The 56130-nt window shown below is 61.7% G+C and carries 54 protein-coding genes, 2 tRNA genes and 1 pseudogene (1 of these 57 running past the window's edge); 36 read left to right on the forward strand and 21 right to left on the reverse strand.

Annotated elements, in window-relative coordinates:
• Nucleotides 1-18: 18 nt before the first annotated feature.
• Nucleotides 19-94 (forward strand) — tRNA-Thr (locus tag JQ629_RS18445).
• Between the two features lie 241 nt (nt 95-335).
• On the opposite strand, the gene JQ629_RS18450 is transcribed toward JQ629_RS18445, so the two are convergent.
• Both JQ629_RS18450 and galE read right to left on the reverse strand, forming a co-directional pair.
• A complete protein-coding gene (locus JQ629_RS18450; protein WP_212413877.1) occupies nt 336-2417 on the reverse strand; it encodes a hypothetical protein in 2082 nt (693 codons plus the stop codon).
• Nucleotides 2418-2757: 340 nt separating this feature from the next.
• Nucleotides 2758-3744: a UDP-glucose 4-epimerase GalE gene (gene galE / locus JQ629_RS18455; protein WP_212413878.1), complete on the reverse strand. Its 987-nt coding sequence runs from the start codon at nt 3742-3744 to the stop codon at nt 2758-2760.
• 39 nt (nt 3745-3783) lie between these two features.
• Between galE and JQ629_RS18460 the strand changes: the two genes are divergently transcribed.
• The gene (locus tag JQ629_RS18460) at nt 3784-4713 is read left to right on the forward strand and encodes a GNAT family protein (protein WP_212413879.1); all 930 of its coding nucleotides are present in this window, start codon (nt 3784-3786) and stop codon (nt 4711-4713) included.
• A gap of 6 nt (nt 4714-4719) precedes the next feature.
• On the opposite strand, the gene JQ629_RS18465 is transcribed toward JQ629_RS18460, so the two are convergent.
• The 3 genes from JQ629_RS18465 to JQ629_RS18475 all read right to left on the reverse strand — a co-directional run bounded on the left by JQ629_RS18465 (nt 4720) and on the right by JQ629_RS18475 (nt 7153).
• The gene (locus JQ629_RS18465; protein WP_212413880.1) at nt 4720-5514 is read right to left on the reverse strand and encodes a class I SAM-dependent methyltransferase; all 795 of its coding nucleotides are present in this window, start codon (nt 5512-5514) and stop codon (nt 4720-4722) included.
• Nucleotides 5515-5574: 60 nt separating this feature from the next.
• On the reverse strand, nt 5575-6504 hold the full coding sequence (locus tag JQ629_RS18470; protein ID WP_283815943.1) for a glycosyltransferase family 2 protein: 930 nt from the start codon (nt 6502-6504) through the stop codon (nt 5575-5577).
• Nucleotides 6505-6985: 481 nt separating this feature from the next.
• A complete protein-coding gene (locus JQ629_RS18475; RefSeq protein ID WP_212413882.1) occupies nt 6986-7153 on the reverse strand; it encodes a hypothetical protein in 168 nt (55 codons plus the stop codon).
• A 315-nt stretch (nt 7154-7468) separates the two neighbouring features.
• On the opposite strand from JQ629_RS18475, the gene JQ629_RS37550 reads away from it, so the two are divergent.
• The 3 genes from JQ629_RS37550 to JQ629_RS18485 all read left to right on the forward strand — a co-directional run bounded on the left by JQ629_RS37550 (nt 7469) and on the right by JQ629_RS18485 (nt 8957).
• Entirely contained in the window at nt 7469-7591 is a 123-nt protein-coding gene (locus JQ629_RS37550) for a hypothetical protein (RefSeq protein WP_283813455.1), read from the forward strand.
• Nucleotides 7592-7619: 28 nt separating this feature from the next.
• Nucleotides 7620-8360, forward strand: coding sequence for a hypothetical protein (locus JQ629_RS18480; protein ID WP_212413883.1), 741 nt, complete (start codon nt 7620-7622; stop codon nt 8358-8360).
• A gap of 135 nt (nt 8361-8495) precedes the next feature.
• The gene (locus JQ629_RS18485; protein WP_212413884.1) at nt 8496-8957 is read left to right on the forward strand and encodes a hypothetical protein; all 462 of its coding nucleotides are present in this window, start codon (nt 8496-8498) and stop codon (nt 8955-8957) included.
• A gap of 81 nt (nt 8958-9038) precedes the next feature.
• Here the strand turns inward: JQ629_RS18485 and JQ629_RS18490 are convergent, their stop codons facing one another.
• Nucleotides 9039-10058, reverse strand: coding sequence for a polysaccharide deacetylase family protein (locus JQ629_RS18490; RefSeq protein WP_212413885.1), 1020 nt, complete (start codon nt 10056-10058; stop codon nt 9039-9041).
• A 211-nt stretch (nt 10059-10269) separates the two neighbouring features.
• On the opposite strand from JQ629_RS18490, the gene JQ629_RS18495 reads away from it, so the two are divergent.
• Complete coding sequence (locus JQ629_RS18495) at nt 10270-10548, forward strand: hypothetical protein (RefSeq protein ID WP_212413886.1); 279 nt, start codon at nt 10270-10272, stop codon at nt 10546-10548.
• Between the two features lie 180 nt (nt 10549-10728).
• Nucleotides 10729-10944, forward strand: coding sequence for a hypothetical protein (locus JQ629_RS18500; RefSeq protein ID WP_212413887.1), 216 nt, complete (start codon nt 10729-10731; stop codon nt 10942-10944).
• Nucleotides 10945-11006: 62 nt separating this feature from the next.
• Here the strand turns inward: JQ629_RS18500 and JQ629_RS18505 are convergent, their stop codons facing one another.
• On the reverse strand, nt 11007-12695 hold the full coding sequence (locus tag JQ629_RS18505; protein ID WP_212035731.1) for an MFS transporter: 1689 nt from the start codon (nt 12693-12695) through the stop codon (nt 11007-11009).
• Between the two features lie 149 nt (nt 12696-12844).
• Here JQ629_RS18505 and JQ629_RS18510 point away from each other — a divergent pair, with 149 nt between their 5' ends.
• The 7 genes from JQ629_RS18510 to JQ629_RS18540 all read left to right on the forward strand — a co-directional run bounded on the left by JQ629_RS18510 (nt 12845) and on the right by JQ629_RS18540 (nt 20826).
• On the forward strand, nt 12845-14209 hold the full coding sequence (locus tag JQ629_RS18510; RefSeq protein WP_212413888.1) for a hydrolase: 1365 nt from the start codon (nt 12845-12847) through the stop codon (nt 14207-14209).
• Between the two features lie 153 nt (nt 14210-14362).
• Entirely contained in the window at nt 14363-15769 is a 1407-nt protein-coding gene (locus JQ629_RS18515) for a cytochrome P450 (RefSeq protein WP_212413889.1), read from the forward strand.
• Between the two features lie 57 nt (nt 15770-15826).
• Nucleotides 15827-17239 (forward strand): adenylate/guanylate cyclase domain-containing protein, encoded by a 1413-nt coding sequence (locus JQ629_RS18520; RefSeq protein ID WP_212413890.1) that lies wholly within the window; start codon nt 15827-15829, stop codon nt 17237-17239.
• A 201-nt stretch (nt 17240-17440) separates the two neighbouring features.
• A complete protein-coding gene (locus JQ629_RS18525; protein ID WP_212268642.1) occupies nt 17441-17968 on the forward strand; it encodes a tellurite resistance TerB family protein in 528 nt (175 codons plus the stop codon).
• Nucleotides 17969-18184: 216 nt separating this feature from the next.
• Nucleotides 18185-18964, forward strand: coding sequence for an SDR family NAD(P)-dependent oxidoreductase (locus tag JQ629_RS18530; protein WP_212413891.1), 780 nt, complete (start codon nt 18185-18187; stop codon nt 18962-18964).
• 143 nt (nt 18965-19107) lie between these two features.
• Nucleotides 19108-19914, forward strand: coding sequence for a glutamine amidotransferase (locus tag JQ629_RS18535; RefSeq protein ID WP_212413892.1), 807 nt, complete (start codon nt 19108-19110; stop codon nt 19912-19914).
• Nucleotides 19915-20016: 102 nt separating this feature from the next.
• Nucleotides 20017-20826, forward strand: coding sequence for an enoyl-CoA hydratase (locus JQ629_RS18540; protein ID WP_212413893.1), 810 nt, complete (start codon nt 20017-20019; stop codon nt 20824-20826).
• A 129-nt stretch (nt 20827-20955) separates the two neighbouring features.
• Here JQ629_RS18540 and JQ629_RS18545 read toward each other — a convergent pair.
• Nucleotides 20956-21031, reverse strand: a tRNA-Ala gene (locus JQ629_RS18545).
• A gap of 182 nt (nt 21032-21213) precedes the next feature.
• Here JQ629_RS18545 and JQ629_RS18550 point away from each other — a divergent pair.
• Genes JQ629_RS18550 through folD form a run of 3 tightly spaced genes read left to right on the forward strand, consistent with a single transcriptional unit; the run spans nt 21214 to nt 22739 of the window.
• A complete protein-coding gene (locus JQ629_RS18550; RefSeq protein WP_212268646.1) occupies nt 21214-21504 on the forward strand; it encodes a YggT family protein in 291 nt (96 codons plus the stop codon).
• Between the two features lie 19 nt (nt 21505-21523).
• Complete coding sequence (locus JQ629_RS18555; RefSeq protein WP_212268647.1) at nt 21524-21853, forward strand: DUF167 domain-containing protein; 330 nt, start codon at nt 21524-21526, stop codon at nt 21851-21853.
• 1 nt (nt 21854) lies between these two features.
• Nucleotides 21855-22739: a bifunctional methylenetetrahydrofolate dehydrogenase/methenyltetrahydrofolate cyclohydrolase FolD gene (gene folD / locus JQ629_RS18560; protein WP_212210323.1), complete on the forward strand. Its 885-nt coding sequence runs from the start codon at nt 21855-21857 to the stop codon at nt 22737-22739.
• Nucleotides 22740-22857: 118 nt separating this feature from the next.
• Here folD and JQ629_RS18565 read toward each other — a convergent pair whose 3' ends face one another.
• The 3 genes from JQ629_RS18565 to JQ629_RS18575 all read right to left on the reverse strand — a co-directional run bounded on the left by JQ629_RS18565 (nt 22858) and on the right by JQ629_RS18575 (nt 25779).
• Nucleotides 22858-24339 carry a M20 family peptidase gene (locus JQ629_RS18565; RefSeq protein WP_212413894.1) on the reverse strand — a complete coding sequence of 494 codons (1482 nt, stop codon included), beginning with the start codon at nt 24337-24339 and terminating at the stop codon, nt 22858-22860.
• Between the two features lie 173 nt (nt 24340-24512).
• On the reverse strand, nt 24513-25046 hold the full coding sequence (gene ppa / locus JQ629_RS18570) for an inorganic diphosphatase (protein ID WP_212210325.1): 534 nt from the start codon (nt 25044-25046) through the stop codon (nt 24513-24515).
• 223 nt (nt 25047-25269) lie between these two features.
• The gene (locus tag JQ629_RS18575) at nt 25270-25779 is read right to left on the reverse strand and encodes a GNAT family N-acetyltransferase (protein ID WP_192739389.1); all 510 of its coding nucleotides are present in this window, start codon (nt 25777-25779) and stop codon (nt 25270-25272) included.
• Between the two features lie 288 nt (nt 25780-26067).
• Here JQ629_RS18575 and JQ629_RS18580 point away from each other — a divergent pair, with 288 nt between their 5' ends.
• The 5 genes from JQ629_RS18580 to JQ629_RS18600 are packed head-to-tail and all read left to right on the forward strand — an operon-like array spanning nt 26068 to nt 30347.
• Entirely contained in the window at nt 26068-26967 is a 900-nt protein-coding gene (locus JQ629_RS18580; RefSeq protein ID WP_212413895.1) for an alpha/beta fold hydrolase, read from the forward strand.
• Nucleotides 26968-26974: 7 nt separating this feature from the next.
• Entirely contained in the window at nt 26975-27442 is a 468-nt protein-coding gene (locus JQ629_RS18585; RefSeq protein WP_212268652.1) for a DUF2269 family protein, read from the forward strand.
• Between the two features lie 8 nt (nt 27443-27450).
• Nucleotides 27451-28782 (forward strand): SDR family oxidoreductase, encoded by a 1332-nt coding sequence (locus tag JQ629_RS18590; RefSeq protein WP_212413896.1) that lies wholly within the window; start codon nt 27451-27453, stop codon nt 28780-28782.
• A complete protein-coding gene (locus JQ629_RS18595; RefSeq protein ID WP_212413897.1) occupies nt 28779-29186 on the forward strand; it encodes a thiol-disulfide oxidoreductase DCC family protein in 408 nt (135 codons plus the stop codon). Before JQ629_RS18590 ends, JQ629_RS18595 begins: the two co-directional genes overlap by 4 nt.
• A gap of 6 nt (nt 29187-29192) precedes the next feature.
• Nucleotides 29193-30347 carry a serine hydrolase domain-containing protein gene (locus JQ629_RS18600; protein ID WP_212413898.1) on the forward strand — a complete coding sequence of 385 codons (1155 nt, stop codon included), beginning with the start codon at nt 29193-29195 and terminating at the stop codon, nt 30345-30347.
• Nucleotides 30348-30501: 154 nt separating this feature from the next.
• On the opposite strand, the gene JQ629_RS18605 is transcribed toward JQ629_RS18600, so the two are convergent.
• Nucleotides 30502-31761, reverse strand: a complete 1260-nt coding sequence (locus JQ629_RS18605) for a flavin monoamine oxidase family protein (RefSeq protein WP_212413899.1) — start codon at nt 31759-31761, stop codon at nt 30502-30504.
• Between the two features lie 226 nt (nt 31762-31987).
• Between JQ629_RS18605 and JQ629_RS18610 the strand changes: the two genes are divergently transcribed.
• Entirely contained in the window at nt 31988-33883 is a 1896-nt protein-coding gene (locus JQ629_RS18610; protein ID WP_212413900.1) for a glycosyltransferase family protein, read from the forward strand.
• Between the two features lie 24 nt (nt 33884-33907).
• Here JQ629_RS18610 and typA read toward each other — a convergent pair whose 3' ends face one another.
• Nucleotides 33908-35734 (reverse strand): translational GTPase TypA, encoded by a 1827-nt coding sequence (typA, locus tag JQ629_RS18615; RefSeq protein ID WP_212389449.1) that lies wholly within the window; start codon nt 35732-35734, stop codon nt 33908-33910.
• Here typA and JQ629_RS18620 point away from each other — a divergent pair.
• Nucleotides 35733-35957, forward strand: coding sequence for a hypothetical protein (locus JQ629_RS18620; protein ID WP_212413901.1), 225 nt, complete (start codon nt 35733-35735; stop codon nt 35955-35957). The two genes, typA and JQ629_RS18620, sit on opposite strands and share 2 nt — an antisense overlap.
• A gap of 23 nt (nt 35958-35980) precedes the next feature.
• Here JQ629_RS18620 and JQ629_RS18625 read toward each other — a convergent pair whose 3' ends face one another.
• Nucleotides 35981-36736, reverse strand: coding sequence for a Crp/Fnr family transcriptional regulator (locus tag JQ629_RS18625; protein ID WP_212413902.1), 756 nt, complete (start codon nt 36734-36736; stop codon nt 35981-35983).
• A 200-nt stretch (nt 36737-36936) separates the two neighbouring features.
• Here JQ629_RS18625 and JQ629_RS18630 point away from each other — a divergent pair, with 200 nt between their 5' ends.
• On the forward strand, nt 36937-37305 hold the full coding sequence (locus JQ629_RS18630) for a response regulator (protein WP_212413930.1): 369 nt from the start codon (nt 36937-36939) through the stop codon (nt 37303-37305).
• A gap of 204 nt (nt 37306-37509) precedes the next feature.
• Here JQ629_RS18630 and JQ629_RS18635 read toward each other — a convergent pair whose 3' ends face one another.
• Complete coding sequence (locus JQ629_RS18635; protein ID WP_212413903.1) at nt 37510-39060, reverse strand: alkaline phosphatase D family protein; 1551 nt, start codon at nt 39058-39060, stop codon at nt 37510-37512.
• A gap of 215 nt (nt 39061-39275) precedes the next feature.
• A complete protein-coding gene (locus JQ629_RS18640; RefSeq protein WP_212413904.1) occupies nt 39276-40703 on the reverse strand; it encodes a TAXI family TRAP transporter solute-binding subunit in 1428 nt (475 codons plus the stop codon).
• 209 nt (nt 40704-40912) lie between these two features.
• Between JQ629_RS18640 and JQ629_RS18645 the strand changes: the two are divergent.
• Both JQ629_RS18645 and JQ629_RS18650 read left to right on the forward strand, forming a co-directional pair.
• Nucleotides 40913-41227: pseudogene (locus JQ629_RS18645) on the forward strand (4a-hydroxytetrahydrobiopterin dehydratase); the annotation flags it as partial.
• A 160-nt stretch (nt 41228-41387) separates the two neighbouring features.
• The gene (locus JQ629_RS18650) at nt 41388-41771 is read left to right on the forward strand and encodes a YkvA family protein (protein WP_212268663.1); all 384 of its coding nucleotides are present in this window, start codon (nt 41388-41390) and stop codon (nt 41769-41771) included.
• Between the two features lie 62 nt (nt 41772-41833).
• Here JQ629_RS18650 and JQ629_RS18655 read toward each other — a convergent pair whose 3' ends face one another.
• Both JQ629_RS18655 and JQ629_RS18660 read right to left on the reverse strand, forming a co-directional pair.
• Entirely contained in the window at nt 41834-43015 is a 1182-nt protein-coding gene (locus tag JQ629_RS18655) for a TAXI family TRAP transporter solute-binding subunit (RefSeq protein ID WP_212413905.1), read from the reverse strand.
• An 84-nt stretch (nt 43016-43099) separates the two neighbouring features.
• Nucleotides 43100-43894, reverse strand: a complete 795-nt coding sequence (locus tag JQ629_RS18660; protein ID WP_212413906.1) for a hypothetical protein — start codon at nt 43892-43894, stop codon at nt 43100-43102.
• Nucleotides 43895-44051: 157 nt separating this feature from the next.
• Here JQ629_RS18660 and JQ629_RS18665 point away from each other — a divergent pair, with 157 nt between their 5' ends.
• Nucleotides 44052-44408 carry a hypothetical protein gene (locus tag JQ629_RS18665; RefSeq protein WP_212413907.1) on the forward strand — a complete coding sequence of 119 codons (357 nt, stop codon included), beginning with the start codon at nt 44052-44054 and terminating at the stop codon, nt 44406-44408.
• A gap of 27 nt (nt 44409-44435) precedes the next feature.
• Here JQ629_RS18665 and JQ629_RS18670 read toward each other — a convergent pair whose 3' ends face one another.
• Nucleotides 44436-45410, reverse strand: coding sequence for an NADPH:quinone oxidoreductase family protein (locus JQ629_RS18670; protein WP_212413908.1), 975 nt, complete (start codon nt 45408-45410; stop codon nt 44436-44438).
• Nucleotides 45411-45624: 214 nt separating this feature from the next.
• On the opposite strand from JQ629_RS18670, the gene JQ629_RS18675 reads away from it, so the two are divergent.
• From JQ629_RS18675 to JQ629_RS18705, 7 genes are all read left to right on the forward strand, one after another.
• Nucleotides 45625-46464: an SDR family oxidoreductase gene (locus JQ629_RS18675; protein ID WP_212413909.1), complete on the forward strand. Its 840-nt coding sequence runs from the start codon at nt 45625-45627 to the stop codon at nt 46462-46464.
• A 162-nt stretch (nt 46465-46626) separates the two neighbouring features.
• Nucleotides 46627-47265 carry an invasion associated locus B family protein gene (locus JQ629_RS18680; protein WP_312017327.1) on the forward strand — a complete coding sequence of 213 codons (639 nt, stop codon included), beginning with the start codon at nt 46627-46629 and terminating at the stop codon, nt 47263-47265.
• A 143-nt stretch (nt 47266-47408) separates the two neighbouring features.
• Entirely contained in the window at nt 47409-48623 is a 1215-nt protein-coding gene (gene rlmN / locus JQ629_RS18685) for a dual-specificity RNA methyltransferase RlmN (protein WP_212413931.1), read from the forward strand.
• Nucleotides 48624-48745: 122 nt separating this feature from the next.
• The gene (locus tag JQ629_RS18690) at nt 48746-49237 is read left to right on the forward strand and encodes a hypothetical protein (protein WP_212413911.1); all 492 of its coding nucleotides are present in this window, start codon (nt 48746-48748) and stop codon (nt 49235-49237) included.
• Between the two features lie 39 nt (nt 49238-49276).
• Nucleotides 49277-50032 carry a phosphatase PAP2 family protein gene (locus JQ629_RS18695; protein WP_212413912.1) on the forward strand — a complete coding sequence of 252 codons (756 nt, stop codon included), beginning with the start codon at nt 49277-49279 and terminating at the stop codon, nt 50030-50032.
• A 119-nt stretch (nt 50033-50151) separates the two neighbouring features.
• The gene (gene argG, locus JQ629_RS18700) at nt 50152-51489 is read left to right on the forward strand and encodes an argininosuccinate synthase (RefSeq protein ID WP_192739366.1); all 1338 of its coding nucleotides are present in this window, start codon (nt 50152-50154) and stop codon (nt 51487-51489) included.
• Between the two features lie 132 nt (nt 51490-51621).
• Nucleotides 51622-53382: an alkaline phosphatase gene (locus JQ629_RS18705; protein ID WP_502753131.1), complete on the forward strand. Its 1761-nt coding sequence runs from the start codon at nt 51622-51624 to the stop codon at nt 53380-53382.
• Between the two features lie 16 nt (nt 53383-53398).
• Here JQ629_RS18705 and JQ629_RS18710 read toward each other — a convergent pair whose 3' ends face one another.
• A complete protein-coding gene (locus tag JQ629_RS18710) occupies nt 53399-54019 on the reverse strand; it encodes a TetR/AcrR family transcriptional regulator (protein WP_212413914.1) in 621 nt (206 codons plus the stop codon).
• A gap of 233 nt (nt 54020-54252) precedes the next feature.
• Between JQ629_RS18710 and JQ629_RS18715 the strand changes: the two genes are divergently transcribed.
• The gene (locus JQ629_RS18715; RefSeq protein WP_212413915.1) at nt 54253-55209 is read left to right on the forward strand and encodes a homocysteine S-methyltransferase family protein; all 957 of its coding nucleotides are present in this window, start codon (nt 54253-54255) and stop codon (nt 55207-55209) included.
• Nucleotides 55210-55263: 54 nt separating this feature from the next.
• Here the strand turns inward: JQ629_RS18715 and JQ629_RS18720 are convergent, their stop codons facing one another.
• A protein-coding gene (locus tag JQ629_RS18720; RefSeq protein ID WP_212413916.1) for an OmpA family protein crosses the window boundary here: on the reverse strand, nt 55264-56130 show its end. It continues 1122 nt past the right edge of the window; only the last 867 of its 1989 coding nucleotides appear in the window; its start codon lies beyond the right edge, outside the window; it ends in the stop codon at nt 55264-55266.

A 56130-nucleotide genomic window follows, 5' to 3' on the forward strand; every position in this document is an offset into this window, starting at 1 on the left:
GAACGCTGCGTCTGGTCCGCCGCAATAGCTCAGTTGGTAGAGCACGTCATTCGTAATGACGGGGTCACAGGTTCGAGTCCTGTTTGCGGCACCACTTCGCCTAACGGGCGAAAGCGGACCCGAGCGTATTTCGGAGCAATAGGAAGACCACTGAGGATTCCAGTCAAAATATCCGACGAGTAATCGGTTACTCGGCGGTTACATTTGTGTCTGATCGATAGGTCTAGCCATGAAGCCTGGAACTCTTGACGGCGCCATCCAGGCGGGTACCGAAAGCGACTTTCGCGAATGACCGACAGACAAGCAATTCGGGCACTTTATAGATGAAAACGAAGCTAAGGGGTCGCCGAGAAATACTTCAACATCTCCGGACGATATGTAAACCGAACTTCATTTCCTCCTGGATCGACACGTAAGGCTTTGAAGGTTCCGAACAACAGTTCGATAGTCCTTCGCTTGCCGTTCACAGTCGCGTTCCAGCCAGGGAGCCAATTGTCAACAAAGCTCAGGATTAGCGGCTCGCCTGCGGTGATGCGGACGCGGAGTTCGGTCCCATCATAGCGCTCAAAAGTTATGCGGCTGCTCTGCTCCACTTCACGCGCATCAGCCAGGAAGCTGGCGATAGTGGGGTGGTCGAGAGTTCGGGTCAAGAACAGCCTGGAGCCATCACGGATGCCGAGGAAAGTTTCCAGCGCCGCACGTTCCTCCGCCGGCAGGTCCGGCCGTACGCTAGCATCCCCATTGAAGTAACGATTATAAAAGCGGACATAACCCTCACTGTACCAAGCGGAGACGACCCCGAGGTTAAACGATGGGAGAAACTCCGGCCAAATTGCTCCATAAACACTCCGACGTGGAGCGCTAAATCCGGCGGAGACCTGATCCGCGATAGGGTGCGTTACGCGGGTGCTGTATCGGTCGGGATAACGAGCCGCCCACTGCGTGCTGGACTCCGGCCAAATATCAACGGTGATAATGCCGACGCAAACAATCAAAAATGCCGCTGGCCGTATGGAGATTTTGCGGCGAACGGCTGTAGACATGAAGAATGCCATCGTCAGCGCAGAAACGACGCCCATGAGCGGGTACCACCAAGCGGGCCCAAGCTGAGCTACGGCATAATGGAGCCAGTAGTAATCAAACGTTGCACCGAACAAAAGGCCGAGTTGAACTGCGACCACGAGTGCCATGAATGAATACAGAGCGAACTTGCACGACCGAGATAGATCGCCTGGCGAAATCAGCTGTGCTTCGAAGACTTGCCAGGCGCGAGCAAGAAGGAGCGCGAAGACCGGAAGCAATACGATATTCAGGCGGCCCCAAATTCGCAGGCCCTGCAGAAAAGGAAATGTGCTCCAGACCATGTCAAACAGGTAAGAATACCGCCCGAGTGTCATGCCAGTTACGGTCGCGATCCAGCATGCGCTGAGTACAATGAGCCAAAAGTCCGCGCTTCGCGTCTTGGGCCTGTGCAGCACGATCACAACGAAGAATGAAATGATGAAGAGGCTGAGCGTACCGAAATAGACCCACCCCTCTGGATTTCCCACGGGCGGGAAGACGTAGGCGCCGAGAGTCTGAAGTGGCGAGTAAGAGTATTTGGTGGCGAAGCCATAGTCAGCAGTTGAGCGCGCGGCGGTAAAGCTCAAAATCTGGCGCACTTCCAACAGCCAAGGCAAGCTTGCCAGACCGCCAATTGTCAGGGCGGAGGTACCCACCACCAGATTTTTGAGAAATCCCCCTCCTGGAACTCCTTCGTTCAAGGAGATGACACCTCGCGTCGGACCGTAGCTCACGATCAACAAGTAGGGTCCGATTAGAAATAGGGCGTAGACAATAAAGTATGGATAGCCAGCGGTGCAAAGATTCAAGGTAGAGACAATCGTGACAAGCCATCCGACCAATCCGAAGCCCTTACGCGTGCATAACGTCAACCCAATAAGTATCCACGGATACCAGGCTACGCTGAACACTGCGTTTGGGAACCGCAGAATGTCGGTCATCTTGAAGCTGACTGCGATAACGAGCGCAGCAAACAACGCAGCTCGTGCTGAAAGGCCCAGTTGTCGGCGTAGCCAAACTACGATTCCCAAACTGAAGAGGCAGACATGGAGTATGGTGTACCAGTGATAGTCAAAGCTGCTGAACCCGCCGACCACGCGGTAGAAAGCAATGAGAAGGATAGTCGGCGGATAGAATGGTTGGGCGAGCGCACTTCCAATTAGGGAAAAGCCGGCTGCCTCAGTCGGCGACCAAATCGGCATGCGAAGTTGCGCATAGAAATCCAGCAAATAAGGCTTGTACACGTAGTATAATAGGAAATCGTTGCTGATCGTCAGGGAATAGCGGCCGCCGACGCTCCCGATCAAATAGCGATGCAAGAAGATGACTGGCCAGATAAACGCGAGTATTTCCACATAATGCTGCTGTAAAAATAGCCGCACTCGTCGCGTTGCATGCCAACTGCGTCTAAAAAGGCTTATCGCAGTCGCATAGTATTGGGAGCTCATAAGGTATCGTCCGATAAAGTCATACGTTTAAACGGCAAGAAGCGAGAGGGGCGGGAGTCGACATCGATTCAGTTGCTACCACAGTGCCGCCCTATCTTGCCATCACTGAAGTGGGCTGAGCGAGGGTCGCGGTTCGGATGGCTTTGATATCGTCCATGACCCGATGGGTCACGCCGATGGCCAACTAACTCGCTATCGTAAGCGGCAGCGATTCCAACGAAAATGAACTGACCCCCATCGAACGAGATTACTCCGGGTCGTAATTTGCCAAAGTCATTTCCCAACTGTAAGCGTGTTCGATGATCGTGGACAAATTGTCGAACTTTGGCTTCCATCCCAGACCGCGTAAGCGTGAACTATCTGAGACGAGTGACATAGGATCACCGATCCTCCTGCTAGCGATACGCTTTGGAATTGTTTTACCCGTCACGGTCTCTACCGCCTTCAAGACCTCCTTTACGGAATAGCCTCTGCCGTAGCCGCAATTCAAGGTGATGCTTTCCCCCGCAGTTTGTAAATGTTCGAGCGCGAAGATATGTGCGCTGGCAACGTCCGAAACATGGATGAAATCACGGATGCAGCTGCCGTCGGGCGTCGAATAATCATCGCCGTAAATCTCGATGAACGGCCTGCGCCCGGTTATGACCGACAATGCCGTCTTGATAAGATGAGTAGCGTTTCGTGTAACCTGTCCACATCGCCCGCCAGGATCAGCGCCCGCCACATTAAAATACCTGAGGATCGCATAGTTTAAGCCGTGAGCAGCGTGGGCATCGCTAAGGATTTGCTCTGTCATCAGCTTTGACCGACCGTAGGGGGAGATCGGAGCTAGCGGGGACGCTTCATGTACTAAAGAGGATTCCGATCGCCCGTACACAGCTGCAGTCGAGGAAAAAATGAAGTTTTTGATTCCGCTATTCGCAGCGGCTTTGATGATCGAGTGAGCCTTGATCGTATTGGTTAGATAGTATTCCATCGGATTCGCGATCGACTCCGCAACATCCACCTTTCCCGCAAAATGAATAATGGTATCTATTTTATTCTTCTGAATGACGTCGATTACCAGATCCCTATTGCCGATATCACCGACGACGAGTTCAACATTCCTTGGCACAAAGTCACCGAATCCGGCGGAAAGATCATCTAAAACGATTGGGCAAAGCCCTCGTTCGAGCAGCGCCAAAACTGTGTGAGCGCCGATATAGCCGGCGCCACCAGTCACCAATACTGCCATTGTGGGCCCTCTTTTCGATTGACCGAGTCGAGCAAGAAAATGCAAGTCACAGTCGTCAACGCTCGCGAGCTGGAAATTGATCGTCACATTCGATTGCTACGCGAGGCATTCGAACGCTCTACTTGGGCGAACCAAATCGGGGCAACACTAACTCGGGAGTTCTATCTCTGGAAGTATTTCTCGCCCTTTGGCGAGGCCGTAGTTTCCAGCGTTCGGGACAAGGGGACGATCGTTTCCAGCGTCTCTGCGATTCCAACATTATTCCGCACGCCCTCTGGTGTAATAAACGGATGGCAAGTAGGGGACATCGCAACGCTCTCTTCACAACGAAGTAAGGGCCATTATCGCACATGCCTGAGCGCATTGGTTGAAAAACTAGGGAGCCAACTCCTTGTCTGTTTCCCCAACGAAAATTCGAGGCGGGGGATCGAGAGCCAAGGCTTCGGGCTCGCCGCTGATGTGCTGACCTTTGTAAGGCCTCTAAATCCCTTTGCGACAAGATCGAGGCTTGATGATCCTGGAAATAATCGGATCACCTTTGGAGATTTCAATCCAGTTGATCGCGATGGTAGTTACTCGTTCTTCAGAAGCCGAGAATATCTTGAATGGAGATACAAGAAAAATCCGGCTTGTCGATACGACATCATTCAGAGAGAAGAAGGGTATTGCGTGCAAAGATCGTTCAATATCTTTGGACGCAAGGTCGGCATAGTCATGGAAGTCGCAGCTCGCAGCGAAACGGCACTTGCTGATCTGATAAAGGAATCAGAAAGCGTCGGTGCGGGCAAGGGCATGCAAGCGAATTTCATTATGACCAGCCCGCCGTTGTACCCCAGCTTAAGAAGAAGATATCTGCGACTTCCGCAAGTTCTACTGCCAAAACGTCAGTCGCTCTATTTTCGGGCACCCGGCGCCGAGCAAGTTCCAGCTGATTGGAACGTCCAGATCGGCGATTGGGATGGGCTCTAGATGCCCCTATGGTTTTTGCCAAACTGAAAGCGTTGCAAACGAGAGCGCCCGTCCCATTGCATTTTTATAAAAGAGCCTATCGAACGAGTACAATAAACTCACAAACGATTTCTCACCTATGTTCAGGGCAGGAAATGCGTCGGGATTGTAGTAGAGAATGTAGGAAAGCAGGCCTGGATATCGGATGAGCTCTCGTCTTAATCCAGCGTCAATAAACAATTTGCAGAGCTCACTTACAGGAAACGCACGTTCGGTTTGTTCATCGAACAACGAGTTGTTCCTATAGATGCCTTCGCGCACCATTCGAAAAAGCGGGTTGCCGTGCGTCGGCTCATAGCTGACAAACAGACCGCCAGTTCGCAAACCTGTTACGAGGTTTCTAACAATGCCTCGTGCGTCCAGGGGGGTGTGATGGAGGCCGCCAATCAAGATGATCAGGTCATAACTGTCGACTGCGGGCAAATACTTGGTTGCATCGGCTTGCCATACTTGAATTCCGGGATTGGTTTTCTTGATCGACTCAATAACCGCGTCGCTATAATCGAATCCCTGATAGTTGATGTCCGCTGAAAGGTGATTTCGGATTATATCATGCCCGTCGCAAAATCCACACATCGGCTCGAGAACATCGAGATGTGACCCCTTTAGATTTTGAAAACTGGAGAAAATATCACTCCACATCAGATCTTTTAGGAAGCGATGATTGGAGGCTTGCCGTCCTTCATGGTAACGACCGGCAATCGAATTGAAGTGCTCTCGTTGCCGTTCCAGCAGCTGCACTTTTTTATCGTCCATTTGCATGCGCGCGACCTCCGAGGTCTGTATGAATGGTATAGACATCCTCGTGTCGAAAGACCGCCATCATTCTCCTGCTCGATCAATGTTCGATTGCGAAATCACATATCCAGGCCGGTTCCGGGTCTCCCGAAGAATTCTTCCCACATATTCTCCCACTACTCCGAGCACAAACAGCTGGAGTGCCCCGATGACCGAGACCACCAATGCAACTGATGTCCAACCAGGAACGACTCGGCCATAAGTCAGGAATATCATCATCGCATACATCGCGTAGAGAGCACTAAGGCTTGCAATAATGAGAGCTAGAATTGTAGCCAGCCTCAGGGGTTGAACGCTACTTGCAATAACGCCGGTGATCGCGAACGAGATCATCTTTCGCAGGGAATACTTGGTCGAACCGTATAGCCTCTGATCCGGTGTATAATCAATTTTCGTAGCGGGAAATCCGACCCAGGGAATGATGCCTCGAAGGAAAAAATCATGTTCGGAAAGGTTATTGATAACGTCCACTACTTTGCGATCGAGCAAACGGAAATCAGCACTCCCTGGATCGATTGAAACGTCCGAGACAGAATTCATAAGCTTATAAAAGAGGGAGGAAGTTAGACGCTTAAAGCCAGAAAGATTTTCGACATCCTTTCGGATGGTCAAAACAATCTTGTAACCTTCACGCCACTTCGACACCAAGTCAGGAAGCAGGCGCGGAGGATGTTGAAGGTCGGCATCCATGGTGATGACGCAGTCGCCAGTCGCGGCCCTCAATCCGGCGCGAAGAGCAGTCTGGTGCCCGAAATTTCGCGAGAACCCGATATACTTTATTCTTCGATCTGAGTAAGACGCCGCCTTGACAAGGGCAAGAGAGTCGTCGGTGCTTCCATCATCCACGACAATTATTTCATGCAACCCCGTCGGAATAGCGTTGAGAATCTGATCAAGCAGTACCGGCAAGTTCTCTTGCTCATTATGAGCCGGGACTACTACGGAAATTTGCATTCGTGTCGACCACTATTGGCGGGATTTACGTACTTCTGGAACTGATTCCGACAGTTTGCCCAGATCATTGTTTTGATTGGAACCGCAATTGAAGAGAGTGTCAAATCTCGGCGCTTAGGGTTTCCCTGATGGGCGCCGTCCCTAGATTCTCTCACTCGTGCAGGCACAAATCGTTCTGTAACAAGCCGCGCTTCATGCTGCCAGATTACGAATGGTGAATCAAAGCCAGGCCCGGTACGCGACTTGTCGCGAGGACGCGGACCGGCGAAGACCCGCCAAGATACTATTAGCTAACTGGCCGAGGGGACCCTGTGGCACCAGCTTTTGCGGTTTGACGGGCCTTAGACGAACTGCTGCACCATCCCAAGCAATGACGGGGTAACAGGTTCGAGTCCTGTTTGCGGCACCAGTTTTCCGACGGATCCGAGGCGTCTTGCGGAGTACCAAGATCATTCTGACAACCTCAGGGCTCGAGATCTATCTAGAACAATCCAAAAAAAGTTTTGGGCTTACTGTCAGCGATCATCTTGGCAAGGATGCGCTCATATTCCTCTTTCGTAACTTGCCGCTTCGCGCCACCGTACACGGCTGCAAGCGCTTCATCGGTCAGCACGTCAGGGGCTGCAATCTGTTGGGTCTGCGTGTTCACGGCTCTCTCTGCTGTTGAGTCGGGCGCGACCTTTCGCGTCCTGTGATTGGGAGAATGCCTGAAGGTGAATCGGCGCGCTGTTCCCCAGGTAACAGCCGGTTCTGTAGCGGACCACGTTCCAGCGATGGTGCCCGCTGTTCTCCGTCCCGAGGTGGCCGTGCCGGCATTTTCCGTGCCCATCCCGCGCCGTTAACCCTCCATTAACCATGTCGGCGCACCCTGCGTCGTCCCTTCTGGAAACGAGTGTGCGGCGAGAAGCCGTCTCCGCTGTCCCGGTGACCGGCTTTTTGCCTTTCCGAACCGTGGAGTAGAGCCATGTCTGAACCGGGCAAGGTGCAACTGGGGGTAAATTTGCTTTCCGCATTCACATCGACAATTGCCGTTGCCCTGGTCTTGGGCTTGCCAATGGCGGTCGCTATTATCTGGCTTTGCTCCTGATTTCTTCGCCTGGCCAGAGGGCAAGGCAGTGTTTGACTGGTGGAAATCGACAAAGCCTTCGACGAAGTCTGCCGACACGGGGCGCGTTGGCGGACCGCGCGCGATCCTTGAAGAAATACGCAGCCGCGTTCCGCGATACCTCGATGATGCCGATAACGGCAAACTGATCTATCCAGCCTGCAAGCGGGCGCTTTCGGATCTGGATGGCGATATCAGCTCGGTTTGGGATCACACCCGACTGGAAGCGATGCGATATGTGACGATGGTGCCAAGTCCGCAATTCGAGTTGCTGACCGGTGCGGACCGCCAGGTCGAGATGATGAACGCTTATCTGTTTCAGCGCCCTCACGACGAGACCGTGATTGATTTCACCGGAACTGCGACGACCGATTTTGCGATTGCTATTTTGGCCGGCCTCAATTGGCTGACACATTGCGCCCAATTGTCCGGCGTTCACCCAGGCAAGCAGTCCGGCACGATTCGTAATTTTCGAAGGATTGTCACGTTGGCGCATCAATGGTGGCTCACCGAGGGAGCCGGCGAACGCGCCAGCCAATTGCTTGATAATGGCGAGCAGCCACCGCTGATGTTCTATTTGATCTGGAACGACTACACGCAACTGGCAAAGCACGTCGCGGCGGCCACCGTATTTGGATCGTCCATCAACCGTGCAGCAAAGCTGGTTGCACTTCCCGCCGACCTCATTCCCCGTTTTGAGGCCGCTCAAGATCCCTTGGAACTGGCCGACGACGCAGCGCGGCCCCGGTAGCGTTTTGCGCGCCCACTGATTCGAATGCTGCTTGCGGCAACCCCCGCGCATCGGACACGCCCTTGCGTGACCTATCTCACATAACGATCCGCGGTCCTCGCCTAGTTTTCCCGCCACCAAAAACGGGAGACACACATGCGCAAATTCATTCTGATCGCAGGGTTCGTTTTGGCGTCTGCCAGCGCGCAGGCCGGGGATAAAAGAAGCCTCTCGCTGGCCGGCAGCGATACGCAAACAACCGCCGCACCGGCCAGGACCAGCGCGCCGCCGCAAATTGCCGAAGTTGCCGAACCGCCGAAGGCCGAAGCCCCGCGCGCGGCCGAGGCGCCCAAGGCGGAAACTCCGAAATATGTCGAGCGTCCGGCGATCGTCGAAGCCAAGCCTGACCGGTATCGCGACGAGCCGCGGTACAAGGACGAGCCCCGTTACAAGGACGAGCCGCGGTACCGCGACGAGCCGCGCTACAAGGATGAGCCGCGATATTCGGACTCGCGTCGATATGATGATGGTCCGCGATACGATAAGCCCCGGAGGTCACGCTACTGGACCGAACGGCGCATCATCAACGCGCTGCATCGACACGGCATTTACTGGTAATTCCAGAAAGCAAAACGCGCCCGCGGGATTGAGCCGGGGCGCGTTTTTGTTGTGGGTTGATGCCGGCGGTGCCGCGCTTGCCTACTCCTGAGCCGTCTGCACCACGCTGGCGATCGGGCGGCTGGCGACGGTCGGGACCTTGAGGTCCTTGACCAGCATCGCGTCATACTCGGCCAAGGTCTCGAGCTGCACCTTGGCCTTCATCAGCACGATCTTGTAGCCGCCGGCCTTGAGGCGGCGCAGCAGCGTCGGCAGCGCGGTCGCCGTGTGCTTCTGCAGATCGTGCATCAGAATGACGCCTTTGCCCTGCTTGTCGAGCTTGGTCATGACGTTCTGGATGACCTGGTCGGGACCGCTCGATTTGAAGTCGTTGGAATCGACGTCGACGGAGAACATCGAGATGTTTCGCGTGCCGAGATAGGTCAGCGCGGGTTGGGTGTGTCCGAGCCCGGGGAAGCGGAAGAACGGCGCGGGTGCAGCGCCGATCGCCATCTTCACGGCGCTAAAGCCCTTCTCGATCTCTTCCTTGGCCTGCGCTTCCGTCATCTTCTTGCTGTCGAGATGCGCGTGCGACCAGGTGTGCGAACCGACGGTGTGGCCGGCTACGAAAACCTGGCGGAGGATTTCCGGGTGATAGGTGGTGTGCTTGCCGACCGGGAAGAACACCGCCTTGGTGCATTCGTCCGCCAGCGCCTTCAGCACCGCAGGCGTGGTCGGCCAGGGACCGTCGTCGAAGGTCAGCACGACCTCTTTCTCGGTCAGGAAGTCGAATTGCTTGTATTGCAGGAAACCGAAACCCGGTCCGCCCGTGGTGTCGATAATGACGGTGCGGCTGACGCCGAGCGCATCGGGATTGGCGCAAACCGGTTTTGCGGCCACCGGCGCAGCAGGTGCGGGCGGCGGGGCCGGCTTCGTGAGCGACGCCGTTACCTCGACGTCATCCTTCGACTTGGCGGCGGCCGGCAACGGCTCGGCCTTGCGGGCGGCGACAGTTTGAGGGACTGCCGCATCAGCGCGCGGCGAGGACGTCCAGAACCAAACACCGGCGATCACAGCCGCCGAAACAACAGTGGCCAGCATCAGGCCTAACGCATTACGCATCGCTACACTTTCCACATAACGCAAGGGACACAACGCAACGGGCCATTAATGCCAATAAGGTCTTAACGCCTCCCCAACACGGCGCCGGGAGCCCAAGAAAGTTAGGGGCTTATCTCTGTGTGATGAACGTCACAGCGGGTGCGGGAACCCCGGTGCATGGTGTGGTCATCAACAACGGGCCCCGCACCTGCGGCGCCAATGGGAGCCGAAAATGACCGCTTTCTTCACCACCGTTCGCAACGTCAGTGTCGTGCTGGCCGTTGCCGCTTCGCTTTCCGCAGTTACCTCGACCGCGGGCTATGCCTTCAGCGAAGAAGCCCGCTCGCAGTGCTCGGGCGATGCCTTCCGCCTCTGCAGCTCCGAAATCCCGAACATTCCGAAGATCACCGCCTGCATGGTCAAGAATCGCTCCAACCTATCCAGCGGTTGCCGCGCCGTGATGGACCGCGATTTCGCCGCGCAGAAGTCCAGCAAGGTCGCCGCGCAATAATCCCATTCCGCTTCGGCTCTCGAAAAGCGCTTGCGTCGATGCGACGCAGGCGTTTTTTCGTTTCCCGGCCGCGGTTTCCGCGCCAAACCGTTTTTAGCCGGACCAGCTCCAGGCTGGCTTTCGCCTGAAAACGCGATAGAAGGCGGGGATCGTTTATTGCTGTGTGTGAAGGCAACTAAGATGACCAGATTTCTTTTCGTTATTCCCTTGGTTCTCATGACGTCGACGGCTTCGGCGCAGCAGCAGCCGGGCCATGACGCCTGCGCCCGCGACGTCTCGCGGTTTTGCCGCGCCCAGATGAATGACGGCGACATGGTCGTGCTGGCGTGCCTGCAGCAGAACCGCGCCCGTATCAGCAAGGGCTGTCAGCAAACGCTGGCGAGCCACGGGCGGTAACGCACTCCCGTCATTCCGGGCTCACGACTACGCCGCGCCCCGGAATGACGATGGTGGGATATCTACGTACTGCTCCCCGCCACGGTCGCGACCGGCAATACCTCGTTGGCGGCGCGGTCGGGCGTATCTTCCTTCCAGCGCACCGATCCGAACGGTCGCTCCAGCATGCGGCGCACGCGGATCGGCTCGGGTCCGAGGTGGAAGTCGATCGCGCGCTGGTGCAACGCGCGTTCGGATTGTGTCGCGCGGTTGCGCTGGCGCAGATAATCCAGCCAGGTCGGGCAGTGATAGCGTTCGGTCCACAATTCGGGATCGGCGATGTCGCGCGCGATCGACCAGCCATAGGCGCCGTTGCGCTGGCGACTCAGCTGCACTTCCTGCATCACATTGTGGAACAGCCGGGCGTTGTCCTGCGCCACGCGATATTCGATCTCGACCACCAGCGGTCCGCTGCGTCCGGTCAGCGACAGCCGCACTTCGGGATCGGCCAGCACTTCGGTGGCAGCCTCGTTGCGCGCGCCGACCGGCGGCATGCGCAGCCAAATGCCGAGAACAGGCGAAACCAGCATCAGGCCTGCGGAGACCAGCAATGCGGTCTCGACGCCGGCGTAGTCCGTCAGATGGCCCCAGCCCCAGCTTCCGACCGCGATGCCGCCGGCGATCGCGGCCTGGAAGGCCGCCAGCGAGCGGCCCGCGACCCAGCGCGGCGCCGAGAGCTGCACGCCGATGTTGAACAGGGCGACCGCCAGCATCCACACGCCGCCGGCGAGCACGAGGGCCGCTGCGGTCAGCGCCGCGTTCTTGCTGAACGCCACCGCGGCAATCGCGCCGGCCATCGATATCGCGCAGGCGCGCACCGCGGCTTCGCCGCTCAGCCGCTTGCGCACTTCCGTGATGTTGAGCGCCCCGATAACGGCGCCCATGCCGAAGGCGCCCAACATGATGCCGTAGGTTTGCGCGCCGCCATGCAGCAGATCGCGCGCCACCAGCGGCATCAGCGCAGAGACCGAACCGCCGATCAGTCCGGTGACCAATGTTCGTATCAGCACGATGCGGATCGACGGCGAGTTGGCGATATAGCGCACGCCGGAGACCATCGCGCGGTTGAGACGCTCGCGCGGCAGGCGCGACGGCTCATGGGTGCGGTTCCACAGAAACAGCACGACCATCAGCGGCAGATAGAGCACCGCGTTGACCGCGAACGCCGCTACCGCACCCGCGGTCGCTACCACGATGCCGCCGACCGCCGGTCCAAAGCTTCGCGCGATGTTATAGCTGATGCCGTTGAGCGCGACGGCCTGCGGCAGCGTTTCCGCCGGCACCTGCTCACTGACCGAGGCCTGCCAGGCCGGCCCGAACAACGCCATGCCGCAGCCGACGATGAAGCACAGCGCCAGCAGCACATTCGGGGTGACGAGGTTGAACCACGCCAGCACGGTCAGCGCGGTGGCGCCGACCAGTGCGATCGACAGCGAGACCAGCGCCACGACGCGCCGGTCGTGCATGTCGGCGATGGCGCCGGCCGGCATCGAGATCAGCATGATGGGGAGCATCAGCGCGGTTTGCACCAATGCGACCTTGTCGGCCGAGGACGTCATTTGCGTCATCGCCCAGGCCGCGCCGACGCCCTGGATCAACAGGCCGAGATTGGACACCAGGCTGGCGAGCCATATCCGGCGGAACACCGCGTGCCGCAGCGGCGCTGCGATGCTGTCGGCGGCAAAACGCGAGCGCTTAGGCTGGTCGGTCATGGTCCGTTCCGCCTGTCCCCTGTCACCGATTTGATTCCATTTGCATTTAGAGAGATGCCTGCGAAAACCCTGCCCTGTCCAGTAGTTACGCCGCCCTCGGTGGTGCTAGGACACAGCTAAAGTACTGAAAAGTAACGGAAGGTCACATAATGAGCCTATCGCGGCGATCGATCCTGAAAAGCGCCGGCGCGCTATCTTTGCTGGGCGGCCCCTTCAGATTCGGGGCGTTGGCACAGGCTGTGCCTGCGGCCGCCGAGATTCCGCCGATCCTGTTCGTGCACGGCAATGGCGATCATGCCGCGCTCTGGATCACCACGCTGTGGCGGATGGAGTCGAACGGCGTGCCGCACGAGCGGATGTTCGCGATCAATTTCACCGATCCCCTGGCGCGCAGCGACGACAAGCTGGAGCAGCCGAACCGCTCGTCGACCGAAGACCAGCGCCGCGAACTGGGCGAGGCCATCAAGGAACTGAAACGGCGCACCGGTGCGCCGCGTATCGCGCTGGTCGGCAATTCGCGCGGCGGCAATTCGATCCGCAATTATGTCAAGAACGGCGGCGGCGGCGATGTCAGCCATGCCGTGCTGTGCGGCGTTCCCAACCACGGCGTCTATGACTGGGACGACGGCCTCGGCGGCGAGTTCAACGGCCGCGGGCCTTTCCTGCGCGGCCTGAACGAGGGCGAAAACGAAGTCACTGATGGCACGGCATTTCTGACGCTGCGCAGCGACGCCATCGACAAATTCGCGCAAGCCGACGGCCGCTTCGTCGGCAAGCCGGGCACGCCAACCGGCGTGACCGCAGAAGGTCCGGCGCTGAAGGGTGCAACCAATCTGGCGCTCGGGGCAATCGATCATCGCGAGACCGCGTACCATCCGCGCGCGTTCCGCGAGATCTACAAATTCATTGCCGGCCGCGAGCCGTCGCGTCTCGATATCGTGCCGGAAGCGCAGGTCAGACTGAGCGGGCTGGTGACGGGCACGCCGACCGGCGTTCAGACCAACCGTCCGGTATCCGGCGCAACGGTCGATGTCTATCGCGTCTCCGCCGAAACCGGCGAACGCAATGGCGGGCCGATTCATTCTTCGCAGACCGGCGCCGATGGCCGCTGGGGTCCGGCGCAGGTCGACCCCAGCTGGTATCTCGAAATCGTGCTGACCTCGCCGCACGCGACCACGACGCATTTTTACCGTTCGCCATTCCCGCGCTCCTCCGACATCCTGCATTTGCGGGCCGCCCGGCCGCTCGGGTCTGCCGATTCCGGCGCCGGCGCTGTCGTGCTGATGTCGCGGCCGCGGGGCTATTTCGGCCTGCCGCGCGACGTGGTGCTGTTCGACGGCAAGGAGCCCAAGGACGTGAAACCGGGCGTGCCGACCGATTCGGTCACCACCCTGCGGCTTCCGGCCGAGGAGGCTGGCCGCGCCGTGGTGGCGCTGTTCAACCAGGAGCGAATTGTGGCGCGCGCCTGGCCGGCAGCGGAAAACCGGATTGCGGTAGCTGAGCTGACTTATTAGCTGTTTTCTCGACTATTACCGGTGCCGGCGCCTTTGTCATGCCGGGATCGGAGACATAGATAGGATTGTAGCCCGCATGAGCGCAGCGATATGCGGGGCTTTGGCACCATCCCGGATATCGCTTCGCTCATCCGGGAACCGAAAGTGGCGCCCATGAGCATCGCCGAAGCCTACGACATGCCGGTCGCCCGCGCGCCGCTGGTGCCGCCGAGCCCGCCGCGCGCGCCCGACGACATGACGATGCTGCGGCGGATCAAGGCGATCCGCGAGAACGTGATCGGCAGCTGGGGCCAGCGGGCCTATGAAGAGGATATCGTTCGCGGCCGTTTTTTCCGGCGCAGCACTTTCATTCTCAACACGCCGGATGCGATCCGGCATGTGCTGGTCGACAATTACGAGAATTATACGCGCACGCCGGCCAGCTTCCGGGTGCTGCGGCCGCTGGTCGGCGACGGTTTGTTGACCGCCGAGGGACGCGCCTGGAAACATCAGCGCCGAACGTTGTCGCCGGCCTTCACGCCGCGTGCGGTGACGACGCTGGTTCCGCACATGCTGTCGGCAACCGACCAGACCATCGCCAAGCTCAGGGCCGCCAGCAATGCGCCGGTCGATTTGCGCGAAGCGATGCAGCGGATGACGCTCGAGATTGCCGGGCGCACGATGTTTTCGTTCGGTATGGACCGCCACGGCGCCGCCTTGCGCAATTTCGTGACGGAGTATGGCGAGCGGCTGGCGTCGCCGCATTTTCTCGACATGCTGCTGCCGCCGCGCTGGCCAAGCCCGCAGGATTTCGCGCGCGCCCGCTTCCGCAAGCGCTGGACGGCCTTTGTCGGCATGCTGATGGAAGAGCGTCGCGCCGCCGGCAAGACCGAAGGCGCCCCGCCGCGCGATCTGTTCGACCTGATGGGCGCGGCGCGCGATCCCGAAACCGGCGGTGCCTTCACCGACGAACAACTCGGCGATGAAGTCGCGACCATGATTCTCGCAGGCCACGAGACGACTGCCACCGCGCTGTTCTGGTCGCTCTATCTTCTGGCACTCGACCCCACGACCCAGGAACAAGTTGCGGCCGAGGTGCAGGGCGCGAGCGTCAATGGCGAGCTCGCCACCGTAAACGGGGCGGTTGACATCGAGCGGTTGAAATTCACCCGCGCGGTGGTCGACGAGACCATGCGGCTTTACCCGCCCGCTTTCCTGATCATACGCGCGGCAGCAGGGCCCGATACGATCGGCGGCATGCCGGTGAAGAAAAACGACGTCGTGCTGATCGCGCCTTGGCTGCTGCACCGGCACGAAAAGCTCTGGCGTGATCCGAACGCGTTCGTGCCCTCGCGGTTCATGACGGGCACACCGCCCGATCGCTTCGCCTATCTGCCGTTCGGCGTTGGCGCGCGCGTCTGCATCGGCGCGCATTTCGCGCTGGTGGAGGCGGTGCTGGCACTGGCCAAGATGATCGGCGCGTTCCGTGTCAGCATGGTCGACAAGGCGCCGGTGATGCCGGTCGGCGTGGTGACGACCCAGCCGGACCGCTCACCGCTGTTTGCCATCGTGCCGCGGTGATGCGCATGGCGCATTGCTTGGCTTGGAGGCCCGCCCAATCTGCTCTAGGCTGCGATCATGAGTGACGTCAAAGCGCAATTTTCCATGCTCAATCAGACCGCCGATCCCGCGGTGGCCGATGCGATCCGGCTTGCGGTCGAGAACGGCCAGGATCATGAGCTCAACCGCATCAACGTGCTGGATTTTGCAAGACGGAGCGGGCTTGACGAAGAGCGGGTGATTTCGGGCTTTCTGCACGCGTCGCGGCTTGGATTGTTCGACCTGACCTGGAACGTGTTGTGCCCCGGTTGCGGCGGCGTGCTCGGCGCCCACAGCACGCTGAAATCGCTCAGTCCGGACGACTACCATTGCGGCCTTTGCGCCTGCGGTTACGAGGCCTCGGTCGACGAGCAGGTCGAGGTGGCCTTTACCGTCAGCCCCCGGGTCAGGCGGATCGCCGCGCATGATCCCAATACGCTGCCGGTCTGGGAATACTACAAACAGATGTTCTGGAGTTCGGGCATCGATTTCGACGCGGCTGATATCGCGACGCTGGCCGACGAAGTGACGCTGGATACGCTCGAGTTGCCGGCGGGCGAGAAGGCGGTGCTGTCGCTGCAATTGCCGAAAGAATTCATCATCGTGTTCGAACCGGTGACGCATTCGGCTGAGTTCATCGACGTTCAGGGCGAGCCGACCAAGGAGCGCCAGCAGCTGTCGCTGGTCTACAACAAGACCCCGACGCCGACAGGCGGAACCAGGACCCTGCGTCCGGGACCGTTGCGATTGTCGCTCGACAATCAGGCCGATGTGCGGACGTTGCCTACGGTCTTTATCGCTGGTGATGTGATGCATCACCTGATCGGCAAGCGGAAACCGTTTCTCACGGCGAAGCGGATGCTGTCGAACCAGACCTTCCGCGACGTGTTCAAGGCCGACAATCTCAGCGTCGATCAACGCCTCAAGATCACGTCGCTGACCTTCCTGTTCACCGATCTGAAAGGATCGACCGCCTTGTACGAGCGGGTCGGTGATCTCGCCGCGTTCGACCTGGTGCGCGCGCATTTCCAAGCGCTGCTGGAAATCATTTCGTCGGAAAAGGGCGCCGTCGTCAAAACGATTGGCGATGCCGTGATGGCGACGTTCATCAAGCCGGAACATGCGATCGTTGCGGGCTTGCGCATGCGCTCCGCGATGGACGCCCTCAATGCTGCGCGCGGCACCGAGGACCTGGTCGTCAAGATCGGCATTCACGAGGGCCCGTGTCTTGCCGTCATGCTCAACGAGCGGCAGGACTATTTCGGCCAGACCGTGAATATCGCCGCCCGTGTGCAGAGCCTGTCGACCTCGCAGGAGATGCACATCACCGGTCCGGTGATCGAGTCGCCTGCGGTTGCTGGCATCCTCGAGAGAGAAGCGATCAAGCCGATCCAGAAAGAGGCGGCGCTGCGCGGCATCGCCGACAAGATCGTGGTGTACGAAATACCGTAGGACAGGTTCCGTCATTGCGAGCGCAGCGAAGCAATCCATAGCGCGGCATCGGAGAGATGGATTGCTTCGCTTCGCTCGCAATGACGCCGTAGGGGCCAGAGATTGCCTAAACGTAATGCTCCCCCGGCAGGCCCCACGCATTGCGTGGCCTGGTTTCCACGCCATATAACCGCTACCAACCTTCGTTCCACAGAGGTGTCGATGCTCGACGGACTTCGCCAATTCATCGCCGACATTGTCTCCCCCGATGCGAATCAGGATCGGGCGTTCGACGATACCGGGTATCTTCTGGCGGCGACGGCGCTGCTGGTTCACGTCGTCTCGCTCGACGGCGAGCCGACGGCGCTGGAGAAGCGCAAATTGCACAGCCTGATCGAAAGCCGCTTTGAGCTCGATCCCGGCACCGCGGACCGATTGATTGCCTCGGCGACGCGGGTCGAAGGCGACGCGGTCGATCTCTATCATTTCACCAGCGTCATCATGCGCAGCGTGAATGAGGAGGGCCGCCTGCGCATCGTCGAGATGATGTGGGAAATGGTCTATGCCGACGGTGACGTCACCGAGTTCGAGGATAACGTGCTCTGGCGCGCCGCAGATCTCCTGGGCGTCTCGTCGCGCGACCGGATCGATCTCAAGCACCGTGTCGCGGAGCGGCAAGGAAATTCTGAGGGCAAGTCTCAAGGCAAGCCCCTCGCGGGCGCGACGAAGGCGGCCGACGCGACAACGTAAGCGCTGTGCCTGGCCGCAGATGACGAAACTTTAATGTGGAGCGCGGCCCGCGATCCCGACGCGCGATAGACCCTGAAAATACTGGACTTCAATCCAGCAAATGCGTGCCTTTGCATGGCGACATGCTTGCGGGGTGGCTTGCGTCGCACCACAAGCCTATGCTCTCGTTCTCCCGTTGGGCGGTATTTCCGTAATTCATTTTAAGAGCATTCGATCGTGACTGAGCGTGTGGCGCTGATCACCGGTGCATCGGCGGGCATAGGCACCGAACTGGCGCGTGTGTTTGCTTCCAGGGGGCATCGTGTGGCGCTGGTGGCGCGGCGCGCGGACCGGCTGACGGCGTTGGCGGCTGAAATCACGGCGGCCGGCGGTGCGGCGCCGATCGTGATTCCCTGCGATCTCACCCAAACGGGGGCAACCGACCAGATTGCCGACGCACTGACGGCGGCCGGCGTCGAAGTGGAATATGTCGTCAACAATGCCGGCTTCGGCGTGTTCGGCAAAGCGATCCAGCGCGATCGCGCCGATCAGCTCGACATGATCACGGTCAACGTTCGCGCGCTGACGGATCTGTCGCTGCGGTTTGCCGATCAGCTGATCCGCCATCGCGGCGGGCTGCTCAACATGGGCTCGGTCGCAGGTTTTCTGCCCGGCCCGGGGATGGCGGTCTATTACGCGTCCAAAGCCTATGTATTGTCGTTCACCGAAGCGATGCGGGCGGAACTGGCGCCGCGTGGCGTCCGCGTCACCGTGGTGTGTCCGGGCCCGGTGCCGTCGGAGTTCCAGGCCCGCGCCGGCTTTGCGCCCGGATTTGATTCGGTGATCCTCAACGTCCTGCCCGCCGATGTCGCCAAGCAGGCCTATGACGGGCTGATGGCCAACAAGCGCGCGGTGTTGCCCGGGCTTGGCATCAAGATCGTGCCGTTCCTGCTCCGGTTCTTCCCGCGCTCGTTCATCCTGGGGGCGGTCGGCCGTTTCCAGCTGCGCAAGCGCTGAAATGGCGGCGTGATACGCCTCACAGACGCTCTGGCCCGCGATTTGCTTACAGATATTTGCAAATATCTGCAGGCCCCGCATGAACTCACCTGAAATTAAGACTCACTTAGGTATGGTTTTGGTTTGAGGCCCTGAGCACGTCGATGTCGTTCCGGTCGCGAAAAAATGGCGAAAACGTCCTGCCCTTTCCGGGGCAAAGGGCGCTGGCCGCCGCGCCGACCCAAGAAACCCTACCTCTGCTGCCGGTCCTGATCGTCCTGCATCAGGAGAGCTCGACGCCGGGCCGGGTCGGCAACGCGCTGCGTGCGCTGGGGCATACCCTCGACATTCGCCGCCCGAGGTTCGGCGACCCTCTGCCGGAGACGCTGGATCTGCATGCCGGCGCGGTGATCTTCGGCGGCCCGATGAGCGCCAATGACGGCGACGAATATGTGCGCCGGGAGATCGACTGGATCGAGGTTCCTCTGCGCGAACAGCGGCCATTCCTCGGCGTCTGCCTCGGCGCCCAGATGCTCGCCAAACAATTGGGCGCGCCGGTAGCATCCCATCCGCAAGGCCGTACCCAGATCGGCTATTACCCGATCCGCCCGACGAAAGCCGGCCACGCGGTCTGCCCGAACTGGCCGGATCAGGTTTACCACTGGCACCGCGAGGGGTTCGAGCTGCCGGCCGGCGCCGAATTGCTGGCGGAAGGCGACGACTTTCCGGTGCAGGCGTTCCAGTCCGGCCATGCCTTCGGCTTCCAGTTTCACCCCGACGTGACCTACGCGATGATGCATCGCTGGACCACGCGCTGCGAGATAATGGATTTGCCGGGCGCGCGGGCGCCGCATTCGCACTTTGCCGATCGCGCGGTGCACGACGTCGCTGAGCGCGCGTGGCTGCAGCAATTCATCGCCGGCTGGCTCAAGCGCATGCCGGTGTCGATCATGTCGGAAGCTGCGGAATAGCCGCCACGCGGAATTTCCCCGCGCCTCCACGCGCCTTTCAAAATCATCAGATGTGGTAAGTTGCTTCCCAGAAGTCTGCGTAACAGACGATGGGAGATCGCCATGGACTATCAGCACATTCTCTATGAGGTGAGCGACAAGATCGCGACCATTACGCTCAACCGGCCGGACCGCATGAACGCGTGGACCGCGATCATGGAGCGCGACGTGCGCCATGCGATGGAAACGGCGGCCGCCGACGACAATGTGCGCGTCATCGTGCTGACGGGTGCGGGTCGCGCGTTCTGCGCCGGCGCCGATATGGAAGGGCTGAAGGGGATCGATCCCAACGAAATCAGGCGCGGCGAGAACACGCCGTTCGACATGAACCGGCGCGCCGACTGGCAGACGCGCTACGCTTATTATCCGGCGATTCCAAAACCCGTGATCGGCATGCTGAACGGCGCCACCGCCGGCATTGGCCTCGTGCATGCGCTGTATTGCGATCTGCGCTTTGCCGCCGACAACACCGTGTTCACGACCGCGTTCTCGCGCCGTGGGCTGATCGCCGAGCATGGCATCAGCTGGATGCTGCCGCGAATCGTCGGCCACGCCAACGCGCTCGATCTGCTGATGTCCTCACGCCGCGTTTCCAGCGAGGAAGCGCTGCGCATCGGCCTCGTCAACCGGCTCTATGCGCCGGATCAATTGCGCGAGCAAACCTACGCCTATGCCCGCGACCTCGCCGATTTCGTCTCGCCCAGCGCGATCTCGGTGATCAAGCGCCAGCTCTACGACGTGCCGTTCCAGACGCTGGCGGAAGCCACCATCGATGCCAACCGGGAAATGCAGATCGCGCTCAAGGGCAGCGATTTCAGGGAAGGCGTGGCGAGCTTCATGGAAAAGCGGCCGCCGAGGTTTACGGGGAAGTGAGGGGGTTGTGTGCTTGTGGAACCAGCCCGCCGTCGCCCTTCGGGCTATGGCGCGGCAGCCTTCGCTAGCTTCGCTACGATAGAGCACGGCGTGGCTTGCCGAGCCGTAGCTTGCGAAGCAAGCGAAGGCTGGTGGAGCCAGGCGGGATCGAACCGCCGACCTCGTCATTGCGAACGACGCGCTCTCCCAGCTGAGCTATGGCCCCGTCGCGGCCGCCCAAACTGAGAACAGGCGACCGACAATCGGCGCCATTTACAGTCCGGCCCAAGGTCAAGTCAAGAACGGTTAAAGCTCCGATTCCGGGGTCTTTTTGATGGGAACTTCCCTTGTTTGCGGGGGGATGAACCGATATCTAGCAGGTTACCCCACCTGCGAGCCCCCTCCATCATGCGCGCTGTCCTCGACATCATCTCCATCGTCCTCGACCTCTATATCTGGCTATTGATCGCCTCCGCCATCCTGTCCTGGCTGATCGCCTTCAATGTCGTGAATACGCGCAACCAGTTCGTCGCGGCCGTGGCCGAATTCCTCTACCGGATCACCGAGCCGGTTCTGGCGCCGATACGCCGGATGCTGCCCAGTCTGGGCGGGCTCGATATCTCGCCGATTGTCCTGATCCTGATCATCATGTTCATCCAGCGGGTGATCGCCTACTACATCTATCCCAACGTCATCTGATCGAGGGCGCCGCGAATTGATGGATCCTTGGCGTTATTCCACCGAGGGCATCAGTGTGGCGCTGCGGGTCACGCCGCGCGGCGGCCGCGACGACATCGACGGGATTGAAACGCTCGCCAACGGGCGTTCCGTGGTCAAGGTGCGGGTTCGCGCCATCGCCGAGGGCGGCGAGGCCAATCGCGCGGTCATGGAACTGATGGCAAAGGCGCTCGGCGTGCCCAAGGCCAGGGTGAAAATCCTGTCGGGCGTGACATCGCGTCTCAAGCAGGTTGCCGTCGACGGCGATCCCAAATCGCTCGGCGATACCTTGCGCAGGCTGACCGCAGTCAAACCGGATACGAAGGATTGAGATGACCGCCCGCATCATCGATGGAAAGATCATTGCAGCAGAGCTCCGCGGCCGCGTTGCCGGCGAGGTCGCACGGATCAAGGCCGCGCATCAGATAATTCCGGGGCTCGCGGTGGTGCTGGTCGGCAGCGACCCGGCGAGCCAGGTCTATGTCCGCAGCAAGCACAAGCAGACCCAGGAAGCCGGCATGGCGTCGTTCGAGCACGTGCTGCCCGAAGACGTTGCGCAGGCGGACTTGCTGGCGTTGATCGCGCAACTCAATCGCGATCCCGCGGTGCATGGCATTCTCGTGCAGCTGCCGCTGCCGAAATCGCTGCATACCGAGACCGTCATCAATGCGATCGATCCCGCCAAGGATGTCGACGGGCTGCATCCGAACAATGCCGGGCGCCTCGCCGGTGGTTTTGCCGCGCTGTCGCCGTGCACGCCGCTCGGCTGCATTATTCTCACCAAGAGCGTGCATGCCTCGCTCGAGGGCATGAATGCCATCGTGATCGGCCGCTCGAACCTGGTCGGCCGTCCCCTGGTGCAGTTGCTGCTCAATGAAAACGCGACGGTGACGATCGCACATTCGCGCTCGCGCGATCTCGCGCAATTATGCGCCCGCGCCGATCTGGTCTATGCGGCCGTCGGCAAGCCGGAAATGGTGCGCGGCGACTGGATCAAGCCGGGCGCTACCGTGATCGACGTCGGCATCAACCGCCTGCCGGCCGCCGACGGCAAGACGCGCCTGGTCGGCGACGTCGCCTATGCCGAAGCGCTCAACGTCGCCGGCGCGATCACGCCGGTGCCGGGTGGCGTCGGGCAAATGACGGTGGCGTGCCTGCTGGTGAACACGCTGCGCGCGGCGTGTGCGATTCATGGGTTGCCGAAGCCGGCGGTGTAGCTTGCCGTCATTCCGGGATGGTCCGAAGGACCAGACCCGGAATCTCGAGATTCCGGGTTCGATGCTTCGCATCGCCCTCAGATGTGCAATTGCACATCGGGGAATGACGGCCACGCCGTCACCCCGCCGCGTTCTCGATCAGCCGCCGATAAAACCGGATCATGTCGGCATAGCCTTCCAGGCTGAGGCGCTCGTTGGTGCCGTGGAAGCGCTTCAGATCGTCGGAATTGGCGCGCACCGGCGAGAAGCGGAAAATCTTGTCGGTGATCCCGGCAAAGTGGCGCGAATCGGTCGCGCCCACCATCAGTCCGGGCGCCACGATGACGTCAGGAAATACCTCGCGGATGGTACGGTTGAACATCTGGAACGATGGGCTCGCGGTGCCCGTCACGGGTGGCGGATCGGTGTTGCCGGGGAACGGTTTGATCGAAATGCGGTCGTTGCGGATCGTGCTGCGCACATGGTCGGTGACGCTGGCCTGGGTGTCGCCTGGGATCATGCGGAAGTTGACGGTGGCTTCGGCGTTGCCGGGCAGCACGTTATCCTTGTCGCCGGCATTGAAAATCGTCAGCGCCGTGGTGGTGCGGATCGTCGCCTCGCTCGGGCCGTTCTTCTCGAACTCGCGGAGCAACAGCGGCTTGAACAGCCACAGGTTCGACAGCACCACGCGGTTGAAGCCGTTCATCTCCGGCGCCAGCGTGTCGAACATTTCGGCGACTGTGCCTCGGATATACATCGGCAGGCGATGGTCTTCGAGCCGCGCCAGCGCCGCGCTCAGCATGCCGATCGCGGTGTCGCGCGGCGGCATCGAGGAATGACCGGGCGTTGCCTGCGCGTTCAGGACCAGCGTGGCGTAGCCCTTTTCGGCAACGCCGATCAGCGCCGCTGATTTGTCGAGGCCCTTGATCATGCCTTCGGTGATCAGGAGGCCCTCGTCGACGACGAAATCGAGGCGGACGCCGCGCGAGGCCAATAGCGCCGCGATGGCCTTGGCGCCCGCGGTGCCGGCAGTTTCCTCATCATGGCCAAAGGCAAAGTAGATCGTTCGCTTCGGCCGGAAGCCGCCCTTGATCATGGTCTCGGCGGCCTCCAGCATCGAATAGAGGTTGCCCTTGTCGTCCCAGGAGCCGCGGCCCCAGATGAAACCATCGGCAATGGCGCCATCGAAAGGCGGCTGCTGCCAGTCCTTCTCGGTGCCGGGCGCGAACGGCACCACGTCCTGATGCGCGAGCAGCGCGATCGGCGGCGTTTTGGGGTCGGAGCCTTCCCAGGTGTAGAGCAGGCTGTACTGGCCGACGATCTCGCGCTTCGCCGCGGCGTGGAACGCCGGAAAGCTCTTCTCGATATGCGCCTGCATGCCGCGCAAGGCCTCGGCGTGCTGGTCGGGGTTTTCGTGGCTCGAAATGGTGCGGAAGCGGATCGCCTCGCTGAGGCGCGCCGCAACGGCTTGCGCGTCAACCGCCACGCGTGGGATGGCGGCCACCTGAATTTGCCGCGAACCATGGCTGACGACGTTGAACGCCAGCACGCCGGCGAGGATCACGATAGCAGCGATCAGGAGCAGCGCGAGATTGCGAATAATTCTGACCAGCCGGCGCATGGGTCTCTCCGTCATGGCCGGAGAAGCCGTCTGAAGGACGGCGTCGCTCCTGCTCACCTATGCCCGGCCATCCACGCCTTTCTTTCTGCGCGTGACCAAAGACGTGGATGCCCGGCACAAGGCCGGGCATGACGAGATTTATCACAAAGAATTGGTCCCGGGGCGCTAACCGCCTACTTCTTCCCCTGCGCCCGTTCGATGCCTTCGATGATCAGCCTTTGGGCGTCGTTGGCATCGCCCCAGCGCAGCACCTTGACCCATTTGCCGGGTTCGAGATCCTTGTAGTGCTCGAAGAAGTGCTGGATCTGCTGCAGCGTGATGTCGGGAAGGTCGTTGTAGTTCTTCACCTTGTCATAGCGCTGCGTCAGTTTCGACGTCGGCACCGCGATGATCTTCTCGTCGCCGCCGGCCTCGTCTTCCATCAGCAGCACGCCGACCGGCCGCACGCTCATGACGGCGCCCGGCACGATCGCGCGGGTATTGGCGACCAGCACGTCGCAGGGATCGCCGTCGCCCGACAGCGTATGCGGGATGAAGCCGTAATTGCCGGGATAGCGCATCGCCGTATAGAGGAAGCGGTCGACGACCAGCGTGCCGGCTTCCTTGTCCATTTCATATTTGATCGGCTCGCCGCCGACCGGCACTTCGATGATGACGTTGACATCATGCGGCGGATTCTTACCGGTTGAAATGGCGTCAATGCGCATGGAGGGCTCCGTGGTTGCTTGGCGCAGTCGTGTTTCGACTGGCTGAATGGTCATGCCTGGCAAATGCGCCAGGCGCGTGTTCCGCGCTGGATCCCCGGCGTATCCATCGCATGCAGGCGGCTATTAGAAATGATGGGAGGCTAGGTCAAGCCATACTGAAGGCGCGAGTCGCGCTTTCGTCTGATAGGACGATCAGGTCGAAAATGGGCGTTTCAGGCTTGGCTCAGTTGGTCCAGGCGAAGGCGACCTTGTCGAGCGATTTGGGCCCGAACTTCTCCGACGAGCGGGCGACCATGCGGCCGCCGAGCGCGCGATAGAACTCCGTCGCGGGATCGTTGTCGGACAGCGCCCAGATCACCATGCTCTTGAGGCCGCTCTGCAACAGATCGCGGCGGGCGGAGGTGAAGAGGCGGCGGCCGAAGCCGAGACCCTGGAATTCCGGACGCAGATAGAGTTCGTAGATTTCGCCTTCGAAATGCAGGCTGCGGGCGCGGTTGCGGCCGTAATTGGCATAGCCCGCGACCTTGTCGCCGAACACCAGCACGCTGACGCGGCTGCCCTTGCGGATCGCGCTGTCCCACCATTGCGGACCGCGACGGTTGATCAGCTTTTCAAGTTCGGCGCCGGGAATGATGCCCTGATAGGCCGAGCGCCAGGCTTCGTCATGGGTGGACGCCACCGCGGCTGCATCCGCAGCTTTGGCCGGTCGAACCTCGATCAGGGTTGTGCTCATGACCCCAATCAAAGCAAGTCAGCGCGTTGTCTTCAAGGTCCATCGTTAATTATCGGTTAACCTGTGGATTTTCTGCATCAGTTTACCGCCCGGCTGTACCGAAAGAGGACAAGAGGCTGACTTTACCGGCATTTCGTTGATCCTCGGCCGGGCTAAACCATGCTCAGAATGATATCCGGGAACGTCTCCAGGAATTCTGGCACGGAAAAATGCGCTGGATTTGATTCGCCGCCGGTATTCTGTTGTCGAATTCGGATTCCCCATCCTTCGGCTGCGTCAGGCCAATTCATGCATCCGGCTAAAGTGTTAATCGCAGTGGTTGTGCTTGCCGCGCTCGGTGTGAAGCCCGGTGCGGCCCAGCAAAACCTCGGCGCGCAAGGCACCGAGGGCGAACCTAATCGCCTGCAGCAATGGCTGGTGCCGTCGCCTGACTTCGGTCCCCCGTCGCATGCGGCGTTGTTTCGTCCACCGGGCGCCGGCCCGTTTCCGCTCGCGCTGATTGCGCATGCCACCACCCAGAACGTGTTGCGTCGCGCGCAAATGCCGCAGCCCGAATACCGCGCGCTCGCCGCGTGGCTGGTGGCGCGCGGCTTTGCCGTGCTGGTGCCGGAACGTCCGGGCCATGGCGCTACCGGCGGAAAATATCTCGAGGATCAGGGCGGCTGCGACGAGGCTGATTACGCCAGGTCAGGCCGCGCCACCGCTGATGTGATCGCAGCGGCAATGGGCTTTGTGCGCAAGCAACCGTTCATCCGGTCAGACGGAATGATCGTGATCGGGCACTCGGCCGGCGGCTGGGGCGCGCTGGCGCTGGCCAGTGAATATCCGAAGGATGTTGCCGCGATCATCGCCTTTGCACCCGGGCGCGGCGGCCGTGCCAATGATTTTCCGGGTCAGGTCTGCGCACCGCACACGCTGATGGCCGCCGCACGGGAATTCGGCAAAACCGCGCGCGTGCCCGTCACATGGCTGGTGGCGGCCAATGACAGCTATTTTTCGCCTGTTCTGTCGCGGCAACTGGCGGACGCGTTCCGCAACGCCGGCGGCAAGGTCGATTTCCGCGTGCTCGGGGCCTATGGCAGTGAAGGGCACTGGCTGCCGGAAACCGAAGCTGGTGTAACAAGCGCTGCCAGTGAACTCGATCGCGCCTTGAAGCTGCGCGCGCCGAACCCGGCCAAAAAACGATGACACAACAATGACGCTGTACTTCGCGATCAAATATCTGCACGTGCTTGGCGCCATCGTCATTCTCGGCACCGGCAGCGGCATCGCGTTTTTCATGCTGATGGCGCATCGCAGCGGTGATGCTTCCTTCATCGCCCGCACGGGGTCGACGGTGGTGATTGCCGACATGCTGTTCACGCTGACGGCGGTGCTGCTGCAGCCCATCACCGGCGGTCTTTTGATGATGCTGTCATCGACGGGATTTGGCGAACTCTGGATTTCGGCCTCGCTCGGGCTGTATGCGGCGGCGGGGCTGTTCTGGGTGCCCGTGATTTTCATGCAGATCGAGATGCGCGATCTGGCGCGCGTCGCCGCGGCTGCGAATGCGGCGCTGCCGCCGCGCTATTTCGCGCTATTCCGGCGCTGGTTTCTGTTCGGTATTCCAGGCTTTGGTTCGGTCATGGCGATCCTGTGGCTGATGATTGCGAAGCCGGTTTAGGTGAGAAAATGAACTCGGAAGTCGCTACTCGAAAAATCCTCGTCCTCGGCGCCTCCGGGCTGATCGGCAGGTTCATCACCGATGATCTGCGATTGCAGGGCTTTCAGGCGATTGGGGTCGCGCGGCATTTCGAACCGTCGCAAAAAACCAGCGCCTCCGACCTCGAGCTTCCGATCATGTCGATGGACGCAGCCTCGCTGGCGCGGCTGATCCGCGAGCGCGAGATCGATGTCGTGGTCAATTGCCTCGGCGTACTGCAGGACGGGCCGGGCAGCGACACCCGCGCGGTGCATCGCGATTTCGTCGAGCGGCTGCTGGCGGCGATCCGCGACAGCGGTCGCGCGGTGCGTTTTGCCCATATCTCCATTCCCGGCACCGCCGATGAGGACCGCACCGCCTTCAGCACCACCAAGCGCGAGGCCGAGCGGCTGATCGCCGCCTCCGGCATCCCGCACGCGATTCTGCGTCCGGGATTTGTCGTGGCGCCTGCAGCCTATGGCGGCAGTGCGATGCTGCGCGCGCTGGCGGCATTCCCGCTGCAATTGCCCGGCGACGAATCGGCGACGCCGTTCCAGCCGGTGGCGGTCGAGGATGTTTCTGCGACCATCGCCTGGCTCGCCACACGCGACATCGGCGATCCCGCGGCAAACGCCGTGACCTGGGACCTGATGCAGCCGCAGCCGATCACGCTTGGCAATGTCATCGATCAATTCCGCTGGTCGTTCGGCACTTCCCACATGCCCCGGATCACGCTGCCCGGTTTCCTGCTCAATCTCGGCGCCAGGTCCGGCGATCTCGCCAACAGGCTGGGCTGGATGCCGCCGATGCGCTCGACGGCGATTGCCGAACTGCGCCGCGGCGTCACCGGCGATCCCGCGAGCTGGATGGCGGCGACCGGCATTGTGCCGACGACGCTGGCGCAGGCGGTGGGCGGGCATGCTGCCACCATCCAGGACAAATGGTTCGCGCGGTTGTTCCTGGTCAAGGCGCTCGTGATCGCGAGCCTTGCGGTGTTCTGGATCGTGTCGGGTTTCATCTCGCTGGTGATCTCGTTTTCCGCCGCCGCCGATATTCTGCGGGCGCACGGTTTCCCGTCGTGGCTGGTCAATCCGATGACGGCGATTACCAGCCTGATGGATATGAGCATCGGGGTGTTGATCGCCTTTCGCCGAACCGCCGCGGTCGGACTGATCGCGGGCATCGTCGTCGCGCTGGGCTACATGGTGGGCGCTGCGATCCTGACGCCGGATCTCTGGATCGAGCCGCTCGGCGCGCTGGTCAAGACGGGGCCGGCGATCGTGCTGATGTTCGTGGCGCTGCTCACTTTGGACAACAGATGACGGCATGGCCGGACGATGACGTGATCCTCTACGACGGCGTCTGCATCTTCTGCTCGCGCTGGGTCCGCTTCGTGGCCACGCGAGACGCTGAACGCCGCTTTCGCTTCACGCCGATCCAGTCCGGCTACGGCACGCGGCTGGCACAGGCGTTCGGCATCAATCCCGATGATCCCGATACCAACGCCGTCGTTCATGGCGGCGTCGCATATTTCAAATCCGACGCGGCGCTGACGGTGCTCGGCGCGCTGCCGGGCTGGGGATGGACGCGTGCGCTGTTTGCGGTGCCGAAGCCGTTGCGCGACGGCGTCTACAGCCTCGTCGCGCGTAACCGCTACCGGATTTTCGGCAAGTATGAGCAATGTTTTGTGCCCGATGCCGATATGCGCGCGCGGGTGATGGAGTAGATTCGCATGATTGGCGCCATTGCACATCCCACACATCATGTCCCGGCGGGTGAGGATTTTCTGCTGCTGTCGCCGACCGAGCAGGCCTACGCCTATCGCAATGTCGATCGCATGTTCGTGACGCGCGCGATCCGCCGCGGCACATCAGTTCTTCCCCTGCAGCGCGGTGAAGAGATATCGCCGCAGTATCAGGCCGATGGGAAAACGCACGGCGTCGATGCGTATTTCGGCCGTGCCAATGTCGCCGGGTTGCTTGTCATCAAGGACGAAAAAATCGTTCTGGAACGCTACGCGCTCGGGCTGGAGGAGAACGTGCGCTGGTCCTCGATGTCGATGATCAAATCGCTGACATCGACGCTGATCGGCGCCGCCTTGCAGCAGGGCGCCATCGGCAGTCTCGAAGATGCTGTCTCGAAATATATCCCGGCGTTGCGCGGCTGCGCCTATGACGCCGTCACCATTCGCCACCTGATCACGATGTCCTCCGGCGTGCGCTGGAATGAGGATTACACCGACCGGAATTCCGACGTGAACCGCTACAGCAAATCGCTCGGCGACAAGGTCCCCGGAGGCGTGCTGGCGCTGATGCGCAGCCTGAAGACCGAACACCGGCCCGGCAGTCACTTCAACTACAACAGCGGCGATACCTATTTGCTCGGCAGCCTGCTGTCGGCCGCGACAGGGAAAACGCTGGCCGATTACATGTCGGAGACAATCTGGTCGCCCCTCGGCATGGAGTTCGACGCGTTCTATACGCTGGAGTCCGAAGGCGGCCAGGAAATCGGCGGCAGCCGTGCCGGAATAGCTTTGCGGGATTTCGGCCGCTTCGGCGTGTTTCTCCTGCGTGGCGGCGTGATCGACGGCGCGCCCGTGCTGCCATCCAACTGGATCGAAAGCGCCGCCCATCCCGCCTTCGTCCTCGACCCCGAAACCAATCGCTACGGCGCGCGCGGATACGGCTACAGCTGGTGGATCGATCCCGACGGTTCGATGGTCGCCCTCGGCTTTGCCGGCCAGGCGCTCTACGTCAACCGGAAAGCGGGGGTCGTCATCGTCACCCTGTCATGCCAGCCGCAGCCGCCGTATGCGGCGAGCTATCGCGTCGATCTCAAGGCGGAGCAGCATCTGTTCAAGGATGCGGTGCTGGCGGAGGGCGGGTGATTAGAGACTGACTTACTCTGACGCTCTTTGATCCGTCATTGCGAGCGAAGCGAAGCAATCCACGTCACCGCTCGGGGAAAAATGGATTGCTTCGTCGCTATCGCTCCCTTGCGCAAACGCTTTGCGTTTGTCGCAGGCAATGACGGATTGAGGGCTATTGCTTGGGCAGCGAAGCCAGCACCTCTCCCACTGCCCGCTCCCCCGAATCCCTTGCCCCATGCGCGGTCGAGAAGAATCCCGGCGAGGTCGCCTCTCCCGCAAAGAACAAGCGTCCATCCACGGGCGCTGCCAGCACCGCGCGGTCGCCGGCGTGGCCGGGCAGGGCGTGGGAATACGAGCCGCGGGCGAAGGGGTCGTGGGCCCAGCGCGATTCCGCGAGCGGCTTCAGCTTGCGACGGAAGTCGTTGCCGAGGAAGCCTGCGATCTCGTTGATGCTTTCGGCGGCCAGCGCGCCGGGGCCGGCATCTTCCAGCGATCGCGCAAAGCGGCCGCCGAAAAAGCCTTCGATGCAGGACTGGCCGAACGGGCGCAGATGATAGGTACCCATCGCGGTGCGCATGGTGGCGCCGCGCAGGCTGCCGTCCTTCGGCAGCGCGTCGCCATCGCTAAGGGCCAGCATCACCTTGTCGGCGAGACCAAGCGGCAGGCCATGCGCGGCATCGAGCTTTGCCGGCAGGGCGGGGTGAAAGCGCAGGGCTTCATCCGCGATCAGGTTGGTCGGGACGGTGACGATCACTCTGCCGGCGATCAGCGTGCCTTGCGACGTCTCGATACGAATGCGTTTTGCCGAATGGTCGATCAGCGTCACCGCGCAGTTGAGCGCGAGCGGCATCGAGGCACCGTAGGCCGCGACCAGCGCGCCATAGCCGCGGCGGACGCGCCAGTTGATCTCGGTGTCTTCATAGGCGTCCATGTCCAGGATCGAGACCTGATCCAGCTCGCAGCCGTTGACGTAGGTCGAGATGGCGTCGATCATCGGGTTCCAGCGATTGCCGGGCTCGAGACAGAGATCGGCGGCGCTGTCGCGGCCGATCTGCAGGGCCTGATGTGCGGCTTCCTCGGCGCGGTCGTAGAAGGCGTCGAGCGCCTTCAGGAACTCCGCCCGCTGCTCAACTGGAAACGCCTTGTTGTGCGCCTGCTCGCGCCAGGGCGGGCGGTTCTTGTCGATTGCGAACTTCAGTTGCTCGGCGATCGCGACGAATGAATTTTCATCCGCCGAATGCAGCCAGCCGCAGCCGAGGTCGAAGGTGACGTCTGGTGCTGCCTGAATCGTATGGGCGCGGCCGCCGACGCGGTCGCGCGCTTCCAGCACGACATAGGAGAGGCCGGATTGTTTCAGCGCATGCGCGGCGCCCAGGCCAGCGGCGCCGGCGCCGATGATGGCAACATCGACTTCGGAGGGGAGGGTCGTCATGTCCGAGCCTCTAGCACGTTCGCCGGGGGGCCTGAAGCCGGTCCGCAGAGGGCTCCCGGTCCGTCGCAGGCAGGGGAGGGATGCGGTTTTCGCATCGATCAGCCGATTTCGGCCATTGCCGGCGGGCGATGCGACATCTTTGCGAAAAGAGCGGCTTGTTTCTCCCCCTGTAGTTGTATTGAATGGATCGTTCTCCCTAACGTCATTTCAGATCTGGATTTCAGCCATGGCCGAATTCGATCCCGCCACCGCGCGGAAGAGAACCGCGATCCTTGTCGTTCACGGCATCGGCAGCCAGCGCGCGCTGGAAACGGTGCGCGGTGTCATACGGGGCGTCTGGCTGGACGAGAACAACCCGGCCGACAAAGGCAAGCGGATCTGGACGCATCCGGAAAGGGACGGCTCCGACATCGACCTGGCGGTGATGACGACGAACACGGTGCCGGATTCGCCCGATGGCCGCCTTGTCGATTTCCACGAATTATACTGGGCTCACCTGATGAGTGAGACCAAGGCCGTCGCGGTGCTGCTCTGGCTGTACGAGCTGGTCCGGAAGGGGCCGATCATGAAGCTCGGCATGAACGGGCTTTGGTGGGCCGCGGCCATTTTCCTGTGCCTGATGAATCTCTCCTTCGCGGTGCTGGTGTTGCAGGGCATTCTGCTGTTCTCGGGAAACGTTGCGCAAATCATGCTGGTCGCGCCGTTCCTGCTGCTGTTCGCCAGCCTGATCGTGGGCCTCGTTGTCGCGGCGAAATGGAAGGCCTTCCGCCTCATCAAGCTGCTCGCACTTTTTTGTGTCATCGGAATTGTCGTCATTGCGACTTACTTCATCGTCGAGAAGTTTGCACCGGGCGATCGCAACGTTCCTGACGGGGCTGAACTCTTTACGCTGGTCGCTCTGCCCACGCTGATTGCGCTGCTGGCGAGCTTTATGCTCATGGGCCGTCAGGGATTGCGCGCTTTTTGCCGCGCGCTTGTGATTTCAGTGGTCGTGTTTGGCATCTTTGTCGGCACCGACCGGTTCTGGCATCCGGACACCTCCTTTGCCGTAACCATGGTCAAGGCCTGGGTATGGGGACTGAACTCGCCGTGGAGCGTCGCGGCGGCGTCGGCCGTGATCGGGCTCTATTTGATCATCAATGCCGCATTCCTGCAGCCGTATCTCGGCGATGCCGCGCGCTACTTCCGCAATTCACCGGCCAACGTGGCGGTGCGGCGGGCGATCAGGAAAGAGGCCGTGGATCGGCTTGCAAACCTCCACGCGTCCGGCCAGTACGATCGCATCGTCGTCGTCGCGCACAGCCTCGGTACCGTCGTCGCCTACGACATGCTGCGCGCCTATTTCAGCCGGGTCTGCAATGAGTTGCCGCCTGTCGAAGAACTGGGCGCGGATTTTGACGCCATCGATAGCGCCACATGGCAGCCGGAAGACGCCAAGGCAACGATCGAGGACAAGAAGGCGTTGCGGATCAAGGCGCGCGCCACGATCGCCAGCATCGCCGTTGCCGCGGCGAAACCCGCGCCCCAGCAGCAAAAGCCCAATCCCTTGCATCCCAAGAGCTGGCTGGTGACCGACTTCGTTACGCTGGGAAGCGCGCTGACCCACGCCTACTTTCTGATGTGCCTGGGCAAGACCGCGGCGGATCTGAAAGCCGAGGGAAGGCTGAATACCGAGCAGGACCTGAAGGATGATTTCGCCCGGCGCGTCGGGGAAAGAGAGTTTCCGACCTGCCCGCCGAAACGGCTCGATCGAGACGGCTTGCTGGCCTTCACCAATCCGAAGACGCACAGGAAGCAAATTCACAACGGCGCATTGTTCGGATTGACCCGGTGGAGCAACATCTATTTTCCCCGGCGTCAGCTGTTCTGGGGAGACGCCATCGGCGGCGCGCTATCGCCGATCTTCGGCTATCATATCGTCGATCTCGCGGTCTCGACCAAAAAGGCGGGGGGTGACGACTTCTTCACCCACACTGCCTATTGGGACGTGCGTCGTGCGCCCGACACCTGTCAGGCGCCGCATATCGTCACGCTGCGCAAGGCCATCGATCTGGCCGATACCGGCGCCGCCATCGACCTGGTCGACGAAGGCGACGATCCGAGCGCGCACGATGGGAATTGACGCAGTCGTTTACGCGGGCGGTGCTTAAGCCACCGCCTCCTTGGCCTTTTCCGCGCGCTTGCGGTCGTTGGCGTCGAGGAACTTCTTGCGCAGGCGGATCGACTTCGGGGTCACTTCCACGAGCTCGTCGTCCTCGATATAGGCCAGCGCCTTTTCCAGCGTCATGCGGATCGGCGGGGTCAGGCGCACCGCTTCATCCTTTGAGGTGGTGCGGATGTTGGTGAGCTGCTTGCCCTTGAGGATGTTGATCTCGAGATCGTTGTCGCGGGTGTGCTCGCCGACGATCATGCCCTTGTAGACCTTCCAGCCCGGCTCGATCATCATCGGGCCGCGGTCTTCCAGCTTGAACATCGCGTAAGCCACCGCTTCGCCCTGGTCGTTGGAAATCAGGACGCCGTTGCGGCGGCCCTGGATGTCGCCCTTGTAGTTGGCATAGCCGTGGAACAGGCGGTTCATGATCGCGGTGCCGCGGGTATCGGTGAGCAGTTCGCCCTGGTAGCCGATCAGGCCGCGGGTCGGCGCGTGGAACACGAGGCGCAGGCGATTGCCGCCGGAGGGGCGCATCTCCATCATCTCGGACTTGCGTTCGCTCATCTTCTGCACGACGACGCCGGAATGCTCCTCGTCGACGTCGATCGTGACTTCCTCGACCGGCTCCTGCCACTCGCCGGTGGCCTCGTCCTTCTTCAAGACGACGCGCGGGCGCGACACCGAAAGCTCAAAGCCCTCACGGCGCATGGTCTCGATCAGGATCGCGAGCTGCAATTCTCCACGGCCCGACACTTCCATCGAGTCCTTGTCAGCGGCTTCGGTGACGCGCAGCGCGACATTGCCTTCGGCTTCGCGCATCAGGCGGTCGCGGATCATGCGGCTGGTCACCTTGTCGCCTTCGGTGCCGGCGAGCGGTGAGTTGTTGACGATGAACGACATCGATACGGTCGGCGGATCGATCGGCTGCGCCACCAGCGGCGTCTCGACGCTGGGATCGCAGAAAGTGTCGGCAACCGTGCCTTTGGTCAGACCTGCGATGGCGACGATGTCGCCGGCTTCAGCCTCATCCAGGGTCGTGCGCTCGATGCCGCGGAACGCGATAATCTTGGTGATCCGCCCGGTCTCGATCAGCTTGCCGTCGCCGCCCAGCACCTTCACGGACTGGTTCGGCTTGATGGTGCCTGACGTGATGCGGCCGGTGATGATGCGGCCGAGATAGGGATTGGCTTCGAGGATGGTGCCGATCATCCGGAACGGGCCTTCCTCGACGGTCGGCGGCGCGACGTGGCGCAGGATCAGGTCGAACAGCGGCTGCATGCCGGCGTCGTGCGAACCATCCGGGCTATCGGCCATCCAGCCCTGCTTGGCTGATCCATAAAGAATCGGAAAATCGAGCTGCTCTTCGGAAGCGTCGAGCGCGGCGAACAGGTCGAACACTTCGTTGATGACTTCGGTCGGCCGCGCGTCGGGACGGTCGACCTTGTTGATGACGACGATCGGCTTCAGCCCGACTTTCAGCGCCTTGGAGACCACGAACTTGGTCTGCGGCAGCGGGCCCTCGGCGGCGTCGACCAGCACCAGCGCGCCGTCCACCATGTTCAGGATGCGCTCGACCTCGCCGCCGAAATCGGCGTGGCCGGGGGTGTCGACGATGTTGATGCGGGTGTCTTTCCACTGCACCGAGGCGGCCTTGGCCAGAATGGTGATGCCGCGCTCGCGCTCCAGGTCGTTGGAATCCATCGCGCGTTCGACCACGCGCTGGTTGTCACGGTAGGTACCGGATTGCTGCAGCAGCTTGTCGACCAGCGTGGTTTTGCCGTGGTCGACGTGGGCGATGATGGCGACGTTACGAAGGTTCATGGCTCTTCTTCTGGTCGTGCAATGGCTGGAGCGCGATCTCGCCGGAAAACCGGGACCCACTTTTCCGGATCGTGCTCAAAACCTGAATTGCGAAAGGGGCAATGGCCTCGACCTTGGCCCCAAAAAGGAAGCCCGGCCTAAAGGACCGGGCACACCTTACGCGTTGCGGCGCAATATAGTCAGAAAACGCCAAAAAACAATGATTTGTTTAGCATTTGGTTAGTCGATTTTCGCCCCTTTGCCCGCTTAATTGCCCTTTTCGGGGTCCGGATAGACCCCCCGCAAAACCTCCTCGAAATGGCCCTTCACCGCCTCATTGCAGAGGCAGGACCGGATTCGCAGCGCATCGGCGTTGCGGACCAGGATCGAGCCGCGACGGGTCTCCACAATGCCCTCGGCCTTGAAGGTCTGGATCACCCGGCTGGTATAGCTACGGCCGACCCCGAGCAGGGTCGCCAACTGCTCATGGGTCAGCGGCACCACTTCGTCGCCGTCGGCGCGTTCCATCGCCGAAATGATCCATTTCGCCGTGCGCTGCTCGATCGAGTGGATCGCGTTGCAGGCGGTGGACTGGAATATTTGCGCCAGCATGCAGTCGGCGTAGCGGGCAAAGATGTTGCTGAGCGTCGCCGATTGCTTCTTGGCGGCCTCGAGCCTGCCGACGGGCAGCCGCACGAACGGCCCGGCGAACTTGACCATGATACGGGTATAGGCCGGCAAAAAACCCTGGCTGACGATGCCGCCGACCGCGCCTTCGCGGCCTATCAGGATGGTCTCGACATCGCGGCCATCCTCATTGGGGACCAGGTAAGAGACGAGGCTCGGACCGCAGGGGAAATGCACGATCTCGACGTCATCGCCGGGGCTGTACAGCACTTCGCCGGCATTGGCATCGACCTCGGCAAGGTTCGGCGCGACCAGGGCGAAATCGGCCGCGTTCAGACGACGCAGCAAATTGTTGAACGGCCGCACGCCGGCCGGCTCCTCGCGTCGCGCCTGCATCCAAGGTTCCTCTGTTCCTAAGGCGCATAATAACGAAGCTGTGCGCGTTGATATGTGCACTAGTGAACAGACAGCATAACTACGGTGTGGTGGTTTCAGTTCCGGAACCGATGGACGCGCTTCCAGGCGTCGTCGGGCCTCCTTCGGGCTTCGGCCCGGGCAACCGGACAAAAACAGTGAACCTGGGACTGACGCGTACCATGCAACCCGTCGCCGACGGCAAGCCCAATGACGTCCTGATCGTCGAGGACGACCCGATCATCGCACTCGATTTCGAGGATACGATTCTCGGCTTTGGGGTGAAAACGGTTCGTACGGCCCAAAGCGTGGCCAAAGCGCTCGCCATGATCGCCGAACGGCCGCCCGATTTTGCGCTGCTCGACGTCAGCCTCGTCCGTGAAAAGAGCTTTGCGATTGCCGAACGGCTGGACGCGCTGAAAATTCCCTATGCCTTCGTCACCGGTTATGGCGCCGAAGTCAGGCTTCCGGCAGCTTTCGCAAACACGCCGCGGCTGGCAAAGCCCTATTCGACCGAGGCGTTGCTCGCGTTGCTGAACGTCAGTCGCTGAGACGCCAACCGGCGCATTTGATCTATCGGCGGCGGATGCGTCCGCTTCCGGGCCGCCTGAATGGTTCACCCGGGAGCCGGCTCTGACTGGATCAGAACCGGCTCCGGCTTTTTGTTTTGACGCGTTTTCTACTGCAGATAAGTCTACGCAATCTGCGCAAAGCTTGATTGCTATGCGAACCGATTCCCACTTCGCCCGAAAACGCTACGTACGCTTCGGATCGAGCGTCGTCGACCAGAGTGCGACGTCGGCGCGATCGCGCAAGGTCACGATCATCTGTCCGGTCGTACCGTCGATCTTGACGTGGCCGAAGAACTGCATGCCGGCCGACGGCGGCAGGTTCTGCTTGTCCGGCCCCGGCGCCTTGATGAACTTCACCTCGGGCCCAAACGTGTTATCGAGTTCGTTCGGCCCGAACGTGCCGGCATGCAGCGGGCCGGCGACGAATTCCCAGAACGGATCGAACTCCTGGAACTGCGCCTTGTCCGGGTTGTAATAATGCGCGGCGGCGTAGTGCACGTCAGCGGTCAGCCACACCGTGTTGACGACGCCTGATGTCTTGATGAAGCGCAGGATATCGGCAATCTCGAGTTCACGGCCGCGCGCGGGGCCGTCCCCTTGCGCGAACGCCTCGGAGCCTTTTTTGTTGGTTGCATCGTCGTAGACGATGATGCTGAGCGGCATGTCTGACGCGATCACCTTCCAGGTCGCGCGCGAGTTGAGCAGTCCGCGTTTCAGCCAGGCGAGTTGATCCGGTCCGAGGAAATAGCTTTCGGGGCCGTAGCTGTCTTGCAGGTTGGGACCATTGGGGCCGCGATAGCTGCGCTCGTCCAGCATGAACACGTCGAGATGCGGGCCGTAATTGAGCGTGCGATAGAGCCGGCCCGGCTCGTTGAGGTTTTCGCGCATCGGATACATCTCGTGGAACGCGCGGCCGGCGCGGGCGGCGAGCAGGCTGATGTCGCGCACCTTGTAGGTCGGGGGGAGCTGTTTCGACAGCGACCAGTTGTTGGTGACCTCGTGGTCGTCCCATTGCACGAAGATCGGCACCTCGGCATTGAAGGCGCGGACATGCTCGTCCATGAAATTGTATTTATGGGCGGCACGGAACTCGTCGAGCGTCTCGGCCACCTTGGCCTTTTCCTCGATGGTGACGTTCTTCCACACCTTGCCGTCGGGAAGCTTCACCTCGGACCTGATCGGGCCGTCGGCATAGACGGTGTCGCCGGAATGCAGCAGGAAATCCGGGCGGTGCTTGCGCATGGTGGCGAAGGTGAACATGCCGCCGTCGTCGGGGTTGATGCCCCAGCCCTGTCCCGCGACATCGCCGCCCCAGACGAAGCTGACATCGCGGCGATCGGCCGGCGCGGTGCGGAAGCGGCCGACAACGGCCTCGCTCGCGATGTCGATATGCGACAGATCGCGAAACCGCACGCGGTAGAAGATCTCCTGTCCCGCGGGCAGGTTTTCCAGCAGCATCTTGGCGGTGAAATCGCTCTCGGGCAGCGCTGCGATCGGCGGCAGCGCCCGCGCATTGGCAAACGACTCCGTGGTCGCAACCTCGACCATCATTTGCGAAGGACGGTCGGCGCGCGCCCAGACCACGCCGCCATCGGCGCCGACGTCGCCGGATTGCACGCCATGGCTGATGACCGGCCGGTCGCCGGCGCGGCTGAGATAGGGCATCGCGATGACGCCAAAGCCCGTTGCCGCGGTGGAGGAGAGAAACTTTCGGCGGGAAATTCTAACGGTCATACGAACCTCTTTGCGGGTCTGAGATTACGCGTATCGAGGAATTCGTCATTCCGGGATGGTGCGCCAGCACCAGACCCGGAATCTCGAGATTCCCCGATGTGCAATTGCACATCTGAGGTTCGATGCTTCGCATCGCCCCGGAATGACGGAATCCTCTCGTCGTGCAAGCTGGCTTTAGAAAAATTCCATGACGGCCGAATTACAGGAATGCCCGCTCAGGCGCCCGCGGCCCGGAACTGCGCGCTGGCCCGTTGCAGGTTCTGCGGCATGCTCATCAAAAGCGCCTTGCGGTCGGCGACCGCGTTGTGGAACTGTTCGAGCGCGATGTTGAAGGCGGTCAAGGTGCCTTCCTCGATGGCGCCATGCTCGAAACACGCCAGCGTATGGCGCAGGATGCCGTCAGCCTCCGATTGCATCTGGTCGAGTTCTTCGGTTGAATCGCAGGTGCGTGCCGCGGCGAGCATATCCAGCAGCCGGTCGCGCTGCGAACTGCTGGCAATTCGCTCGTCCTTCTTCAGGTAGCCCGCGAACCAGGCGCCGGCGGAGCCCATCGCCGACAGCCCCATCAGGCCCCACCAGATGAAATCGCTGTAGCGTTCGAAGAAGGTTTTTTCCTCGCCGTCGACAAACGCGGCCGCCCCCGGATGCACGGGGATGGTGGCGTCCTTGTCGGTGTCCGGCGTTTCGATCTTGGCGGCCAGCGGATAATCGTTCTTTAGCGTTTGCCGGATCGCAAACAGTTGCCGGGTAAAGAGCGCGATGGTGGAGTCGGATACGCCCTTCCGCGCCACGATGTGATGCGAGAAGCTGATGGTCTTGACTTCCTCTTCGGGCTTGGCCGGCGCGCCGCCAAAAGTGCCGGCGGGAATCTCGGAAGCCTCATAGGCCGGGTGGTTCTGCGCGATCGCTTCCGCCGAATCGATCGCCAGGAAGGTCGGCGTGCCGCCGTCGCGCATCGAAGCCGCGATCGCATCTGACGTGATCTTGCTGTTGACCGGGCCCGCCGCGAGGTAGGCGTCCGCCTTCTGGTTACGGATGGCGTCGGCCGCCTCAGTGACCGGAAACTGGACGATCTCGACCTTGGCCGGATCGACGCCATACTGCTGCAGGATCACCTTGAGTAAATTGACATTGGCCTCGGTGCGGCCGACGACGCCGACGCGATGTCCGGCAAGCTGCGTGATTTTGGTGATCGCGGGCGCGGCCTTCTTGCCCTTGGCCTTGGCCTTACTGGCGGGTGGCACCCAGAGGACCACGACATTCTTGCGCAGCGTCGCCACCGCCTGCGCGTTCTTCGGCACATCGAGGTCGCCCCGGATAATGGCGAGATCGGCCTTGCCGTCGCCGAGCAGTTTGGCGCTCGCCAGGGCGCCGTCGGTCTGTGTCGGACGCAACCGAATTTGACCGTGCGGCTGGTTGTTGAGGGCTTGCGTCAGTGCCTGAACCACCTTGAGGTCGTCGCTGTTGGCCGGGCCGACCGCGATCCGCAACGTCACCGGCCGCGTCGCAATGTGATAGCCGGCCGCCGCCACGCCGATGATCGCCAGAACGCCGGCCAGCATCACGAATGCCAGACGCCGTCGCGCCGAACGGGGCGAGGGGGGAGGCAGCGCTGCTTCGGCAGGTTGAGGGCCGTCGGTCATCAATTCCTGAACAATCGTCTGGGGTTCGATCTTCGGTTGCCAACGTGCTTACACCGGGCATTCTAGCAAATTCCTCGCCGGCCCGTGGTTACATCTCCGTCATGGTTACCGGCACCCGAGCGGCCATTGGACGCGCCTTTCCGTCTTAATTTGGGCAGGGATCCCGCGGGGCCCCATCGGTGTTAGGGTAAAGCTGGTGTCAAACGCGGGAGGCGAGCATGGCGGAACGGCTGTCGGCAGAAGCGCGGAAATCGGCGCTGGCGGAACTTTCCGGGTGGTCGGAGACGCCCGGCCGCGAGGCGATCGCGCGAACTTTTACCTTTAAGGATTTCAACGAGGCGTTCGGGTTCATGTCCCGCGCGGCTTTGGTGGCCGAAAAGAACGACCATCACCCGGAATGGCGCAACGTCTACAAGACGGTCGAGGTGGTGCTGGCCACCCATGACGCCAATGGCGTCACCAAGCTGGACATCGAGCTTGCGGCCGCCATGAACGCCATCGCCAAACAGCTCGGCGTCTCCTGAAGCTGTCTTCGGCGTCTCCTGAGCGCCGTCTTCGGCGTCTCCTGAGCGCCGGTCCTGAAGTGATCGTGCAGCAGCGATCTTGCGGCGGCGGCTGGACATCCCCAATTCTTGGACAGCCAGCCGCGTCGATCCGCCGCGCCTGTCTTGAGGGAGCGCCGTCATGGCAACGTCCGAACACAGCGTGGGTTTTGAACCGGCCGATCGGCTGGCGCAGGACCGCGAAAGCGTGCGCCGGCGCTTCTGGAGCAAGCTGAAGCGGGTGGTGGCGAAGCTTCCCTTCGCCGAGGACCTGCTCGCGGCCTATTACTGCGCGTTCGACAAGCAGACGCCGCGCCATGTGCAGGCGGCGCTTCTCGGCGCCATCGCCTATTTCGTTCTGCCGTTCGATTTCGTTTCCGACGTGCTGCCGGTGCTCGGCTTCACCGACGACGCCGCTGTCCTGGCCACCGCCATCCGCCTGGTTGCCAATTATATCACGTCGGAGCACCGCGACGCCGCGCGCGCTGCGCTGAAGCGAGGCGTCGGGAAGGACGACGCGGAATAGTCCCGCATCGACGTCCGCCATCGGGCATCGCTTGCGGCGATCCCGATGACGTCTGAGGTTTCCTACTTCTGCGATCCGGGGCGAACTTGCGCGCGCGCGTTCCGTTCGGTTTCCCAGGCCTGAAACTGCTTGAACAGCGTCTCGCGGTCGGCATCGGTCTTGATGTTCGCCGCGGTAGTTGGGCTCTGCTTCAGGAATTCATCGAACCGGGTACGCGCGACCGCTTCGACGTTGTGGGTCTTGAGCCATTGCTCGGCGACCGGCAGCCGCTGCCAGTCGGGCAGTGGCGCCGACAGCGAGACTTCCCTCCACTTCGGATGGAAGGGCGGGTTCTGGAAGGTCGGGAATTTGGTGAAGAACGCATCCACGAACTGCGACAGCTTGCGATAGCGCTCGGTGTTCGGCGCCCAATTATAGGCCGCGAGCACCGCCGGCACCGCGATGGTGTCGACGCGATCATCGCCCGAAATCAGGTTGGGATAGTCCTTCGACGACAGGCTGGCGGGCAGATAGTCCTTCTGCAGCGGCTTCTCGTAATTCACCGTCACCAGATGGAAGCGGTCGTCCTTGAACGTGCTGACGGACTTGTACGGTTTGCCGCCGCACACGATCACGGCGTCGATTTCGCCGGCCTTCAATTTCTCCAGCGCGATGCGTTGCTCGACATAGACTACCTTCGGCTTCATCCCGAGCCGTTCGAACACGGTCAGCGCAGTCACGAACGTGCCGCCATTGGGAAGGTCGACGCTGACGGTCTTGCCTTCGAGGTCCCTTAGGCTGCGGACCGATTTCGACGCGATCACGTGCATCTCTTCATTGTAGAGCTTGGTCACGTAGGTGAACTGCTTCTTGATATCCTTCGCAAAGCCCTTGCGTTCGAGATAATCGAGCGTGTCGGAGCGGACGATGCCGAGATCGACACCCTGCAGGAACAGGATGTCCGCCACGCTCTGCACGGAACCGCGCCCGACGATGGGCAGTACGCGCAACTTGTTGCCATCGTCGAGCACGGAAGCGAGGTCGGCGCCGAACTGCACGTAGGTGCCGCCGATCGTCCCCGACATCAGCGTCACCGTGTTCGAGTTCAGGCTCTGCTTGGTGGCGACAGAACCGAACTGGAAAATAGCCTTCAGGCTCTCGCTGACCTTGGCCGGATCGTATTCGGTTTGCTGGGCCTGGGCCTGGGCCGTCAGGCCGCAAGCCATCATGATGGCAAGTACGGCCATTCCAAACAGTCGTCGCATTTGTTGCTCCCCTGCGTGATATCGATGCCGCGTGATGCGCGGTCGTGAATGATGCGTGCCGGTGATGACCGGTTCTGAAGATGCCTAGTTTTGAATCTGACTGAGGCGCCGCTTGGCGTCGGACGAGCCGAGCTGGGCGGCCTTCTGGTACCAAAGCCGCGCCATCGCCGGATCGGGCGTGATGCTGCGCATGTCCTGCTTGCCCAGCACCTGCGGATCATAGGTCCCCGCCAGCATCAGCGCGGCGTCGGCCTCCTGTGCGTCTGCCGCACGCTCGAGCAGCAACCGGGCGGAGGTGATGTCGCCGATCGCGAGCAGGCCCTTCGCCCGCTTCAACAGCGCCGCCAGTTCATCCGAATCGATGCGCCGTGCCGCTGGTGCAGGTTCGGGGGCCGTCGGTTCGATCGCCACAACCTTGGTCTTGATGGCGCTCTGGTAGGCCGCGGTGATTTCGTCGCGTGACGGTGAAGCGGACGCCAGCGCAGCGGACTGGATACGGTGCGCGGTTGCCGCATCCGGCGTTGCCGGCGGTGTCTCGGGATTCGCAGGCTGGGCCGCGACGCGCGGTGCCGGCGGCGCGGCGTCCTGTTGTGCGGCGCCTGACGGGGCGGGCGCTGCGGTGGCCAACGAAGCCGCGGCGTTGACGATGACGGCGCGTGTCGAATCGAAGGAAAGCAGCGCGAGAACGGCGGCCACGATGGACAACGCAAGCGCACCGGTCACGATGCGCGATGCGCGCGCTCTTCGTTTCTTGCCGCCTGCGAAGGAGTATTCGGGCGGTTCTTGATAGAAGGGCAGATCCTGATAGCGCTCTTCCGGTTGATAGCGCTCATCCTGCCGATGGCGCGCATCCTGCTGGCTGGCAAGAAAAAGCGGCACCGGGTCGTCTGCCAGATGATCTTGTCGAACCAACGGGTCGGGCTTGCGTGCTTCCGACCGCAGAAATTGATGCGTCGCATACAATCCGGGATTATCGATCGCTTCGCCTAATCTTGCGAACGGATCTCCAGATTGAACCTGCCTTGTACTCTCCACCATGGCGATGCTTCCCCGCTACCAAAACGCAACGACGGGAGGCCGGCATCTTTTTCTTGTTGTTATTGGTGTCCGGGAACCCGTTTACTGGGCGGTCTATTCGCATGCCGAATGGGATGAAAAAACGACGCCGGCCCGCTCGAATCGGGAGACATTTTGTTCTGATTGCGGCGAGCTGACGCAATTCAGAGATTTAAAATTGCATATCGTTAACGCACAACCGCCTCGGATGAAGGCATTTTCAGCATCCTACGCCGAGCAAGGCGCAGGCGCGCCAATTGCCAAAACGGGCCGCGTTGCGCGCGGCCCGTTCGATGTTTTGCCGAACGATGATCGTTCAAAACAGAAGAGACGTTGAATGAAGCGCGACCTTTGTCGCGCAGCATCACGGATGCAGAATCACCTTGCCCATCGCCTTGCGGCCGGCGAGCACTTTCAGCGCTTCGGCGGTTTGCGCCAGCGGGAAGGTGCGGTCGACATGCGAGGAGATCTTGCCTTCCGCGGTCCACTTCACGAGCTTCTCCAGATTGGCGCGGTTCTTCTCAGGGTTGAGCCGGGCCCAGGCGCCCCAGAACACGCCGCGGATATCGCAGCCCTTGAGCAACGCCAGATTGAGCGGCATTTTCGGAATGTCGCCGGCGGCGAATCCGATCACCAGGAAGCGGCCTTCCCATGCGATCGAGCGCAGCGAGGCCTCGGCGTAGGTGCCGCCGACCGGATCGAAGATGATGTCGACGCCCTTGCCGCCGGTGAGGCGCCGCAAGCCCTCCTTGAGATCTTCCGTGCTGTAGTTCAGGCCAAGCTCGGCGCCGTGCGCTTTCGCAAATTCGAGTTTTTCATCCGACGAGGCGCAGGCGATCACCTTCAAGCCCATCAGCTTGCCGAGCTCGCAGGCGGCGAGGCCAGTGCCGCCGGCAGCGCCGAGCACGGCCATGGTTTCGCCGGGCTTGAGGCTGGCGCGATCTTCCAGCGCATGCAGCGCAGTGCCGTAGATAATAAAAATTCCAGCGGCGCGATCGAAGTCCAGATTGTCGGGAATCTTCACGATCGAGTTGGCCGGCAGCGCGATCTTTTCGCGCGCGCCATTATGGCCGCAGGAGGCTGCCACGCGGTCGCCGACCTTCAGATCGGTGACGCCACTGCCTACGCTTTCGATCACGCCCGCGACTTCGGCGGCCGGCGAGAACGGGAACGGCGGCTTGATCTGGTACTTGCCCTGGATCATCAGGATGTCGAAGAAATTCAGCGCCGCGGATTTGATCGCGATCACAGCCTCGCCCGGTCCGGCGACGGGATCGGGCACATCGGCCAGCACGAGGTCGTCGGGCTGGCAATATTGCGAGCAGAGAATGGCTTTCATGGACACACCTGATGTTAGGACGCACAAGGAAAGGCTGAATGCTTCTTGCCGGATTTGACGCCGGGCTACAATCCGATTCGGTGCTTAGGACGCGCATAGCTATCTGCCGTCATTGCGAGCGAAGCGAAGCAATCCATCGCTCCGCAAAAAAAGAAAGAATGGATTGCTTCGTCGCTTTGCTCCTCGCAATGATGAGGGGATAGGGAGTGAAACAATGTTTGAAAAAGACCTGCTGGCGGGAAAGCGCATTCTGGTCACCGGTGGCGGCTCCGGGCTTGGCGCCGCGATGGGGCGGCGCTTTATCGAGCTCGGGGCGGAACTCATCATCTGTGGCCGCCGGCTCGAATTGCTGGAGGCCACGGCAACCCAGATGCGCAGTGAATTCGGCGGAAGGGTTTCCGTGGCGCGCTGTGATATCCGCGACGGCGCGGCGGTCGATGCGATGATGGATCAGGTCTGGCGCGAGGCGCCGATCGACGTGCTGGTCAACAATGCTGCCGCGACCTTTCTCGCTCAGACCGAACATCTGTCGTTCCGCGCGGCAGACGCGATCCTGGGGCCGACGCTGCATGGCACGATGTATTGCACGCTCGCGGCCGGCAAGCGCTGGATCGAGGGCCGTCATAGCGGCGTGGTGCTGAGCATCCTCTCGACATCGACCATCACCGGCCGCGCCTTCACGGTGCCATCGGCGATGGCGAAGTCCGCCATACTGGCAATGACGAAGAGTCTGGCGGTGGAGTGGGGGCCGAAGGGCGTTCGCACGGTCGCGATCGCGCCCGGTGCGTTTCCGACGCCGGGTGCGTCGGGCCAGCTTCGCCCCGAGGGCCGCGACGCGAGCTGGGCGCACCGCAATCCGCTCGGCCGCGCCGGCGAGCACAGCGAACTCGCCAATTTGGCGAGCTTCCTGATTTCCGAACAGGCCGGCTACATCAATGGCGAGATGGTGGTGCAGGATGGCGGCTCGCATTTGCGCAGTTCCGGCGCCGAGGACCTGCTGCAATGGACCGACGCGCAGTGGCAGAAGCAGCGCGAAGGCCGTACCAAAGGCTAACTCCGCAAGAGGCGCGCGATACCTCCAACATGACCGTGGATACAGCGGCTGGACAGCTCGTAAGCGCCTTCCCAAAAAGGCATTTCCCGGTTATCCATGGTTGACGGTCCGACCCGTCGCCGGGCCATCTTCCAGTCACAATGATGAGGGAACCAGTTGTCCGTGCGGCAGATACTGACATCCCTTGTTTTGAGTGCGTTGCTGTGCGGGGCTTCCAGCCTTGCGCAGGCGCAAAGTGCTGCGCCGAAGGGCGCCAAAGACGCGGCCAAGCCTGCGGCAACGGAAAAGCCTGCGGCGGCTGCGAAGTCTGCCGCCAAGCCTGAGTCGGCGGCAGCCGCCGCGGCCGGTGGCGCGGAGCCGACCCTGATCGGCCAGTTCGGAACCTGGGGCGCCTACACCGCAACGCCGAACGGCAAGAAGGTGTGCTTTGCGCTGGCCAAGCCATCCTCGTCGAAGACCAATCCGCCCAACCGTCCGCGCGATCCGGCCTATGCCTTCGTCTCGACGCGCCCGGCAGAAAAAGTCATCAACGAAGTCTCGGTCATGATCGGCTACGCGCTGAAGCCGGGCTCGGAATCCTCGCTCGAGGTCGGTGGCGCGTCGTATGCGATGTACACGCAGGGCGACGGGCTCTGGATCAAGAACGCGGCCGAGGAAGAGCGGATGGTCGATGCCATGCGCAAGGCCGCCGACGTCACCGTCAAGGGCGTCTCGGCCAAGGGCACCGAGACCACCGACACCTTCTCGCTGAAGGGGCTGTCGCAGGCGCTCGACAAATTGGCGCAGGATTGCCGGCGTTAGGCGCATGATCCGGAAAAGTGGGCACCGGTTTTCCGAATAGATCATGCGCAAGCTAAAAGACCGTCTTTTAGCCCGAAACTAACGCATTTCGTGGCTTTCCAGCGGACGCTGGAAGGCCTATTTGATGGCTCATGACCGACACCATGACCAGCGCGACCGCGGCTACTTCCGGGGCTAATGCTCCTTTGGAGAAGATTCCGCTCGAAACCTATGTGCCGCCAGCCAAACCATCGCTGATCGGCCTCTCGCGCGCGGAAATCGCCGACCGGCTCGGCGAGATCGGCGTTCTGCCCGCGCAGCGCAAGATGCGCACCCAGCAGCTCTGGCACTGGATGTATGTCCGCGGCGCCAAAGACTTCGACGCGATGACCAGCATCTCCAAGGAAATGCGCGCGCAGCTGGTGCAGCATTTTACCGTCGATCGTCCCGAAGTGGTCGCCGAGCAGGTCTCCAACGACGGCACCCGCAAATGGCTGCTGCGGCTGCCGAGCGGCAATGCCCTCGAGAAGGCGCATGAGGTCGAGTGCGTCTATATCCCCGAAACCGATCGCGGCACGCTGTGCGTTTCTTCGCAGGTCGGCTGCACGCTGACCTGTTCGTTCTGCCACACCGGCACGCAGCGGCTGGTGCGCAATCTCACCGCCGGTGAGATCGTCGGCCAAATCATGGTGGCGCGCGACCGGCTCAACGACTGGGCCGATCGCGAGACCCCGACCGGCAGCCGCCTCGTCACCAATGTGGTGATGATGGGGATGGGCGAGCCCTTGTATAATTTCGACGCGGTGCGCGATGCGCTGCTGATCGCATCAGACAATGAAGGCATCGGCATCTCGCGCCGCCGCATCACGCTGTCGACCTCGGGCGTGGTGCCCAACATCGTCCGCGCCGGCGACGAAATGGGTGTCATGCTGGCGATCTCGCTGCATGCGGTGCGCGACGAATTGCGCAACGAGCTGGTTCCGCTCAACCGCAAATACCCGATCGCCGAATTGCTGCAGGCCTGCCGCGATTATCCGGGATCGTCCAACGCGCGCCGCATCACCTTCGAATATGTGATGCTCAAGGGCGTCAACGATTCCATGGACGACGCCAAGCTGCTGGTGAAAATGCTCAAGGGCATTCCGGCCAAGATCAATCTCATTCCGTTCAACCCGTGGCCGGGCACCAAATACGAATGCTCGGACTGGGACCAGATCGAAAAATTCTCCGAGTATATTTTCAACGCGGGCTATTCCTCGCCGGTGCGCACGCCGCGCGGCCGCGACATCCTCGCCGCCTGCGGCCAGTTGAAATCGGAAACCGAAAAATTGTCCGCGCGCGAGCGGCAGGCGCTGCGCGCGATGGCGATGACGGATTGACTGGGGTGCAAGTCATGCCTCAGCGCGTCATTGCGAGCGAAGCGAAGCAATCCATCTCTCCACGTGCCGAGAGATGGATTGCTTCGTCGCTTCGCTCCTCGCAATGACGGTGGGCTAATACAATGGCGCTGATCGGCCGCCTCTTCGTGGTCCTGTTCGGATTCCTGTTCGCCTGTCTGGCGGCGGGGATGATCGTGGTCGGCGCGGTGCTGTATCCCGAATTCAGCGATCTCGGCGCAGGGCCGATCGATCAGGGCGCGATCAATGTGGTGCTCGGGTTCGGCTTCATCTTCATCTCGGGCTTTGCACTGTTGCCGGCGCTGATCGTGGTTCTGATCACGGAGGCGTTTTATGTCCGGGGCGTGCTGACCTATGCGATCGGCGGCGCGCTCGTAGGCTGCGCCTGCTATCTCGGTCTGGTCCCGTTCGATCCCGAAACGATGCGCTTTGACGGCATCGTCCGCCGCCATCTCGAAATCATGACCGGAGCGGGCATCGTCGCGGGGCTGGTCTACTGGGTGATCGCGGGCCGCTCCGCCGGCGCATGGCGCGAACCGCCAAGACCTTTGCGGCCGCCACCGCCGCTGCCGGCGCACTCACGGCCGCATCCGTGAGCCTTTTCAAGACCCACGCCCTCGTTTAAACACCGCGCCATGAACCGGACCGGACTTTTCATCGCGCTGGGGCTGGCGCTCGTCATCGGACTGCTGTTCGGGATTTTTCCCGAACTCGATCTCAAACTGGCGGCGTTGTTCTACGATCCCGCGACCCATTCGTTTCCGTTGAAGCAGAGCTGGATCGCCGCCATCGCCCGCGACGCCGCGATGTGGATCGCGTGGGCGCTGGCATTGCCGTCGCTCGCGGCCATCGTGGTGAAGATGGTGCGGCCGGATTTGCCGATGTTCATTCGCGCGCGTACCGCCGTATTCCTGCTGAGCACCATTTTGCTATCTGCGGTCGTTCTCACCAACCTCACCTTCAAGACCTATTGGGGCCGGCCGCGGCCGGTGGTGGTGACGCAGTTCAATGGGCCGCAGGAGTTCGTGCCGTATTGGGATCCGCGCGGCACGTGCGGACGCAACTGCTCGTTCTTCTCCGGCGAAGGCGCCACCGCATTCTGGGCCTACGCGCCCGCGGCGCTGACGCCGCCGACGTGGCGGCCGTTGGCCTATGCGGCGGCGACCCTGTTCGGGATCACGACCAGCGTGCTGCGGATGGCGTTTGGCGGGCATTTTTTCACCGATGTGGCGGCCGCCGGCCTCGTCAGCTTTCTGGTGATCTGGCTGGCCCATGGCTGGCTATACCGCTGGCCGTCGACCCGGGTCTCGGATGCGGCCGTCGAGGCCGCGCTGGCACGCCTGGCCCGGCCCTGGAACCGTCTGACCAAGGGCTCGCGCCAGCCGGGCTGAGCCATCCCGGCCAAGCTGCCGCCTGGTGCTATTAAAGGCGTGCCGACAAGCGCAAAGTTTGATATTCGCGCACCCAAAGCCGCAAACGACATCCACCATTTCGACCGATTGGAAGCACGATGAGCACGATCCTGAAGAGCCTGCCCAAAGGGGAAAAAGTCGGCATCGCTTTTTCGGGCGGCCTCGACACCTCAGCGGCGCTGGTGTGGATGAAGCAAAAGGGCGCACGCGTCTTTGCCTATACCGCCAACCTCGCCCAGCCTGACGAGGCCGACTACGAGGAGATTCCGCGCAAGGCGCTCGAGTTCGGCGCCGAAAAAGCCCGCCTGGTGGATTGCCGCACGCAATTGGTCCACGAAGGCATCGCCGCCATCCAGTCCGGCGCCTTCCACGTCTCGACCGGAGGCAACACCTATTTCAACACCACGCCGCTTGGTCGCGCGGTGACCGGCACGATGCTGGTCGCGGCCATGAAGGAGGACGGCGTCAACATCTGGGGCGATGGCTCCACCTACAAAGGCAATGATATCGAGCGGTTCTATCGCTACGGCCTTTTGACCAATCCGAGCTTGCGGATCTACAAACCCTGGCTCGACCAGCAGTTCATCGACGAGCTCGGCGGCCGTGCGGAAATGTCAGCGTTCATGACCGCCAACGGCTTTGCCTACAAGATGAGCGCCGAAAAGGCTTACTCGACCGACAGTAATATTTTGGGCGCCACCCACGAGGCCAAGGATCTCGAGAGCCTCGACACCGGCATCAAGATCGTCAATCCGATCATGGGCGTGCCGTTCTGGCGCGATGACTGTGCCGTCAAGGCCGAAAAGGTCGTCGTGCGTTTTGCGGAGGGCCAGCCCGTCGCGCTGAACGGCCAGACCTTCGCCGATCCGCTGGCGCTGTTCCTCGAGGCCAACGCCATCGGCGGCCGGCACGGCCTTGGCATGAGCGACCAGATCGAGAACCGGATCATCGAGGCCAAGAGCCGCGGCATCTATGAGGCGCCCGGCATGGCGCTGCTGCACATCGCCTATGAGCGCCTGGTCACTGGCATTCACAACGAAGACACCATCGAGCAATACCGGATCAGCGGCATGCGCCTCGGCCGATTGCTCTACCAGGGGCGGTGGTTCGATTCGCAGGCCCTGATGCTGCGCGAGACCGCCCAGCGCTGGGTGGCGCGCGCCGTTACCGGCGAGGTCACGCTTGAGCTGCGCCGTGGCAACGACTACTCGCTGCTCAACACCGAAAGCCCGAACCTGACCTATCAGCCGGAGCGGCTGAGCATGGAGAAGGTGGAAGATGCGGCGTTCACGCCGGCGGACCGTATCGGCCAGCTGACCATGCGCAACCTGGACATCACGGATACCCGCGCCAAGCTGAAGCTTTATTCGGACACGGGCCTGCTATCGAGCGGGGATGGTTCCGAGATCTTCAAGCTCGGCAACGACAAGAGCTGAACCGGCACCGCTGCACCACTGCATGCCGCCGTTACATAGATGTCATCCGTGGCGGATAGGTATTGACCGCCTTCACTCCTTGCGGAGCCGCGGCTGTCGCTGTCCCGCAGGCAAGCACGCGCGGAGCCCGAGATCTTGATCAAGCCAGTCACCGTCATCACCCTCGCCGCCCTGCTCTCGGCATCGCCGGTTGTCGCCCAAACAGTCTACCCGATCGACCGCGCCGAAATTCTCGCCGGCGCCCGGTTCGACTTCAAGGTTGAATTCCCTGACCGGGTCGACCAGTCGAAACTGAAGGTAACGGTCAACGGCGAGGACCATGCCGCCGTGTTCGGCCGGGCCGCAACGTTTATCGAGCGTGAGGACGGCAGGGACCAATCCGCGCTGATGCTTCGCGACGTCGAGCTGGCAAAGCCCGGTCCGTTCGTCGTCGAGGTCAGCGACGGTACGAAGAGCCGCAAGGTGACGTGGACGGTCTACGACACCGGGCCGCGCAAGGCGAAGAACGTGATCCTGTTCATCGGCGACGGGATGTCACCCGCCCATCGCGTCGGGGCGCGGCTGCTCTCCAAGGGCATTGCGGAGGGCAAGAGCCTCGGCAAGCTTGCGATGGACGACATGCCGCATACCGCGCTGGTGGCCACCGCCGGCTCGGATTCGATCATCACCGATTCGGCAAACTCGGCCAGCGCCTATTCCACCGGCCACAAGAGCGCGGTCAACGCGATGGGCGTCTATGCGGACCGCACCAGAGACGCGTTCGACGATCCCAAGGTCGAAACCATCACGAGCCTTGCTCAGCGCCGGCTCAAGATGAGCATCGGCATCGTGACCACCACCGAAGTCGAGGACGCCACGCCGGCGGCGATGGTGGCGCATACGCGCCGCCGGGCAGCCTATGACGAGATTGTCGAGCAGCTTTTCGTGGCGAGGCCCGACGTGTTGCTGGGCGGCGGCAGCGCGAACTTCCTGCCGAAGTCGGCGGCCGGATCCAAGCGCAAGGACGAGGTCGATTATATCGCCCGGTTCCGCGAGGCCGGCTATGGCCTGGCGACGACCGCCGGCGAGCTCAATGCGCTGGCGGCCAAACCCGATACGCGCCAATTGCTCGGGCTGTTCGCCACGGGAAATATGGACGGGGCGCTGGATCGCAAATTCCTCAAGGGCGGCGGCGTCAAGAAATTTCCCGAGCAGCCCGACCTGACCGAGCAGCTCCAGGCCGCGCTGAATGTGCTGTCGAAAAACGAGGCCGGCTTCTTCTTGATGGTGGAATCCGGATTGATCGACAAATACGCGCATGCCCTCGACTTTGACCGCGCCGTCTACGACACCATCATGCTCGACAATGCGGTGCGCCTCGCCCGCGACTGGGCGAGCAAGCGCGGCGACGACACCCTGATCCTGGTGACGCCGGACCATAACCACCCCAACGCACTGGTCGGCACCATCAATCACGACATGAGCACGACATCGGAAGCGCCGATGCGCGAGCGCGTCGGCGTCTACGAAAAGGCCGGCTTCCCGAATTACCCGGCGCCCGATGCCGACGGCTATCCCTCGCGCGTCGACGTCAGCCGGCGGCTCGCCATCTTCTCGGCCAGCCTGCCCGACCATTACGAGACCTTCCGTCCCAAACTCGACGGCCCGAACGACCCGACCATGAAGGGAGACGATGACGGAACCTTCAAGGCCAACGAAAAGTACAAGGGCGTTCCCGGCGCCGTGCTGCGGCCCGGCAATCTGCCGGCGATGATGAACGCCAGCGTGCATTCCGGCGAAGACGTCATCCTGACCGCGACCGGGCCCGGCAGCGAACGGGTCAAGGGTTCGATGGACAATACGGAAGTCTTCCGCGTGATGGTCGACGCGCTGGGGCTTGCCGCTGCGAAATGAACTGTCGAAGCCTGCGTCAGGACAGCGATGGAGCTGAGAAGATCAGCTTCACGCAGCTTCGAAAGATCAGGATCTGGCGTTCCAGCCGGCTCGGATCGTTCAGCGTTTTCGACATGATGATCGCACCGTCGACAATGCACGACATCATGTCGGCGAGATCGTCGAGATTGATCGGCTCCCGCAGTGGATGGACGGCGGCGATGCCGTCGAGGATGTGGCGGAAGCGCGCATTCCAGTCGCGCACCGACTGTGCGGTGAGCTCGCGCACCTCGCGGTCGAACAGCCGCTCCTGATAGCAGACGCTGGCGATCAGGCAGCCGGGATGCCCGTTCGGCAGGTCGGCCATCACTTCGGCGAGCAGCTTCAGCGAAATCAGGAACGCCTGCAGCGGATCGTCCGAGAGCTGCCGGCCGCGTGCGAAGATGTCGTCGAACAGCTGGTCGTTGGTTTTGACGTAGCGGCGCAGCATTTCGCGCGCGAGCGCATTCTTGTCCTTGAAGTGATAAAAGAAGCCGCTCTTGGTGAGGCCGGCCTCCGCGATCACTTCGTCGATCGATGTGGCGCCAAATCCCTTCGCGAGCACGGCCGCTTCCGCGATCTCGAGAATTCGCTCGCGCGTCGCTTCGCCTTTTCCCATCGCGTGTCTCCAGAAACTGTACTTGCGGTACGGTTTTGACTCCGCGCACTGGCGCCGCGATTTTGCGCGCGCCGCGCAACCGTCTGATTTCCTAGCATTTTACGGCCCGAAATTCAGCCGCACCACGAGCCGCCTAGGAAACCGCGACACTATGCGGCACCAGTTCCACCAGACCAGGGCGCGCCGCGCCGGACCTACCAACAGCGCCATTTGCCGATCATGGAGGTATTGCAATGACAAAATATCGATACGACCTGCCGCAACGCCGCGGCGGCATTTTTCTCACCGATGGCGGCATGGAAACGACGCTGATCTTCCACGAAGGGATTGATCTGCCCCATTTCGCCGCCTTCGTGCTGCTCGACAGCCCGGAAGGCCGGTGCACGCTGAAGCGATACTACCAGGCCTATATGGCGGTCGCGCGCGAACATGGCGTTGGCTTTGTGCTGGACAGCCCGACATGGCGGGCCAATCCCGATTGGGGCGCCATGCTTGGTTACGATGCCGCCGCGCTCAGGGCGATCAACATTCGCGGGATCGGGTTGCTCGAGGAGCTGCGCGCCGAATGGGAAAAGCCGATGACGCCCTGCGTCGTCAGCGGCGCCATCGGCCCGCGCGGCGACGGTTACAAGGCCGGCAACATGGATGCGGCCGAAGCCGAGGCCTATCATGGCGCGCAGATTGCGGCCTTCGTCGAAGGCGGCGCCGACATGGTGACGGCCTATACGCTCACGAACATCAATGAAGCGATCGGCATCGCGCGTGCGGCCAGGGCGCAGCAGATTCCGGCGGTGATCTCGTTCACGGTGGAAACCGACGGCCGTCTGGTCAATGGTGAGACGTTGCGCGAAGCGATCGAGGCGGTGGATCGCGCGGCGCAGGATTCGGTCGAGTACTTCCTGGTCAATTGCGCGCATCCGACGCATTTCGAGCATGCGCTGAAGGCCGACGAGGCCTGGGTCAAGCGCATCCATGGCGTCAGGGCCAATGCATCGACCAAGAGCCATGCCGAACTGGATGAGTCTGCAACGCTCGATGCGGGCGATCCGCACGATCTCGGCCGGCGCTATCTGAATCTCCGGCGCTCGTTTCCGGCGATGCGCATTCTGGGCGGGTGTTGCGGCACCGACCATCGTCACGTGGCGGCGATCTGCGACGCCTGTCTGCCGCCGCGGGCGCTCAGCGCCTGACACAAAAAATGGCCGGGATTGCTCCCGGCCATTTTCATATTGTGCCGACCGACCTCAGCGGCGCGGTGGCGCGGTGCCGGGCGGGGGCGGCGGCAGCGAGGCCGTTCCGCCGTTCAGGAGCGGCGTGATGTTACGGATGGTGACGCGCCGGTTGATCGCGCTCGGCCCGTCGGTCTGCTCCTTCAGGTACTGCTCGCCGTAACCCTGCGAGGTCAGGTTTTCCATCGGCACGTTGAACTGCTGCGTCAGCAGGGTGGCGGCCGATTCGGCGCGGCGATCCGACAGCGACAGATTGTCGACGTCGTTGCCGGTCGCATCGGTATGTCCCTCGATCAGGAATACCGCGCGCGGATTGGTCTGGATCGCCCGGTTCAGGCCATCAGCGATCGCCTGCAGCTTGTCCGCCTGATCAGGCGGGATTTCCCACGATCCAAGTTCGAAGTTGATGGTGTTGACGTCGATGCTCGGCATGATCTGGCGCACGTTCGGGCTGTAACGGATTTCGTCCAGCGTATAACGCCGCTGAATCCGGTCCACCGGTGGTGCCATCATGGTGTCGTAGAGCAACTCCGGCGCCGCGTCCTGCGAATCGACGATGTATCGATTGCGGGGGATGCGGATCATCGGCGGTGCGATGTCGACATAGAAACCGCCGACCGTGCGCGGATCGCGGAAGCTGTTGTCGATGATGATGATCTCGCGGCCGCGCTGGTCGCGGCGGATCCGGCGCAGCAACTGACCGTCGCGGCCAACCACCGTGATGATCTGGCTGCCGTCTGGCCGGATCACGATGGTGCGGGTTTCGTTGCCCACGGTCCTGGTCTGGATGTCACGCGCGCCGTAACGGAAGCGATCGACCTCGTTGTGACGGACATATTGCTGCCCGCCGGGATCGCGGATGATGATCCGGCCCGGCTCGGT

Origin of the sequence: Bradyrhizobium sp. AUGA SZCCT0222 (genome assembly GCF_018130205.1) — a bacterium.
GTDB lineage: Bacteria > Pseudomonadota > Alphaproteobacteria > Rhizobiales > Xanthobacteraceae > Bradyrhizobium.

Coding starts and splice junctions, on each gene's coding strand:
- galE (WP_212413878.1), bottom strand. CDS start 3,744: ATGGCAGTATTGGTGACTGGTGGCGCCGGCTATATCGGCGCTCACACA.
- JQ629_RS18460 (WP_212413879.1), top strand. CDS start 3,784: ATGCAAGTCACAGTCGTCAACGCTCGCGAGCTGGAAATTGATCGTCAC.
- JQ629_RS18465 (WP_212413880.1), bottom strand. CDS start 5,514: ATGCAAATGGACGATAAAAAAGTGCAGCTGCTGGAACGGCAACGAGAG.
- JQ629_RS18470 (WP_283815943.1), bottom strand. CDS start 6,504: ATGCAAATTTCCGTAGTAGTCCCGGCTCATAATGAGCAAGAGAACTTG.
- JQ629_RS37550 (WP_283813455.1), top strand. CDS start 7,469: ATGTCTGAACCGGGCAAGGTGCAACTGGGGGTAAATTTGCTTTCCGCA.
- JQ629_RS18485 (WP_212413884.1), top strand. CDS start 8,496: ATGCGCAAATTCATTCTGATCGCAGGGTTCGTTTTGGCGTCTGCCAGC.
- JQ629_RS18490 (WP_212413885.1), bottom strand. CDS start 10,058: ATGCGTAATGCGTTAGGCCTGATGCTGGCCACTGTTGTTTCGGCGGCT.
- JQ629_RS18495 (WP_212413886.1), top strand. CDS start 10,270: ATGACCGCTTTCTTCACCACCGTTCGCAACGTCAGTGTCGTGCTGGCC.
- JQ629_RS18500 (WP_212413887.1), top strand. CDS start 10,729: ATGACCAGATTTCTTTTCGTTATTCCCTTGGTTCTCATGACGTCGACG.
- JQ629_RS18505 (WP_212035731.1), bottom strand. CDS start 12,695: ATGACCGACCAGCCTAAGCGCTCGCGTTTTGCCGCCGACAGCATCGCA.
- JQ629_RS18510 (WP_212413888.1), top strand. CDS start 12,845: ATGAGCCTATCGCGGCGATCGATCCTGAAAAGCGCCGGCGCGCTATCT.
- JQ629_RS18515 (WP_212413889.1), top strand. CDS start 14,363: ATGAGCATCGCCGAAGCCTACGACATGCCGGTCGCCCGCGCGCCGCTG.
- JQ629_RS18520 (WP_212413890.1), top strand. CDS start 15,827: ATGAGTGACGTCAAAGCGCAATTTTCCATGCTCAATCAGACCGCCGAT.
- JQ629_RS18525 (WP_212268642.1), top strand. CDS start 17,441: ATGCTCGACGGACTTCGCCAATTCATCGCCGACATTGTCTCCCCCGAT.
- JQ629_RS18535 (WP_212413892.1), top strand. CDS start 19,108: ATGTCGTTCCGGTCGCGAAAAAATGGCGAAAACGTCCTGCCCTTTCCG.
- JQ629_RS18540 (WP_212413893.1), top strand. CDS start 20,017: ATGGACTATCAGCACATTCTCTATGAGGTGAGCGACAAGATCGCGACC.
- JQ629_RS18550 (WP_212268646.1), top strand. CDS start 21,214: ATGCGCGCTGTCCTCGACATCATCTCCATCGTCCTCGACCTCTATATC.
- JQ629_RS18555 (WP_212268647.1), top strand. CDS start 21,524: ATGGATCCTTGGCGTTATTCCACCGAGGGCATCAGTGTGGCGCTGCGG.
- folD (WP_212210323.1), top strand. CDS start 21,855: ATGACCGCCCGCATCATCGATGGAAAGATCATTGCAGCAGAGCTCCGC.
- JQ629_RS18565 (WP_212413894.1), bottom strand. CDS start 24,339: ATGCGCCGGCTGGTCAGAATTATTCGCAATCTCGCGCTGCTCCTGATC.
- ppa (WP_212210325.1), bottom strand. CDS start 25,046: ATGCGCATTGACGCCATTTCAACCGGTAAGAATCCGCCGCATGATGTC.
- JQ629_RS18575 (WP_192739389.1), bottom strand. CDS start 25,779: ATGAGCACAACCCTGATCGAGGTTCGACCGGCCAAAGCTGCGGATGCA.
- JQ629_RS18580 (WP_212413895.1), top strand. CDS start 26,068: ATGCATCCGGCTAAAGTGTTAATCGCAGTGGTTGTGCTTGCCGCGCTC.
- JQ629_RS18585 (WP_212268652.1), top strand. CDS start 26,975: ATGACGCTGTACTTCGCGATCAAATATCTGCACGTGCTTGGCGCCATC.
- JQ629_RS18590 (WP_212413896.1), top strand. CDS start 27,451: ATGAACTCGGAAGTCGCTACTCGAAAAATCCTCGTCCTCGGCGCCTCC.
- JQ629_RS18595 (WP_212413897.1), top strand. CDS start 28,779: ATGACGGCATGGCCGGACGATGACGTGATCCTCTACGACGGCGTCTGC.
- JQ629_RS18600 (WP_212413898.1), top strand. CDS start 29,193: ATGATTGGCGCCATTGCACATCCCACACATCATGTCCCGGCGGGTGAG.
- JQ629_RS18605 (WP_212413899.1), bottom strand. CDS start 31,761: ATGACGACCCTCCCCTCCGAAGTCGATGTTGCCATCATCGGCGCCGGC.
- JQ629_RS18610 (WP_212413900.1), top strand. CDS start 31,988: ATGGCCGAATTCGATCCCGCCACCGCGCGGAAGAGAACCGCGATCCTT.
- JQ629_RS18620 (WP_212413901.1), top strand. CDS start 35,733: ATGGCTCTTCTTCTGGTCGTGCAATGGCTGGAGCGCGATCTCGCCGGA.
- typA (WP_212389449.1), bottom strand. CDS start 35,734: ATGAACCTTCGTAACGTCGCCATCATCGCCCACGTCGACCACGGCAAA.
- JQ629_RS18625 (WP_212413902.1), bottom strand. CDS start 36,736: ATGCAGGCGCGACGCGAGGAGCCGGCCGGCGTGCGGCCGTTCAACAAT.
- JQ629_RS18630 (WP_212413930.1), top strand. CDS start 36,937: ATGCAACCCGTCGCCGACGGCAAGCCCAATGACGTCCTGATCGTCGAG.
- JQ629_RS18635 (WP_212413903.1), bottom strand. CDS start 39,060: ATGACCGTTAGAATTTCCCGCCGAAAGTTTCTCTCCTCCACCGCGGCA.
- JQ629_RS18640 (WP_212413904.1), bottom strand. CDS start 40,703: ATGACCGACGGCCCTCAACCTGCCGAAGCAGCGCTGCCTCCCCCCTCG.
- JQ629_RS18650 (WP_212268663.1), top strand. CDS start 41,388: ATGGCAACGTCCGAACACAGCGTGGGTTTTGAACCGGCCGATCGGCTG.
- JQ629_RS18655 (WP_212413905.1), bottom strand. CDS start 43,015: ATGCGACGACTGTTTGGAATGGCCGTACTTGCCATCATGATGGCTTGC.
- JQ629_RS18665 (WP_212413907.1), top strand. CDS start 44,052: ATGGCGATGCTTCCCCGCTACCAAAACGCAACGACGGGAGGCCGGCAT.
- JQ629_RS18670 (WP_212413908.1), bottom strand. CDS start 45,410: ATGAAAGCCATTCTCTGCTCGCAATATTGCCAGCCCGACGACCTCGTG.
- JQ629_RS18675 (WP_212413909.1), top strand. CDS start 45,625: ATGTTTGAAAAAGACCTGCTGGCGGGAAAGCGCATTCTGGTCACCGGT.
- rlmN (WP_212413931.1), top strand. CDS start 47,409: ATGACCAGCGCGACCGCGGCTACTTCCGGGGCTAATGCTCCTTTGGAG.
- JQ629_RS18690 (WP_212413911.1), top strand. CDS start 48,746: ATGGCGCTGATCGGCCGCCTCTTCGTGGTCCTGTTCGGATTCCTGTTC.
- JQ629_RS18695 (WP_212413912.1), top strand. CDS start 49,277: ATGAACCGGACCGGACTTTTCATCGCGCTGGGGCTGGCGCTCGTCATC.
- argG (WP_192739366.1), top strand. CDS start 50,152: ATGAGCACGATCCTGAAGAGCCTGCCCAAAGGGGAAAAAGTCGGCATC.
- JQ629_RS18710 (WP_212413914.1), bottom strand. CDS start 54,019: ATGGGAAAAGGCGAAGCGACGCGCGAGCGAATTCTCGAGATCGCGGAA.
- JQ629_RS18715 (WP_212413915.1), top strand. CDS start 54,253: ATGACAAAATATCGATACGACCTGCCGCAACGCCGCGGCGGCATTTTT.